The sequence below is a fragment of the Bacillus sp. YKCMOAS1 genome (assembly GCF_030268125.1).
Lineage (GTDB): Bacteria > Bacillota > Bacilli > Bacillales > Bacillaceae > Bacillus > Bacillus safensis.
Map to the genome: position 1 here is coordinate 746,377 of NZ_BSEI01000001.1, position 57,671 is coordinate 804,047.

Sequence of the window (57,671 nt, forward strand, 5' to 3'; positions counted from 1 at the left end):
GACAGAAAGGCGACCTTCAGTGTGCTCATGGTCGCTTTTCGATATCGCTTTGACACCTCCGCAATATTACGGGAGTGTTTTTTGCTGATACCTAAGTACCGAAGCGTCTCAAGGCCGCGGAGAGAGTCAGTAAAATGATTGGATAATTTCTCATACGATCTCCATTGTTTAGCCGCTTTACGCTGAGCAACAAGGCCTAGCAAAATCATAAAAATAATTAAAATAGGCAGCGTCACAATTAAAATGACGGCCGATGTTTCATCTAATGTCCACACATAGATAAGGACCATTGCCGGAATCACTGCCATGTTCACCATTTTCGGCAAAAACAGCTGTAAATACTGACGGTATTGAGCAATTCCTTCCATTGCTAATGTGACAAGCTTACCTGTCCCCTTTTTCTTTGCGAAGGCAGGTCCTAATCGAAAGAGTTGGTCTAGCAACTGCTTTCTGACGTCTGCTCCAATTCGGGAAGAGTACGTAAACATAACCTTCTCCCGAATCAAGGTGAGACCGTGCCGCACAAGAAAGGCAGCAAGAAACAGCAGGACATATGGCGTTGCCTGCGAGAGGCTTTTCCCGTCAAACAGCGTTGTAATGGCATGTGCCAGCCACTGTGCTTGGAAAATAATACTTGCTCCTTGGATGAGTGACACAATACCTAAGAGGGCAAGAAGCCCTCTCATTCCTTTTAGTTGAAGCAAACGTTTATCCATTAGTAGGTCATTGGCTCCTTACCGCTTACACGTTTACGGAAGACGTAATAGCTCCAAATTTGATACCCAAGCACAAAGGGCAGCAAAGAAATGGCCACAATCGTCATGACCGTCAGTGAATAAGATCCAGATGCAGCGTTTTGAATCGTGAGATCAAATGAATGGCTGATTGAACTAATCATGACGCGCGGGAACAATGCAGTGAACAGCATGGACACCGTCACCATGATGCCTGCGCCTGTGAATAAGAATGTCCAGCCATCACGTTCTTTTCTCATCAAAACAAGAGCAGCTATATAACAAGCCACAATTAGCACAGTTAACGGAATGGTGATGATCGGGCGTACGGTATAAATATCTGTTTCAATGATGGACACACCGACAAAGATGACAAGAACAGGGAGTGCAATGAGCAGGACACGCTGACCTAGTTTTCTTGCACGATCTCTTAAGTCACCCTCTGTACGAAGTGTGACGAAAATCAAGCCATGCAGCAGGCAAAGAACTGTCACAGCTACCCCGCCGATCACTGAATAAAGATTCACAAAGTCCGTAAAACCAGCGTACATGTTCATGTCTTGATCAATTGGCATCCCGCGTAAAATACTCGTGAATAATACACCTAGTAAAAATGGCGGAAGCAGACTGCCAAAGAAGATGACCCAGTCCCACACCTTGATCCAAGAGGCTTTCTCAACCTTCCCTCGGAATTCAAAGGCGACCCCGCGCCCAATGAGCGCTAAGAGGAGAACCGCAAACGGAATATAGTATCCGCTGAACATCGTGGCATACCAGTTAGGAAATGCAGCGAAAATAGCGCCGCCAGCTGTAATCAGCCAGACCTCATTCGCATCCCAGAAAGGACCAATCGTATTGATTAAAATGCGGCGCTCGTGCGCGTCCTTTCCAAGCAGCTGCATGGACATCCCGACACCAAAATCAAATCCTTCTAAGAAGAAAAATCCAACAAACAATACTGCGACAAGAATAAACCAAATCTCGTTAAGATATGCCATGATATGCGCCTCCATCAAATGGATCTGTAGACAGGTCCGTTTCATCCTTTTGATCTGTATCTTCTTCAGAATGTGCACCTTTTTTAATTTCTCGAATGAATAAGTAAGCGAGCACAATAGCAAGAATCAGATACATCGCCGTAAAGCTAATGACTGAGAATAACAGCATGCCGTACGATACGTTCGGTGAAATCGATTGAGCCGTCGTCATCATGCCAAAGACGGTCCACGGCTGACGCCCGATCTCAGTCATGATCCAGCCGGCTGAGTTCGCAATAAACGGGAACGCAATCATCCATACCATGAAGCGTAAATACCATTTGTTTGTTTCAAGTTTCTTTCTAAAGCTTAAGTACAAGCCAATCATACTAGCAAAAATCATCAGCATTCCTGCACCGACCATGATTCTAAAGCTCCAGAATGTTGTTTTCACTGGCGGAATATAGTCTCCGGGACCAAACTTGGCTTCATATTCTTTTTGAAGTGTCAGCATACCTGGAACGTCTCCACTGAACTTCGAATAAGCCAAATAACTTAAGGCAAACGGAATATTGATCTCCGCAGAGTTTTCTTTTTTATCTGTGTCAATGTTGGCAAATAGTGTCCAAGCCGCTGGATCTCCACTATCCTTCCAAAGGGCTTCACTTGCTGCCATTTTCATTGGCTGTGATTTCATTAAATGCTTCGCTTGATCATGTCCAGAGAACGCCACACCTAAGCCAGAAATTAAAGCGAGGACCATCGCAATCTGGAATGACTTTTTGAAAAAGGCGATTTCTTGTTTTTTAATCATTTTATAGGCACTAACTCCTGCAATAAAGAAAGCTCCTGTTGCCAGTGCACCAAACAGAACGTGCGGGAACTCAACCCAAAGCTGCGGGTTCGTCACAAGAGCGCCAAAATCATTCATTTCTGCACGGCCATTTTTAATGGCAAATCCAACTGGCTCCTGCATAAATGAGTTGGCGAGTAAAATCCAAAACGCCGAAAAGATCGTACCAAGGGAAACAAGCCAAATGCACAATAAATGAATCTTCTTCGGCAGACGATCCCAGCCGAATATCCAAAGTCCAATAAATGTAGATTCAAGGAAAAAGGCCAAAAGCGCTTCAATGGCAAGCGGTGCACCAAAGACATCACCGACAAACCTTGAATAATCTGACCAGTTCATCCCAAACTGGAATTCCTGCAGAATCCCTGTTACCACACCTACTGCAAAGTTAAGTAAGAACAGGTGACCCCAAAACTTCGCCATCTTTTTATAGATGTCTTTTTTCTTGACGACATAAAGGGTCTGCATCAATGCGACGATAAACACCAAACCTATTGACATAGGAACAAAAATAAAATGAAATAATGTCGTTGAAGCAAATTGAAATCTTGCTAAAAACAGCTCACTCACAGCCTTACATCCTCCCTTACTTTCACATGCCGAACGATTCATGCTCACCATTTCACAAAATGTCCACTATTTGTTCAATGTTTCACAAATAAAAGTCCATTTGAAATGGTTCACTCGGTGAAATTTTACTCTTGATTTTCATTCGGTTAGTTATTTATACCTGTACTTTACACCCATACGCTTCAAAAATAAAGTAAATTTTACCTAAAAATTGGATGGTATTGTGTCAGTTATTTGAATACTTTGTCAACAATATGTGACGGAAAATAAAAAACCGCAAAAAAAAGAGCGCTGCATGTGGACCGCAGCGCTGTGTTTCTTTTTTAGGCTTTTTTCTGTAATGCAGGTCTTGTGACTTGCACTTCATAATACGTAATTTTGTTTTTTAATAGTCCTTCAGGTTTCGCTTTTCCATGAGCGTGTGCATCTCCAAATGCCTGAGATTTTGTCCAGTTCACAAAATCTTCTTTTCGATTCCAGCGGGTATGAATAGTCACTTCATCGTAATCGGTTGTCTGCTGTGTGACCCAGACTTCCATGCCTAAAAATCCTTCCATGAATTCTACTTGTCCCTGCTTGTTAAAACGCTTGACAAGGTGGTCTGCACTGCCTTTTTCTACTCTAACCTGGTTGTTTACAATGATCATGTTTGATTCATCTCCCTTTTGTTGTTGGATCGAAGCGATTGGGATAATGAGCGGATGCTCTCCATCTAAGTGAACCTCTGCCTGAATCCCAAAGACTTCTTTGAAAAAGTTTTCTGTTAATACTTCGTTTGGTGTCCCTATTTGGTAAACCTGACCACGCTTCATCGCAATCAGGCGGTCACAATATTTTGCTGCCTGCTGCAGGTCATGAAGAACCATTAAAATGGTGATCCCATGCGTTTCATTCAGCTGTTTGAGCAGCTCTAGTAAATCAAGCTGGTGCGCAATATCTAAGTAAGTGGTAGGCTCATCCAGAATAATCGTCTCTGTTTTCTGAGCCAGTGCCATTGCAATATACGCCTTCTGCCTTTCTCCGCCTGACAATGTATGCAGCATCCTGTTTTCATTCACGCGGCTATTTGTCACATCAAGCGCCCACTCTATCGCTTCCTGATCTGTCTGCGAGCTCTTTTTCCAGATCGAACGATGCGGACTGCGTCCAAGTGCAACCAGCTCACGTACTGTCATCGATGGGATGGCATTTCTCGTCTGCATCAGAACGGCGATTTCCTGTGCAATCTCCTGTGCTGTCATTTCTTTTTGCGGGATATCGTGAATATAAATCATGCCGCTTTCAATCGACGTAAGGCGCGCTGCCGCTTTAATAAACGTCGACTTCCCTGACCCATTCGGTCCAATAATTCCTGTTACACTCCCTTTAGGCACAGCTGCTGAAATAGACGACAGCCGAAAGCCTCCTTGACTGAGGCTCACGTCATCCATCGCAATCACATCCAACTTAACCCCTCCCTTTCTTTTTTAATAAATAGAGGAAGAAAGGTGCACCAATACAGGCAAGCAGAATACCAACAGGCAGTTCAACCGGTGTAAACCATACCCGTGCTGCTGTATCAGCAAAGACCACAAGTACGCCGCCGCCCAGCATTGAGATCGGAAGCAGGTACCGGTAGTCATCTCCAATTAAAAGGCGGATAAAATGAGGAACGACAAGACCGACAAATCCAATTAAACCGCTCACGCTTACCGCTGCACCCGCCAAAAGCGCCGCCAGTGCAATTAAGAAAAAACGGGTTCGCTCGACTCTAAGGCCGAGCAGCTGCGCTGACTCATCACCAAGTAAAAGAAGATTTGCGGGCTTGATCGCAAAAAAACAAAGACACAAACCGGCAAGCGCATAGGGTGACACAAAGCTCAGATGATGCCAGCTCCGTCCATTTAATCCTCCTGATAAAAAAGGCAGAACAGCCTGCACACGCTCACTATAAAGCACCATCAACCCATTCATGACCGCACCAAGCAGGGCATTGACTGCCACTCCCGCCAGAATCAATTTCAGTGGCGAAACCCCTTGGTCAAACGACAGGATATACACAACGAGTGCCGCTAATAAAGCGCCAAGAAAGGCAGCCGCTGGAAGCAGATATGTGAATTGTGGGAACACAATCATGCTGAGTACAGCAGCTAACCCACCGCCGGCGGTCACACCGATGATGCCGGGATCAGCGAGTGGATTTCGGACGACTCCTTGTAAAATCGCTCCTGATGCTGCGAGACAGGCCCCGACGATGAAGCCTATGAGAACGCGCGGCAGGCGTAAATCCATGACGATCTTTTCATGGACAGGCTGGCCTGATCCCGTCAAAGCAGCGATCAAATCTGGCAGCGATAATTGAACAGAACCTAATGCAAGCCCTAGACATATGCCCACACCTAGCGAAAGAAGCAGTCCTGGTATCAGCCACCTTCGTCTCGACTGTCTTTTTTGAAAATCTAACTCTGCATTCACCTTCATGATGACAATCGCTTCAATCTCTTTTCTAGTTCATCAATCGCCTTGATGACGTCTGCGCCTGGATTCGTCCCGAATAAATCACTAGGCAAAATCTCCACGCGACCATTTTTGACAGCTGATACGTCGTGCCATGCTGCATTTTGTTTCATTTCACTCATAAAGCCCGCTTTCACATCTTCAGGATTGCTGTGTGTCATGAGCAGAATGAGATCAGGATCGGCTTCGATCACCATTTCTGCATTGATTTGGGCGTATTGAGGGAATTTTTCGAGTGCCGGTTCATTCTCAGCAATGTTTGCACCCCCGGCGATATGCAATAAATCTCCGCTTAAGGATTGAGGAAGCGCCGCCATATATGTGCCGGGTGCACCGTACACAACGAGTGTTTTTACTTTTTTCTTAGGCTGCTTGACCTGCTTTTTCCGCTCATCAATTTGATCATTGAGTGCTTTAGCCTTTTGCTGCTTCCCAAGTAACTCCCCAAATAACGAAATTTGGCGCTGGATGTCCTTCACTGAATTGGCGCTTGTCAAAAGAAGCTGTGAACCAATTCCTTCTATTGTCGAGATGTCCTTGCTGTTTAATTGTTCATTTCCAAGCACAACATCAGGTTGTAGGCTTGTGATCAGCTCTACATCAAATTGATGCGTTGTGCCAATCGTTTGTACGGACTTTGCCTTTTGTAAGCTGTCTGGTAACTCGGCAGTTGGCCTGCCAACCACCTCACCGCCTAAAGCATATAGAATGCTCAAGTCCCCGGTCGATAAGGCGACAATACGCTGAGGGGATTCATCAAATGACAGCGTTCTTCCGGTAAAATCCTTTATCTTCAGCGCTCCTGCCGCGCTTTCTTTCTCTACAGGTGCTGCCTGACTGCATCCGCCGAGGAGAAGCATCAAGACGAGTCCCGCCAAGATCACATGTGAAAATTTCAACCGTCTGTCTCTCCTTTTCTAGTAAACTTTCTTTAGCTTTGCCTGTACCACGAGACGCCCGTTTTTAGGTGCAAGCACATGATCACAGGTCGATAAGGTGAGGATGAGGTCATCTGTGGACACGTCTGTCTTCGTTTGATAGATTGATTTATTCCGCACAGCTTGCAAGTAATGGGCATATTCGGCAAGATCCTGAAAATCGGTTTGAATATAATCGAAGTCAACCGTCGTTTCATACACGGCAAAAATCTCCGCTTCATAGCTTTGATACAGCGTATCGTACTGAAATGTCCGGTGCTCATTAAAGAAATCTTTTTTTAGATAGTTTGTGAGTCCAGCAAACATGGATCCATCCCTCATCCGATGGCCGTACACCACTGTATTTGGGCTTTCATGCAGGACATCATTACGATAATCCATAAAGATACTGCCTGCCCGGGTGTCGTTTTTTAAATAATTACGAGTCAAGTAGAACGCATTATCGCGAGATTGAACGATCGGATACTGAATCATCGTATCCTCCATATTGATCCAGCCGACAATGTCCTCATTCACCTTCCGCAGCTCATCAAATGACGAACGGATCTTTCCCGACTCCCGTTTTTCATTCATTTCTTCATGTCCATACATCGTCTGGGCCTTTGCAAGCACCTGTCGATTTTGATAATAACCGAAAAGTTCGAAGCCGATGGCTGTTCCGCTATAAATCAATACTCCTAAACAAACGATCGTCAGCATCCGTTGCCAAAGCCGTTTTCCTCGTTTCACACTGTCTCACCTGCTTTTTGCCCAGCTTATATACCAACAGGCACGATGTACATCCCTGTTTCTGCATCCTGTCGAATCGTGACGGACACATCATAAATGTGCCGTACGTTCTCTTCTGTTAACACATCGTTTGGCTGTCCTTCGCTGATAATCTGTCCATCCTTCATCGCTATGATGATATCGCTGTAGCGGACAGCCTGATTCATATCGTGGAGCACCATGACAATGGTTAATCCGTGCATGGCATTCAGCTCACGAATCAGCTCAAGAATGTCAAATTGATAGTAGATATCCAAATAAGTTGTCGGTTCATCTAAGAAAAGGATCGGTGTTTTTTGCGCAAGTGCCATCGCAATCCATACACGCTGACGCTCTCCACCTGACAGTGAGGCGAGCGGCACCTTTCGTTTGTCCGTTAGCTTTGTACTGGACAGTGCCCACTCTATCGCTCTCTCATCCTCTTCCTTGTCTCCTCCGCGCATTGTCTGGTACGGCGTTCTGCCGAATGCCACGACCCGTTCGATCGTTAAATCAAGAGGTGCTTCATTTTGCTGATGGACGACAGCCAGCTTTTTTGCCAGCTCCTTTGGCTTGAACGCATTCAGCGCTTGCCCGTCTAAGTGAATCTGCCCTTTATTTGGACAATGATTATTTGCCATTAAGGAAAGCAGTGTGGATTTTCCCGATCCATTTGGACCGATAATGGTTGTGATTTTCCCCTTTTCAATCTGTGTTGTGACCGATTGAACGATGTCCTTCTGCTGGTCATATGAGAATGACACCTCACGAATGTCCATGGAGACGGTCCCCCCTTCTTAATAAAAAGATCAGAAACGGCCCGCCAATCACGGCCATGATCGTAGAAGCAGGAATCTCATTTGGCGCCACAAGCGTCCTGCCAAGCGTATCAGCCGTCAAAATAAGCAAAGCCCCGCTTAACGCAGAAAATGGAATCAGTACTCGGTGATCCGAGCCGACAAGCCTTCTTGAAATGTGCGGAATGAGCAAGCCGACAAAGGCTATCACGCCCGCTACTGCAGCTGTCACTGCCGCAAGTAAAACGGCTGTGATGGAAATCAAAAGGCGCATTCTGGTCACACGCAAGCCTAAGTTTTTCGCTGTCTTGTCTTGAAGGGCCAGGAGATTGCACCATCTGCTGAAGAAGAGTGCAACGACAAGACCGACGACACCATAGACACCGATTAAACGGACATCTCCCCACGTTTTCATCGTGAGATTCGACTGTCCTGACTGATTAATTGTGATATTGAAATAGCTGCAAATGGTCACAAATGCTTCAGCCATTCCAGTAAACATGGCATTGATGGCGATCCCAACTAAGATCATGCGGATCGGGCTTAAACCACCCTTCCAAGATAGAACGTATACGAGGAAACACGCAATCGCCCCGCCTAATACCGAAAATAAAGGTGAGTAGAAATAAAATTGAGGAAGCGCTGTAATCGCCATTAATGAAAAGAAGCTGGCTCCTGATGAAATCCCAATGACGCCGGCATCAGCTAACGGATTCCTCATGACCGACTGCAGCAGTACACCGGAGACAGATAAGGCGGCCCCTGTAAACATCGCGATGAGCACGCGGGGGATTCTCAAATCTTTAATGATTTCTACCTGTGCATGTTGACCGGTGATGAGCCCTTCTAATAATTCAATTGGGGTCACATGAATGCTCCCAGTAATGGCTGAATAAATAAACACGCAGACCAGTAAGAGACTGACTATCAGAAATAAAAATCCTGTTTTTTTCATCTTGAACGTCCTTTTATCATTAAGATTCGCAAACTTATGACGGATACAACATACGAGTCAATTCATCTAATGCCTCTGCTGCCTTTAAATTGCCTGTTGTCCCGAATAAGCTTTCTTCGAGGTCATACACCCGGTCTTGTTTGACCGCATTAAAATGTTTCCAGATGTCATTTGTTTTAAATTCTTGATCAAACATTTTGACGACTTCATCCGGCATCCCATGTGCGGCTCGGAGAATGATATCTGGATTGGCTTTTTGTAAATACTCCGTATTGGATTCCAAATACTCCATTTTCTCGCCTTCCACAATGTTCTTTCCTCCTGCGATACGTACAAGATCACCAATATATGAATTTTCTGTCGCCACCAAATAACTTCCTGGCACACCAAGCAAAATCAGAACGGACGGCTTGCGTTTTCCTTTTGCCTTCTCTTGTATGTCTTTCTTTTTTTGCTCAAACGCAGACACAATGCGCTCAGCCTGCTTCTTCCTGTCATACTTATCCCCAAGCTTCGTGATGGCCTTCTCCATGTTGGCCATACTCTCGAGATTTAAGTATGTGGCAGGGACACCTGCTTGCTGAAAGGGTTTCTCTAAATCATATTGAAGGGTTGTGACAGACAGGACATCTGTCGGTTGAAGTGATTGGATGATTTCCATGTCCGGGCTCATGGGATTGCCGACTTCTGGCAGTCCTTTGTAACGAGCTGGCAAGGATTTTTGACTTGTTGGCACCCCGACAAGATCCACCTCTAAAGCATCCATGATCTCCGCAGCAGCTACAGTCGTTGCTACAATACGCTCACTTGATTCAGCGCTTTTTTTGCCTTTTGCTGAGCTTTCAGCTGACTGTGAGCAGCCCGATAAGATCATGCACACACTGAAGGCAGCGATCAAGGTACATAACATTCGATGCTTCAAAAACAGAAGCCTCCTTTCGAAAAAAGAGAGTGGATGCGCCGAGGTAAAAGGCGCATCTCACTTAAAATAAAACGAACTATCTTGTCCGTGTTTGATATTTTCTGACGAGTACGAATAACGAACCGCCGAATAAAAGAATATACACCCAAAGAAGAGAGGCATCTCCCGTTTTCGGATTCAGCTGTCCAGACTCAGATTTGGTTTGATCATCTGATGGCGTAAATGTCATCTGCTCCGCACCCGTTTCCTCTGGTGCTACATTCTCAAGTTGAGTTGTTTGAGAATCGTGATCATTTGGATTTTTGATAAATCCGATACTCTCATCGTCTCCAATGACCGTTGAAATTCCGCTTCCCTCACCGAGAGCGATTCCTTTTGTGTCATAGACAAGTTTGACATCGTACTGCTCATGATAGTTCGCAGCTGGAATATCAATTTTTACGCGTGCAGCCTGAGCACTGCTTAAACTTTTTGCTTCATATTGAATGACACGTGTATCTGCTTTTTGATCTGTTTTCGCGACAAGTGTCTCTTCAAATTTTCCGCCTGTTCCTACTTGGAATGACGTGATGGCTGAGCTGTTTTTCACTTTATATGAAACGAAATGGCGGCCATTTTTCACAACCAGTGTCGCAGGGCTCACGACGTAATCGTTCATGCGGGAAAGCTCATCCTTATCTGCTTTCTTCATTGAGAAAGGAAGCTTGTATACACCATCTTTTAGCTGAGTAGTCTCTTGATCAGCTCCGCTGTTATTTGTTTCTGGTGATGGTGTATTTGGTTTTGGCGTTTCTGGTGTAGCTGGTGTTTCTTCCTCTACCACCTGCCCGTCCTTCACTGGAGCGATACTCTTTGAGTCAAATTGAAAACGAATATCGTAGGTTTGGTCATAGTTAGCGGCTGCTACTACAATGTGTACTTTTCCTTTCACCGCTTTTTTCAAATCAGCAGCATCAAATGAAACCACTCTTGTATTCTTCGCTTCATCTGTGCTCACTGTCTTTGCTTCTTGATAAGAACCGTTTTTCTCTGTTTTCAAAGAAGCGACAGACTTATGATCCTTCACTGTAAAGGAAATGGTCTGCTTTCCATTTTTGACGGTTAAGGTTGCGGGATGTGAGAAGTATTGATTCATTCGAGATGCTTCATCCGTATCCCCTTTTAGCACACTGTAATTGATACGATATACGCCATCTTTTAATTGATTTTGCGCAGAATCATCTGGCTTTGTGCCATTGTTATTGCCTGGTGTTGTCGGTTGATCGTCTGGTTTTGTGCCATTTTGGTCATCCGGTTTAGTTTCATTGTCATCTGGCTTTGTACCGTTTTGATCATCCGGCTTTGTTTCGTTATCGTCTGGCTTTGTACCGTTTTGGTCATCCGGTTTAGTTTCATTGTCGTCTGGCTTTGTACCGTTTTGATCATCTGGTTTTGTTTCGTTATCGTCTGGTTTTGCAGGCGTAACGAGTGTTAAGCTGCTTTGATCGAATGCAAGCTGTACGTCATATGCTTCGTCATAAATAAAGCCGCCTAAATCCCAGTAAATCTTCACCCAGCCGTTTAATTTTGCTGATAAGTCGGGTACGTCAAATTTGATCACACGTGTATTGGCTGTTTCATCCTCACTGACTGTTTCAGTGGTGACGAGCGCACCATTTTGTTCAACCTTGAAGTCTGTAATTTCTTTGCTTTGCTTCAGTGTGACATAAGCTGTTGTCTTGCCATTTTCCACAATCAACTTAGCTGGCTTTTCTGTATAGGTATCCATCATAGACGCTTCTGAGGTACCATCTTTTAAAATGGTGAATCCGACTGTGTATTCCCCATCAACGAATGATGCCGCTTGAGCTGTTCCTTGAGGAATCTGAAACGCAGTCAACAAACTGAATAAAACAAGCAGAATGGCTGCCTTTAGATGAAAAAGACGTTTCAAATGGTGACACTTCCTTCCGTTATTGCTTGATGATCCACTTTCTTGCTAAAAACCCGCCTGAACATAAGACAAGCACAAGGAGCCATCCTACCTGGCTTGTATCACCAGTTTGAGGGTTCTCTTCTTGTTGTTTCGTTGTGGATGTATCAGCTTTGTTTGTTGATTCTTTTGATGGCTGCTGACTTTCTTGTGCACCCGTTGATTTATTTGCACTGTTAGACGATAGCGATTTCATACTGCTTTCATCAAATTTCAGCTGAATGGTGTAATCATGATCATAATCAGCAGATTTTACAGTGACGTGAATTTTTGACTTGATCGGTTTAGACAGGCTCTGAGCTTGGAACTGAACGAGTCTTGTATTCGCTTTTTTATTCGTTGAGAGAACAGTTGTGTCGACATAGCCGCCATTTCCCGGCACTTTAAATTCCGTTACCCAGCTGCTATTTTTAATCGTCATTTGTACTGTCAGGTTTCCATTTTTCGCTATCACTTTTGCTGGCTTCAACCAGTAATCATTTGCCATTGAGACCGCATTTCCTTCAGCTTTTAGCACTGTATAATTGACGGAGTATGTACCATCCTTTAATGCGGCAGCCTGTGCGTTTGAAAAAGGCAGCATAAGTGCCAGTAAAAAAGCCGCCATGAAGACTGACAGCCTCATTCTTTTTTTCATCAAGCGAATTTCCTCCCTTTCTATTGAACAGATGGCGCATCAAACTTGAGGCGAATGTCGTAATTGCCTGTATATCCGATGGCTGGTACAGTCACACTCACTTTTGCTGGTAAGACCTCAGTCAGGCTGTTCACATTGAATTCTACGGTTCTCTTATTTGCAGCTGTATTTGTACTGATCACCTTCGCATCTTTGTAGACACCTTGATCAAGCGTTTTAAAGCTTGTGATCCAAGAGCTATTCGTTAACGTGACTTGCGCTTTGATTTTTCCATCCTTTACGACAAGCTTAGCTGGTTTTTCAAAATACGTATTCGCTGTTGAAGTCGAATCGCTATCAGCCTTCCATACCACATATTGCGCTGAATATTGACCAGCTGCTAAGCCAGCTGCTGAGGCCGAGCTAACAGGAGCTAGAGCAAATAATAGAACAAAACTAAGGAATAATAATACGGGTGATGTTGAACGAATGACTTTCATGTGAACCCTCCTAAATGATATTGATAATTATTCTCAATAGATAATAAAAAAAATAACCTTCACAAGTGCTGGAACACACTTATAGATGATTATGATAATCATTATCAATTGAGTTAAAAAAATAAATCTTTGCTTCCTAAAAGTCAAAGATGTCTGCTTCTAAATGATGGATTGATACGAGTTTTAGGCAATCTGTCCCATTTATAATACCATGGCATAACCTCCATTCCATTACAGGGAAAAGAACCCTCTTCTCCTTGATATTATATAATGCATGAAATGATTGTCAACATCATTTTTCATACTATTGTCTTAGTTTTCTGGAAAATCACACAAAAAAATTTCGATCAGACACACTGATCGAAATGGATTAAGATGAAACATGTTCCTCTATTTTGCTGTGTTTACGATCTAAAGACCAAGCATACATTTCACGAATAATCGGTTCAATTTTCTTCCCTTGAACTGTTAATTCGTATTCAATCCGTACTGGAATATCGGGGTATACTTTTTTCTCAACAAGTCCCTCAGCTTCTAAATCCTTCAGCCTTTCTGATAGTAATCTTCCGCTGATGTTCATTTCATTTTCAAGCTGACAAAAACGCTTAGGCCCTGTCAGAAGCTGATTGATGATGAGAATGACCCACTTCTTGCCTAGAATCTCCATGGCATCTGTAATTGGACAGCCATCTACTTGAGCCATATCTTACTCCCTCCTGCTTTTTTCTCTTTTTTTTATTATAACACAATTAATTACTTGAAATAAGTCACTAACTATTATATAGTTTAGTTACTAAAAGTAACAAGGTATTCATTTTTTATAGATTTTCAAAAACATTTGAACATGCCGATGCATATATCATGAAGGAGATGACCGAGCTTGAAGACAATTGAGCAGCTAAGGCTGAGTGTAACAGAATTACATGTGTCCAGCTTTGATCGTTCTTTACCTTTTTATACAGACATTTTAGGATTTTCTATATTAGAAAAGACAGATTCCACGGTGACACTTGGCAGCAATGCAAAGGAACCGATTCTTTTGTTAAAAGAAGATGCACAACTGAAAGAAAAGCCTGATCATGAGCCAGGACTTTATCATTTTGCTGTTTTATTACCTACCAGAAAAAACCTGGGCACATGGCTGGCACATGTAATCAAAAAAGGCTATCCTTTAATTGGAGCAAGCGATCACTTTTTCAGTGAAGCCATTTATTTAAGTGATCCTGACGGCATTGGCGTAGAAATTTATGCTGACCGTCCTCAGGACATTTGGGTCGGTGAGCATGGAGAACTGAAAGGTGGCGGAAATGCACCGCTTGATGGAGATGGCCTCCTGCAAGAAGCTGCTGATACCACATGGGAAGGACTCCCTGCCGGTACAGTGATGGGACACTTGCATTTCCATCTCAACCCAGAAGAAGCGGATTCATTTTATGTCAATACGCTCGGTTTTCATATCCGAATGGCTCCCCCAGCAAGCGTATTTATCGCCGCTGGTGTGTACCACCACCACCTTGCCTTTAATGCATGGGGACGCGGACGAAAAGGAGCCATTGATCCACGTTTTTCAGGAATTAGAAGCTATACACTGGTTTTCCCAGAAGAAGCAGACAGACAATCCGTCGTCGAACGTCTGACAAAAGCAGGCACTCAAGTCAACACGACAGGAAAAAGCAGCGAATTTGTTGATCCATTTGGCGTTCTCGTTCGTTTACAGATTGAAGAAACAGACTAAAAAGAAGGTGCAGAATATGGACAAACACACAGAGCTTAAAACAGCCATATTAAAAGATAAAATCAAACGAGTACAGCAAGAAGACGGGTATATCTATATCACTGGACCCATTAAACTGCCAGTGAATTTAGACGGCAGAACCGTGATGTTTAACTGGTATTCATGGTTAAAAGACGATGGAAAAGAGCCACTGTCAGATGAAGCTTTAATTGAAAGCCTTTCGTCCCGCCAGCTGGCTGATCATCAGCAGTCAAGCGTTCTTGTGTATGGGGATTTCGAGCACGCTGACGAAGCTCTTATCCGTATGCATTCCATTTGCCACACTGGCGATATTTTCGGAAGCAAGCGCTGCGACTGTGGATTCCAATTGAAGCAGTCTATGCGAATGATTGAGGACAATGGAGCAGGAGCCCTGTTTTACTTAGCCAATCATGAAGGCCGCGGCATTGGTCTATTCAGTAAAGCCATGGCTTATATTCTTCAAGAAAACGGCTATGATACAGTAGAAGCGAACGAAGCACTTGGTTTTGAAGATGACACACGTCAATACGAAGAAGCCATTGCCGTTCTTCAAACACTTCGTACAAAGCCGGTCAGACTCATTACCAATAACCCGAAAAAGACAGATGCGATCAGCCATGCAGGTTTATCTCTTTCTGGACGCATTCCGCTTTGGGGAGATGTCTCTGAATTTAACGAGAAATACTTGCAGACAAAAATCAACCGCTCAGGTCACATGAAGGCGGAGCAAGAGGTGCGTACGATTGCCACATCATGAGCGATATATGAAGCTAGCCCTTGATAATGCACGGGCAATGAAAGGTCAGACATCTCCGAATCCGCTCGTCGGGGCTGTGATTGTGCGAGAGAATGAGATTGTTGGAGTCGGCGCTCATATGAAAGCCGGTGAACCGCATGCTGAAATTCATGCACTCAACATGGCTGGAGACAAGGCAAAAGGAGCCACGATTTATGTGACCCTTGAGCCTTGTTCCCACCATGGGCGCACAGGCCCTTGTGCCGAAGCACTTGTGAAAGCCGGCGTCGAAACCGTTGTCGTCGCAGCTCTTGATCCGAATCCACTTGTCGCTGGCCGCGGGATTGCCATTTTACAAGACGCGGGCATCCAAGTTATCACGGGCGTACTTGAACAAGAATCCATACTGATGAATGAAGTATTTAATCACTTTATTACGAAAAAAACACCTTTCGTGACGCTCAAAGCGGGCATTACCTTAGATGGGAAAATCGCCTCTGCCACGTCTGACAGCAAGTGGATTACATCTGAGACATCCCGTTATGATGCTCACCATATCCGCAGTATCAATGATGCGATTTTGGTCGGTGCTCAAACTGTCATTCACGATGATCCTTCATTAACTGCGCGGATTCCAAATGGAAACAATCCGATTCGAATTGTCTTAGACTCTAAGCTGTCTACACCACTGACAGCAAAGATCGTCACAGATCAGATGGCACCTACATGGATTTTTACAACAAAGCAAGCCGATGAGGAAAAACGAGCGGCTTTAGAAGAAGCTGGCGTCCGTGTCTTTATGACTGACAGCGACACGCGGGTTCCCCTGCAGGAAGTGCTTCAAGTGCTGGGAGAAAAAAATATCTCCTCCCTCATGATTGAAGGCGGCGGCCAGATTAACGCCTCTTTCTTAGAACAGCAGCTTGTAGATAAATTGGTCATCTATATGGCGCCTAAACTCATTGGCGGACGACTTTCCCCTTCCTTTTTCGGAGGCGAAGGCATACGCCTCATGAGTGATGCCATTGAACTGGATCAACTCACCGTGGAACCACTCGGAAAAGATATCAAAATGACGGGCTATCCCGTTTATCAATAACAAGTAGGCTGTCGAGGAAATCTCGACAGCCTTATTTTTGTCTTCTAGTCTCTTCTCTCTAAAAACTCAATTCGATTCCCAAATGGATCTTCTACATAAAACCGATTGGCTCCCTCCAATGGCTCATCTTCTTTTATACTAATCTGATGCTTCAATAATACCTCTTTTAATTCTGATAGGCTCTTTACAAGAAAAGCTGGATGAGCTTTCTTTGCAGCTTGAAAATGTTCCTGAATGCCAATGTGAAGCTGATGATGACCGCATTGGAACCAGACACCTCCTCGTTTAGCTAAATTGCTAGGCTTAGGTATTTCTTTCATCCCTAAAATTTCACCAAAAAACAAGCGAGCTTTCTCTTCACTGCCTTTTGGGGCAGCTAGTTGAACATGGTCGATTCCCAAAAAGTTTGACATATTTCCCTCTCCCTTTCTGTTCTCAATTGGTTTTTCAATGTAGTGTTTCTTCAGTTTTTATGATGCTGAACAAATTTGATTGTTACCTCATTGGTGGGCTTGATACTTGAAGATTTTCTTTGAGGTGTTTCATAAGATGTAGTGTTTGAATGCAGTATTTTTTTCAAAAACAGAACTCCCATGGTCATGAAAGTTCTGTCCATCTAAGTGTCTCTTGTCATGACATTTGAAACCTAGATATATCATGATTCATTTTGATGAAACTTGTCGTAAAATGTTTCATGTGAAACATTGATCGTTACTTCCCTTCGACCAGCCTGCCAAAGCTTTCTGGTGAAAGTCCCGGTGAAATGCGGATGCGGTGCAAGGACATCATGCCTTGTTCCTTCTTCGCATGTCCTGGTTCAGTGGTAACAGCCATTTGGTATCCGGCTTCCTTCGCCAGCTTCAACGTCTCTTCATTATAGCGCCCGACAGGATAGCTGACCATTCTCGTACGCTGAGAAAATCGCTGATCAAAGAATGTCTTTGATCCTTTTAACTCCTCTTCCTGCTGCTGCTTTGATAATTGATTGAGCTCTAAATGATGAATCGTATGACTCTCAATCGAGATCCCATGTGCCATCATCTCATCCATTTGCTCATCCGTTAAGTGATTCGGACGGCCAATGGATTGCTCAATCATGAAAATCGTTGCTTTCATTCCATACTGCTTTAAAATCGGAAATGCCTTTGTATAGTTATCCGTATATCCATCATCAAATGTAATGAGGACACTCTTCTTACTTGGCATCGAATTTGTTGTAAAAACGCGGTACACCTCTTCTGGCGACAGTGTGACATAGTCGTTGTCCTTCAGCCATTTCATATGAGATGCAAATTCGCTCTTTGGCACACGTAACGAGTTACCGCTTGAGATGCTGTGATACATCAAAATTGGAAGCTCGACCGGCTCCTTTTGCTTCATCCAGTTTTGTGTCTTTATCACTGCCGTTTCTTTTTTCTGATGCATATCTTTTGTTTGTAATGGACCCTTTTCCTCTTTGACGACTTGCTGGCTTCCTTCCGCCTGCTCCTTCATTCCCATACAGCCCGAAATGAGCAGCAGCATAAGACCAACCGTCATCAGCATACATGTTTTCTTCATTCACCAATCCTGCTTTCTCTTTATCTACCGAATGATTATAACAGAAATTGGTTATTCATTGATATCTATTTTGACAGGGTATTCATTTTTTTACACATTTCGATCATCTCGATGGCGAGCAGATGAATGGTCTCTGTTGTGAGCATTTGATCTTCTGCGTGTATCAGCAGTAAAGAAAACGGAAGCTGTTCACCTGCCGCTTCTTTTTGAATCAGCGACAAGTGCAGGTTGTGGATGCTTCGAAACGCTTCCTCCCCTTTTTCGATCAACTGCTGCGCTTTTTCAAAATCATCAGCTCTTGCTAGACGAATCGCTTCTACATAATGACTTCTTGCCTCGCCTGCATGGGCAATGATTTGAAAGGCTGCTCCCTGCATTTCCTCTAATACCGTCATCTGCTTCTCCTCCAATTACTCAAGATTCATTTGCTAGTTTCAGTGCATGATCTAGGATTTTTTCTCCGTTTGCTGTTCCGTATAATCTCACATTGACGACATCGACAGGGATTTGATAAGGTGCCGCTGTTTTTTCTGCTGCTTTTTTCATAAAACTTACTTGCGGTCCAAGTAAAATCGCCTTTACATCCTCTCCATGCTCTTCTAGTTCATCCGCAATGGCTCCTTCAGGTATAGCATAAATATAGTAATCCAGCCCTTTAGCTTCTGCGGCGGCCTTCATTTTCGACACCACAATGGACGTCGACATTCCTGCTGCACAAGCGAGAATGATTCGTTTCATATCCCATCACTCCTATTGATAAATGACTTCTGTTTCAACTGTCAGTTCCCTAGTTTTGATTAATGTCTGGTACCAATACGCAGATGCTTTCAGCTGTCGATTTCGTTCATTTTCCAGCTGGATTTCGACTAAGCCGTAGCGGTTTTTAAAGGCATTCATCGGTGAGACATTGTCTGTAAATGCCCAAAGCATATAGCCCGTGCAATTTGATCCTTCTGCTTTCGCTTGAAGTGCCCGCTTCAAATGCTGGCTGATAAATGAAATGCGATACTGGTCATCAATGATTCCATCTTCTTTTTTAAACCGTTCTTCCTTTTCTACACCCATGCCATTTTCGGCCACAAACCACTCAATATTTCCGTATTCTTCTTTTATCCTCATCCCCATATCGTAGACAATCTTCGGGTAGATTTCCCAGCCTCTAAAAGGATTCATTTTTCTCCCTGGAAGCTCAAACATATCGTAATAATAGGATGGGTGAAAAGGCGTCCCTTCGTTCCAAGCCTTACTCGGCGCCTTGACACGATGCGGATAGTACAAATTAAGTCCGACGACATCTACCGTATGATTCTTGATGATTTGAAGCTCTTCCTCTGTGGAATCGAAAAGAATATCATGCTTTTTCAACACATCGATCAGTTCCTCTGGATACTCCCCTTTGATGGAAGGATCTAAGAACACTCGATTAAAAAACAAATCATACATACGTGCCGCTTCTTGGTCATGCGGAGCAGACGATCTTGCATACGTCACTTCTGGATTGAGAATCACCCCGATTTTGGCTCCTGCCGATTCCTTCAAACCCATCTCCTGAAACAGCTTCACCACTTTTGCTGTTGCCAGTGCTTTATGATAGTTCCACTGCATCCATTTCTTCGTATTTTGCTCATACGGATATCGGATGGCATCTAGATAAACACGTGTCTGGACAACAATCGGTTCATTAAAACTAAACCAATGTTTGACCCGGTCCCCGTAGCGCTCAAACACTTTTTCTGCATAGAGAACAAACAGATCGACGACATGCTTTGATGACCATCCGCCGTACTTCTCAAGCAAAACGGCAGGAAGCTCATAATGCTCTAAGCAAAACATCGGCTCTACACCTGCTGCGATTAATTCATTGATCAGATTATCAATGTAACGAGCATAGGCCTCATCCACTATCCCATTCTCGTAATCTATGAGAAATCTCGACCAATTGATCGATGTCCTGTAATGTGTCAGTCCAATCTCTTTCATTAAGGCTACATCTTCATGATAGCGCTCGTAAAAGTTCGTCGCACCAGCTGGCCCATAGCCTTCGTGCCACACGTGATACCCTTCCTTATACCATAAATCGATGTACGAGTCCTGATGCGCCCTCTTTCCCTTCCAGCCCTCCGTCTGCCATGCAGAAGCCGCAGCACCTAGGATAAAATCTCTTGGAATCTCAATGCTGTTCATGTCGCCGCCTCCCTTTTCTTCTTCTGAATGTTTATTCTGAATCTGGTGCTGCTTCTGGCTTGCGATTAGACAAGAGAACAAACGGTAAATAGATGAAAACAGCAACCACAATACAGATAAGCTGTGTGATGACAGCTCCCATGCTGCCAGCAGTGGACAGCCATGCATTCACAAGCGGCGGTGTCGTCCACGGCACCATCACGACCGCTTTTCCAGCGAATCCTGTAGCCGTCGCAATATAACCAATCGTACCTGTCACAAGCGGTGTGACGATAAATGGGATCGCCATCACAGGGTTTAGCATGACGGGTAATCCAAAAATAACGGGTTCATTGATGTTGAATAGTCCGGGTCCTGATGAGAGCTTGGCAATGCTTCGCATCTCTTCCCTTCTCCCAGCAATAAAAATCGCAATCAAAAGACCAATTGTCACACCTGAACCACCGATGCTCATATACACATCCCAAAACGGCATCGTGATAATATTCGGGATCTCTTTTCCCTCTTGAAATGCTGTCATATTCACTGCAATCGATCCTAATAAGAGCGGCTCCCGGATCGGCTTAATCATCTGGTTGCCATGGATGCCGATCACCCAGAAAAATTGTGCCACAAACATCAACGTTAAAATCCCTGGCAGCCCCTGCACAACACTTTCTAGCGGACGCTGCACCACGTTATACACTGCTTCATGCAAATAAATGCCTGTCACACGATGAAATGCAAACCCGAATGAACTAATGATCGTAATTGTAATGATAGAAGGAAAAAGTGATGAAAAAGACGTTGCCACATTCGACGGAACCGAATCTGGCATCTTGATTTGCAGCCATTTCACCTCAGTCAGCTTACAGAAGATTTCCACAGATACGATCGCAATGATCATCCCTAAAAATAAGCTTTTTGGATCGGAAAATTGTCTTGCCAACACGTCTACAACCTCACGCATCGATCCATCAACTTCAAGAAGAAGTGTGGTTGGAATAACGGATATAAATGAAATCAACGCCATCAATCCTGGGAACAGCGACTTGTGCCCGTTGATTTTCCCAAGCTCAATCCCAATGAGGAACACAGCCCCAATGGTTAAAAAGTTCAGCGTGGCATAATTGATTGCCTTCATAATAGGCTGAAGCTCTGCTAAAAACCTGAATATCTCAAAATGAGCAAGCCCTGTTTCCGGGCTCATGATCATATTTGCCACCAGTACAGCAAAAGCTCCTGTAATGATGATCGGCATCAGTGTGACAAATGCCTGTTTAATCGCCATAATATATTTCTGATTGGTGATGCGATAAGCCACATGCCCCATGACATCTGCCGCTTTCTCCTTGAAGCTCATGATCCGTCTCCCCCTTTGCACAAACTCGTGATCATCCTCCTTTTTGATGTTATTTTAAAAGCGCTTTCATTAACATCTAATCTTTTTCCTCACAGATGCGGAAATGGGTGTCTCGTTTTTTCATTTGGCTGCTCCAATACTTGAAGAGCTGCTGTCAATTCTTCAAATGAAGAGGCTTTGATGAGCTGCTCCACCACTTCCTTCCGTTCTGTCAGCCGTACAAGAAATTGATAAAGCGACTGTAATTCTTTTTGATACGTCTTCTGGATGCTTAACAAGCAAACGACTTGTACTCGATCTTCTCCCCACAGCACCGGCTTTTTTAACGTACAGATTGCACAAAACGTATCGTCTGTTGCCGGCTTAATTGGATGAGGAATCGCAACCAAATGACCGAAAGATGTGGGTGACACTTGCTCTCTTTCTAGCAATAATTGTTCAAACTCGTCTGGGATTCGATGCTGCTTCTTTAACACGTTCACGAAAAATTGAAGAACCTCTTCCCTTGATTGAAGGTCTTGCTGAAAAAATGTCAGCGCCGGACTCACATACCGTAAAACCCCTGTATCCTGTGAATTTTGCACAAATCGTTTCAGCCGGACAATATCATCGTCACTTAGAATCGTATGTACATCAATTACTGGTACCGGCAATGTATTCTGTAGCGGAATGGTACTAATAATAAAATCAATGCTTCTCAAATCATATGAAGGAAGTTCCCCGACACTTGCAGTTCCAGCGATCTCCAGCCTTCCGCTAAAAGCCGCCGTGAGCTTATGAAGAAGAAGCTGACTGCTGGCGACACCCGTCGCACACACAATAAGACATGTCTTTCTCACATGCTGTGATTTTGTCCGCTCGATTGCAGCTCCAATATGAAGTGCCAAATATCCGATTTCATCCTCAGGAATCTCAACACCCTCTTTTTCCTTCAGCCACCTGCCCATATAAACACCCGCCTCAAACGCAATGGGATAGTGCCTTTTAATGTCTGGTAAATAGGGATTTCGAATATTCATATCGTATCTAAAACGATGAATGGCGGAACGCAAATGAAGACTTAAACCAACGATCAGCTCCTTATCAAACTGAATATCAAGTGACATATGCTCCTCCACATAAGCAAGCAATTGGTGAGTGAAACGAAAATGATCTTCGTCCAGCAGATGAAATAGCGTATGGCCAGCCTCTCCATATGCCATCATCTTTGCCCCCATTAAGTGAATTGCGATGTACGCCATTTCAGATAACGGAAAATCAATCGCTAATACGCGGCGAATATCTTCTGTCATTTGTTGAGCTATTTGGAAAACTGGCTGCACTTGAATTTCTCTCAATTCCGCTTCTGGCATCTTAACCAGCTTTTTTTCTTCTATTCGTTTGCATGCGATGGCAATATGGGTCACTAAATTACTTAAACCGATTTCTGATAAATGAAGCCCGGTGGCTTTTGTACGTGAACGCACGATGTCCTGAATCAGTTGATACGTTTCTTCAGGTAACAGTGCAGAGTTCGCTTGATCCTGCTGAAACACATGCTCTGCCATACAATATCTTAATTTCATTTCATCGCCTGTCAGACGCAGTCCATATTTAGGGCGGTGCGATATAGAAAGTCCATGCAATGAAAACAAATGCCTGACAGCTTTTAAATCATTTTTCACTGTGGATTCACTCACAAATAATTCCTCTGCCAATCCCTCTAATTTGATATAGTCTTCTGACAGAAGCAGTCTTTTCAATAGATAAGCCACGCGGTCCTCAGGCTGATTGGGAATGAATTGTTCCTTTTTCTCATTTCTTTCTCTCAATGATTTTTTCAAAAATGTACGAAATGCCCCATAATCTTCAACGCTCAATGTATACCCTGCCCCGCGTTTAATATGTAGTGCGGCACCATGTTCTTCTAAAAAATTTTTAAGCGCTTTCATATCTGTTCGGATGGTTCGTGATGTGACTCCGATCACACGGGCAATTTCTTCACTTGTCAGTTCCTGCTCCGCTTGCATCAATCGTTTCAGAAGCTCCTCCTGACGTAGAGACAGCATGGGCTCTCCTCCCTTGGCATTTACTTTTGCCTATCATCATAAACGAAAATAGAACTCTTTGCCCAGTTTTTCTTTCAAATCGGGAACCTGGATATGGCTCATTCGTATGAATATGAAACTAGAGGAGGGATGCATTATGGGTACTTTTATGTTTTTTGTCATTATCATATTAGCTTCTTTAGGAGCCATCGTTGCCAGCTTGTTCACACCAAAGGATAAACGTGCATCTGCTAAGCGTTCTGCACATCATAATTCAACGACAAGTACATATACTGATTCGTATACCCATCACGCTTCTGATGCCTCCTGCGGGAGTGATTCAGGTGATAGCGGCGGTGGTGGATGTGACTAAACAAAAAAACAGCCGCCCTTTTATGAGACGGCTGTTTCGTTTATGGTTTTAAAGAGCTTTCCAGCCCCGTTCAATCAAATGTTTAACATCCTTTGCAAAATCCTCGCCCTTTTCCATCACGTCCTGAGCTCTTCCTGCAAAATTACTGGCAACGGCCAGCTCCATTTTTTTCAATTCAAAGTGTAAGATTTTTTGGTCAATCTCTGTCATATATTTTTCATATTCATCGTTGACGATGTCGTGCATCACGCTGTAAGCGTCTTTTCGGTGGCGATGAAAGTCGGTTCCTCTCTCGCCTTTCCATGACGAATCTAGAGCAGGCTTCTTGATTTCTTTGATATCTGACTGGGCAAGATCTTGTTCTGTTCGAATATTGCTTTTGGCTGTCTTTAACCGAGAGATCATTTCGTCAAATTCTGCACGTTTGTTCTCAATTCCCATATGCAGATGGTGCAGCATCTCGGATAAACTCATGTCATCCACCTCTATCTGACCTCATACGAAAGCACGGCGTGAGCACCTTTGGAAACCATCGACTCACTTGATTTTTCCAATCCTGACATTTCTATCGTTCTGCTTTCATTAAGTATAGTATAAGGTGAAAAGCCTCAGGCTTAAATAGGGAAAAGGTGTCCTTTTAGTGACGTGTTTGGAAGAAAAACGGAATAATACAAGGTCTTACACCCCGAATTTTATATGAGTCTTTTTAACTATAATTACATCATGTAAATGATATCCATAAATAAAAGCGATTGTGCTGACTATTTTGCAGCAATCGCTTCGTCTTGTTCTTTTAATGTTTTCACGTTAGAACGTGTATCCTGAACATTCTTCATTAAAGCTTCTTTAAAGTTTGAAACCATTTCGCTTACCTCTGCTTCACGTGCCGTCCACTTGGTTACAAATTCAAGACTGTTTTCACCTGCTTTATCTGCTGCTTTTTTCATCGCTAAAGCTTCGACTGCTTGGGAGACTTCATCTAGTTTATCCATGACTGTTTGGTAGTTTAACTTAATTTGTCCCATTGTGATATCCTCCAGATTTGTTCAGCATGAAGCTCGCTTACAAGCTGCTCCATGCTTTTGAGATCAAGCGTTTTGCGTCCTCTACTGCGTCTTCTCCTTTTTCAGCAAGGCGTGCGGCGTCTCCAGCTAAGGAACTGGCAAAGGATAACGCAGCTTGTTCTGCTTCTAATGTACTGATTTTGAATTCGATACGGCTCACGTAACGTGGGTATTTATCATTCACGATCGTTTGTAGCGCATCATGTGCATCATTTCGGTCTGTTTTGAAATCCTGGCTTCGCTCACCTTTCCAAGAGGTCCCAAGCTTTGGCTGCTTGATTTGCTTTAAATCTGTTTCTGCCGCATCTTGTTCACGTTCAACCTTGCTTTTCGCCTTTTTGAGCCGAGCGATTTTCTCTTCAATTTCTGCTTTTTTATTTGAAATGCCACCGTTAAGGGCAGACAGCATATCCGATAAGCTCATATGGGTTCCTCCTCCTGTCAAAAAATAAAAACGCTGCTTAGAGTCCCTCTAAACGAGCGTAAGGTGAATAGCACTTTTTCCAATATTGTTATTATAAGGTTCAAAGACTCATGTTTGAATAGGGATTTGTGCCCTTTTTATGGGATAAATATGCTTTCGCTCTGCTTCACACTCCCCCTTTTGACCTCTTTTATAGGAGGTCTAAATTCCTGTTCGTTTGCTATATGTCACATATAGTCTCTCGGTCCTAGGACAAACAAAGCCGCCCCGTGCAGGAGCGGCTTTTGCAAACGGCTTATGAGGCCGATTCTTCTCTTTCTTGTTGATCTTTCACGTACCAAATGAATTTACCTGTATATCCGTAAATGATCGCAAGACCAATGGCGACAAAGCTCAACCACATAAATGGTAAATAAGAGAATGTCGATACGCCAAGAATTCCTGCCATGTAAATACCGTTATCTGACCATGGAACCATACCTGAGGTCATTGTTCCACCAACCTCAGCGTTCCTAGATAGGACACGTCTGTCTATTTTTAATTTATCATAGCTTTTTTCCATAATTTTCGGTGTGAGGATTAATGAAACATACATCGCACAGCCAAAAATGTTTGCGAAGAACGCAACAACCAGTGTAGATAGGGTGACATTTCCTGCATTATATAATTTCTTCTCGAAAGTAGCGACAATAACTTTTAAAACACCTAGATATTCAAGCACTCCACCAAAACCCAGTCCAAGAATAATCACCACTAAAGATCCAAGCATATTTACAATACCGCCACGATTTAACAGCGTATTTAAGAAATCTACATCTGAATTAATAGAGAAGCCATTGTATGCTGATCCAATCGCATCTGCTGGATTCATTCCTTGGAAAGCCATGGCCCATATCGATCCTAAAAGAGCACCAGTAGCAATAACAGGCAATGAAGGTTTCTTAAATACGAGCAGTAAGACAACCACTACTGCTGGGATGACCATCCAAATGTTGATTGTGAATGTATCATGAAGAGCATCTTTCAAAAATTCTACTTTACCTTGATCAATGTTGCGTCCTCCATACATAAAGCCTGTAACCGTAAACATAATCGCTGTAATCACAAAGGCCGGTATGGATAAAACCATCATTGCTCGAACATGCGCCAGCACGTCCACTTTTGAAAGAGAAGAAGCGAGCACTGTACTATCTGATAATGGGGATAATTTATCTCCGAAATAAGCACCAGATAGGACGGCCCCTGCAACGATCGGAAGTGGAATACCTAGGCCTTCACCAATTGCGATCATCGCAATCCCAGCCGTTCCAACCGTACCCCAAGAAGTTCCTGTTGCAACGGACATGATTGCACAGATAACAAGCGTAGCTAATAAGAAAATATTAGGATGAATAAACTCTAAACCGTAGTAAATTAACGTTGGTACAACTCCGCCGGCAATCCATGTTCCTACAAGTGCACCTACTGCAATTAAAATTAAAACAGCTTCTAAACCATTCGATATCCCTTTTGTGATTGCATTTTGAAGATCCTTATAAGAATGACCCAATCGAATACCCAACGCAATAACCATAAACCATGAGATAAACAATGCTAGCTGAATATCTAATTTGAAGTAAAGAGTAAATGATAAAACAATTGCTAAAAACAAGCCAAGTACAGCTACGACTTCTAAAATAGATGGTAGACGTGGTGTTTTCATTGTGTTTCCTCCCTTTGTGCGTGCGTTAAGCGTTTTCAAAATATTGTGAAAAAAAGTGTGTCAATTCGAAAGAAAGTGAATTGCCTGTTTTTTCTCTTTTTCACAGGCAATTCCACATATTAATAAAATAAAATTTTTGATAATATTATCGCTCTAGGAGCTCTGCACCCGCAATGCCAGGCTTTGTCATCTCAAATGGATTTAAGATAATATCAAGTTCTTCTTCCGTTAAAACATCGTTCTGCAAGCAAAGATCTCTGATCGATTGACCTGTTAAAATGGCTTCTCTTGCAATTCTAGCGGCTGCTTCATAGCCTAAGTGAGGGTTCACGGCAGTGATTACGCCTGCACTTTTTTCTACATATTCTTTCAAACGTATTTCATTTGCTTCAATGTCCACTAAGCAATGATCTGTGAATGAGCGGAATCCGTTATTCATTATACTAATAGACTGAAGCAAGTTAAAGACCAAAACTGGCTCCATCACATTTAACTCAAGCTGGCCTGCTTCAGAGGCAAGACAGATCGTGTGGTCGTTCCCAATGACCTGGAATGCGATTTGGTTAATGAGCTCTGCCATGACTGGATTGACTTTCCCAGGCATAATAGATGATCCAGGCTGACGGGCTGGCAATGCAATTTCAGCAAGACCTGCACGCGGACCAGATGCCATTAAGCGAAGGTCATTGGCAATCTTAGACATGTTCATCATACATACTTTTAAAGCGGCGGATACTTCTGTGTAAGCATCTGTATTTTGCGTTGCATCCACGAGATGCTCTGCGCCTACAAGAGGAAGACCCGAAATATCAGCGAGCTTTTTCACCACGATCTCAATATAACGAGGATCTGCGTTTAAGCCCGTCCCAACAGCTGTCGCACCCATATTGACTTCATATAAATGCTGCTTCGATTGGTTGATCCGCTTAATATCACGGCTCAGCACACGGCTGTAAGCTTCAAACTCCTGTCCCAAACGGATTGGAACAGCATCCTGCAAGTGCGTACGACCCATTTTGATCACATGATCGAATTCTTTTGCTTTCTTTTTGAAGACGTCCTGCATGGCTTGCATCGTTTCAAGCAGAATGTCTAACTGCTTGAGCACAGCAATATGGATCGCCGTTGGGAATGAGTCATTCGTTGATTGCGACATATTCACATGTGTGTTTGGGCTTAAATGGATGTATTCACCCTTTTGATGTCCCATGATTTCTAATGCTCTGTTTCCAATCACTTCATTGGCATTCATATTCATGGACGTTCCTGCGCCGCCTTGAATTGGATCGACAATAAAGTACTCGTGAAGCTTGCCTTCAATGACTTCGTCAGACGCTTGAACGATGGCATTTCCAATTCCCTCATATAAACGTCCGACTTCCATATTGGCTTGAGCTGCTGCTTTTTTCACGATGGCAAAGGCTCTGATTAGTTCCTCGTGCATCCGATATCCTGTAATCGGGAAATTCTCTTTCGCACGAAGGGTTTGAACCCCATAATACACGTCTGCTGGAATTTCTTTTTCTCCAAGAAAATCCTTCTCATAGCGATAAGTTGCTTGAACCATCTCTTATGACCTGCTTTCTATAGAATAGTTAAATCACTAAATCTTCAGCGATTGGCGTTTCCATAATCTTTTTGACTTCTCTTGGATCTGTTGTTTTGCCTAGTGCCCACATCAGTTTCGGCACGATAGCTTCTGTATTCATATTTCTTGAACGTGCCACCAATTCTTGATTGATCTTGCGTCCTACCTCATACACACTCATGTCTTCGCCTTCTTCAAGACACTGAGTGGTGATGACAACAGAAATGCCTTCTTCCAGCAATTCGTTGATCTTTTCTAAAAGGTTTCTTCCTTCGAAAGGAATTCCGCCGCTGCCGTAGCTTTCAATGACAACGCCTTTGTACATGCTTTTGACTGCATCTAAAAACTCAGGCTTAAGGCCTGGGTGCAATTTTAACAGACACACATCTGTGTTCAAGGATGCATCTAATTTAAGCGGTTTCATTGGTGTTCTTTTTACTTTGCTATTGTATTCAATTTGATGGTTTTCAATTGATGCAATATATGGGTAGTTAATGCTTTCAAATGCATCATAGCTTTTCGTTCTTAGCTTGATCGCACGTGTTCCTTGGATGACTCTGCCATCAAACACGACATACACGCCGCCAACACCGTCACATGCAAAACGAATCGCATCTGTGATGTTTTTCTTCGCATCTGTTTTCTTAAAAGTAATCGGAATTTGTGAACCTGTAATTACGATCGGCTTATCAGGATTTTGCAGCATATAAGACAGCGCTGCTGATGTATAGGCCATTGTATCGGTTCCGTGAGTCACGACAAACCCGTCATACTGATCATAATTCTCATAAATGGCTGTTGCGATATCAACCCAGTATTCAGGCTGCATATTTGTACTATCTATACTCATTAGGGACTTTGTGTCCATTGTATATTCTGCATTAATTTCGTTTAAATAGCTCAAAAGATCCTCAGCTTTAACACCTGGAGCTAATCCATTTTCACTCTCTACAGATGCTATCGTCCCACCAGTCGTTAAAAGCAATAATTTCTTCAACAGGTCCACCTCTTTCGTAAAATTACTTCGTTTGTCACACATATTATAAGCTAGCTTGTGCTATTCTATAATATACGCTTTACGCGTACCTTCATTGCCATTATAGTCACATAACGCGAATTAATCAAGAAATTGTTACGCATAACGCGTACATTCTATGCCAAAATATGATATACTGTTGTTGTAAATAAAGGAGCGTTCATGTATGATACTCGATCGTTTAACCACTCTTAGAAAAAAGAAAAAATGGTCTCTCCAGCATACGGCAGATCGCCTAGGTATCGCCAAAAGCACCTATGCCGGTTACGAATCTGGGTACCGACGACCTTCGCTTGAAGCAGTGAAGCTGCTGGCTGATTTGTATGATACGTCCATTGATTTTTTACTTGGTAGAACGGACGAGCCAGAGATACAACGCAAAATCTCTGATATCAAAATTGAACTGACGGAAGCAAAAGAAGGAACCATTCATGTAGACGGCGTTCCCCTAAATGATGAAGAAATCAAACAGCTTGTTGCCTTTATTCGGGCGAAAAACACTCTAAAAGTATAAACACAGAAAAGAGAGGCACCTATCAAACAGGTGCCTCTCTTTCCTTTTCCAATCTCAATATGGAGAAGACAGCTGGCTTAATTCCTCTAGCCGCCGCTTCGCTTCTTCTTTATTAAAAGAACTATAATAGCGATAATTCTCCTCATCTAAGATGCGGTAGTGCTGACTAAGTACATTTTGCTGAAGGCGAAACGTGCCTTTTTTGACAGCCGTCCTCCACCAAACCTTTCCGCCAATCGTACGCTCAACTGATAGATGTAATTCATCATGTGCCACAACTTCCAAAATCTCAAGCGGGTCATCCCCTAGTGTCCCTTTCAGAATGTCACTATCTCTGAATAATGCACATACGGCCGCGGATTGCGTCCAATTGAGACGCAGCCTGTTTTTTTCAACCTGCTGTAAATGCCGTTTCGATAGACCAAGTACCTCTGCCATGCGATCCTGCGTATAATCCTTTTCTTTTCGAATCCGTGCCATTTGTTCTGTGACGAGGTCGATTACCATCTCTTTATCCATATCTCATCACCTCTCCGAGTGTTCAGTCTTTACTGACATCATACACGATTTTTTCGAAAAAGTGGCGCCTCATCCTATAGAATTCTGACAAAAACAGCTTAGTCGGTCTTCTCTTCTCCCTGGCCATGCTGCTGTCTCCAATTTTCTTGGGCTGCCTGATGTAAATATGGATAGATCTCCTGTTTGACGGTCTGCTCAAATACTTCTTCATCTAAAATGCTGTACGCCGGAATTTTGATCAATTTCCCATCTACTTTCTGAATGAGCACATCCATAAAAAGAAATCCTCTTATACTGTAACGATGCCTGTGCATGTCGATTGATTGAATATCTTGAAAAGGAATTGTTCGCTCCCGGTGCAGCACAGCACCATTCTCTCCGCGCTGAATGCGAAAAATCACATTTCCCCTCTTCGTAAAAGCAGGCAAAATCATCAAAAAGGAGATCCAGCCATAGACAATACCTAATAGTCCGCCTAAAAATAAAAACAATGTATAGTTCGATTCAAATGTAAGAGCTTCTGAAAATAACCAAATACCGATGATACCGAAGCCGCCCGTTGCTAAGAATGCCCATACTCTTAAAAAAGGTCTGCTCCTTACTTCTATTACTTCACTTGGATTCAAGCGTCATTCTCCTTTTCTCCATTAGAATATAGAACGGAACCCGTCTCGATGAGCCGTCTCAATGCGAAATTGATTTTCTTTTACTCCTGATACAAGCCAAGATCGGTTCTCACCTGGAATGACAAATATCATCGACTCCACATCAGGCGTATTATTTTTGTCATAGACGACCTTCATGAGGGAATCCATCTTTCCTTTTCTCTTCTGTACATCAGAAACAAATGCCTTCACGAGCTCTTGATTCTCTGCTTGATTCAGAAAGGATGGCCACTCATTTTTTGCTTCACTTGCTTGCTCTAACAGCATTTCAAATTCCTCCGCCTGGAGACTGATGACAGGTTCAGGGTGATCATTCATCTGTATGTTGAAAAAGGCTGTCACTTGCTCTTCTGCCTGCTGATCGCCGCTCAGTTTACGAATCTGATGCACTTGTTGATCATAAAGCGTATGATGCGCATATACACCCGCCTGAGTTGTGTGAAAGGAGGTGCTGACTTCTTCATCTAAATCTCCAAATCTAGACGCCTTGACGGTGTAAGAGGCATCATTCATCGCCTGGATGAAATGACGGTATTCCGCTTTATAACGGTATTGTCTGTTTCGAAATTCCAGTACACCTTTTGCGAGCAAAGAACGGCACGCAATTTCAAATAAAAACCCAAGGCGCTCATCCTCAACATCAGGATAATACGCTTCCTTTAAGGACATGCCTTGTTCAAAATAGCCTTCACTGTAAAAACTAAAGATGAGTTCCTCAATACTTAGACTTAGCTGATCCAACTTGATCTCTCCTTATCCAAAAGAAAATGCACCCTTAAAGAAATCGCCTGCACCCTTTATGAGCGAATCTGCGGTTTCTTTTGTTTTTTCTATCCCTTTATGTATCACCTGATTTGCCTGATCAATGGTATCATTGACTGCTTTCACACCTTGCCCCGCCAGTTCGAATGCTTTTTTCCCTTTATCCACGACCGCATGAATCGGGTCCTTTAATTTCACTGCCATCTGTTCAGCAAAACCGGATGTCAGCTTGGCGACTTTTTCTCCAATAAATCCACCTACCGCTGAACCAATGGCTCCGCCAACAACGGTACCAATCGGGCCTGCGAAGCTTCCTAGAGCGCCGCCGACAACGGCACCTGCGACAGAACCGCCAGCGATAAAGACCGTATTGTTCACTGCATTTCCAACAGCTTTTGCATTTTCACGCTTAAGAACTTCTGGCTGATCACCGAATTCTGCATAGTTCTCGGCAATTTTCAATCCACAGCCCACTGTTTCTGTTGCACCAGTGACAACTGTTGCAATGATGGCATTTCCTTTCGCAAACCTTGCACCATTTTTCAGAACAGACTTGATCGCAGCTGTGTCCTTCCAATTAATACTTCCTTTTGTAAAATCACGGACACTGTTTGTGAACGCAACTGTATCGTCAGGATAAAATTTTGTGAATTTCTTATGGACCAAGTCAGCCATCGGCCAGTTCGATCGTTTTAATAATTCTTTTTTACTCAGCCAAATCCTTGCTAACCGGTCAAATCTCGTTCCTTCTACCCGGCTGGTCAGATCAAGCAGCAGCTTCGAATGCTGCGCTGCATATCGGCCATTTTCTTTAATGAAGGTCGTCATCCCAAGCCCGTAATATTTCGCCTGCATCATCACGATACCTGCTAAGCTCGTGAGTGTACCATATTGATCATAGATGCTGTACAATTTCCGCAATATATCATCTGCTTCGACCATTTTATCTGTTGCATGACGAATGGCAATATCATCGCTGCTCAATTTGCTGATTAACGCTTGTCCTGCTCCCCATGCATCCCCGACACCAGAAAAACAGCTTCTATACCGAGGATCGCAGCCTAAAATCAGCCCGTCCAGTTCACTATGTAAATCGCGGTGCTTCGTTTCAATGGCTGACAGCTCGCCTACAAAATCATTCGCCAGCCCTGTCAGCTGATCTGGATCAACCACAATGTCACGCGCCATCACATCATCTCCCTTCTCTGTTTCTTTCTCTCCGTTCTTCTCGTCTCTTTCGCTCAAGCTCTTCCATTCTGGCAATTTCAGCTTTACGCTCCTCAATTTTGACCGCTGCATCCCGCAGTTCCTGACTTGTTTCAAGCAAATCCTTTTCAAATTGATCATAGCGTGCCGTTGTTTCTTCAAAGCTTTGATCAAATTTATCTCTTGCTTCTCCCTGCCAGCCTGATCCTACTGCCTTCAGCCGATTCTCCAGCAGCTGCTTTGACTGCCGAATCTCATCAGCCGCTTCCTGAAACTTTTGAGCGAGTGCCAGCGTTTGACTAGAATCCAACTTTCGCACCCCTTTCTCCCAATTTAACGTACAAATGGATGATTTTATATGTCCTCATTATAAATAAAAAGACACCCAAAAAAATCACCCTAAAGAACCATTCAGCACATCACCTAATGAAAGTAGGCCTTTTTCCTCTCTAATTGCCAGAGAAAGCCTTTCTTGTTATGAAGCGCATTCAAGACGTGATAAAATGGACGTATTCTACAAAAGGAGTGACGTATAGATGAAAGAGGAAATGATCCAGCGTTTCACAAGTTATGTGAAGGTAGATACGCAGTCAGATGCAGAAAAGGAAAGTTGCCCATCTACTGAAGGACAATTGAACCTGGCGAGACAGCTTGTTGAAGAAATGAAATCCATCGGGATTCAAGAAGTGACAATGGATGAAAACGGCTATGTCATGGGAACGATCCCATCTAACACAGACAAAGACGTGCCGACTATTGGCTTTTTGGCTCATATCGACACAGCCACTGACTTCACCGGCAAAAATGTAAAACCGCAGCTTCATGAGAACTATCAAGGCGGCGACATTACCTTAAATGAAGATCTACATATCGTTTTATCTCCACAACAGTTTCCAAATTTACAAAAGTACCAAGGACATACGCTGATCACAACAGATGGCACTACCCTGCTTGGTGCAGATAACAAAGCTGGTATCGCAGAAATTATGACAGCTATGCATTACCTAATTGAACACCCAGACATTAAGCATGGAAAAATCCGCGTCGCTTTTACGCCAGATGAAGAGATTGGCAGAGGGCCGCACAAGTTTGATGTTGATGCCTTTGGCGCTTCCTATGCGTACACAATTGACGGCGGACCGCTTGGCGAGCTGCAATATGAAAGCTTTAACGCAGCAGGTGCGAAAGTATCCATTAAAGGAAACAACGTCCACCCAGGAACAGCTAAGGACAAAATGGTCAGCGCTGCGAAAATCGGGATGCTCTTTCACAACAAACTTCCTTCTGACGAATCTCCGGAGTATACAGAAGGCTACGAAGGCTTTTTCCACCTGACGAAATTTGTAGGAGAAGTAGAAGAGGCGGAGCTGCAATATATTATCCGTGATTTTGATAAAGAGAAATTCAACAATCGCAAGGCATTGTTTGAAAAAATAGCAAATGACTTAAAAGCCACCTACGGAGAAAACAGCATCACCCTCAGCATTCAGGATCAATATTATAATATGAGAGAAAAAATTGAGCCGGTGAAACATATTGTAGACATTGCTCATGAAGCTATGGAAAATCGCTCAGTCACACCGGTCATTGAACCAATCCGCGGCGGCACAGATGGCTCCCAGCTTTCATATAAAGGTCTACCAACGCCAAACATCTTTACTGGCGGGGAAAACTTCCACGGTAAATATGAATTTATTTCCGTTGAAAACATGGTGAAAGCAACCGAAGTTATCGTTGAAATTGCCCGTTTATTTGAAGAAAAAGCATAGACATGTTTACAACCGTTCCTGTTCGGGAACGGTTTTTTAATAAAAGTTTACAATTTTCTGAAACTTTTATGACACTTATTCGTACTAATAGAGACAACCCCAGAAAAAATTCTTCTTGACGAGTGAAATAACTGGAAATATAATAGTTAAAAACAACCAGTATTTTAGACCTAAAATAGCAGATCGAATGAACCTTAAGGACTAAACCGATTCTGCTGCTTATTTTCAGTTATAAACATCACTCACCCTGTCTACACTTAAAGAATAGGATGAATTGGAGGAATGTCATATGATGATTTTATTGATTATCGCTTCACTTTGCTGCTACTTACTATTCTCTTTCAAAAAAGATAACCGCACCCAAAAAAGAAAAAGCGCAGAGCTTTCGGAGTTTGAAATCTTTCGTATGCGCCGCCACTACAACGGAAAACGCCGTCACCCACTAAACGAAGCACCTAAACAAGTATAAATCCAAATAAAAGAGCCTCTTGAGGGGCTCTTTTTGTTTGCATAAACAGCAAAAAACGACCAGATTCAGTGGTCGTTTTTCTTTTTATTTATATACCTTCGCAGGAACTTGAATCATAGGAATTCCAACATAATAAGGTGAAATTTCATATGGCTGGAAGACAACAGCAATTCCCTTTTTCGTGAAGTAATACTGTGTGTTGTAGTTGATTTCAATGTCACTTTTTTTCAGGTTCGCATAGAATTTGCTTTTATGTTTCTTTGTGTAGTTATAAATATAATCTCTTACTTTCGTACGCTTTTTCTTTGTTTTCACAACGTCAGTCAAGAACAGCTGCTTTGTTTTTTTCTTTGTTAACACATAGTTCATGCTGGAAACCATTGTGTCTCCGTGCATGCTGCCATCATTCATGTAGTCATAGTTTAAGATACTTAGTTTCTTCCCATTGTTAAATTTCGTTTTAAACGATCTCTCGTACGTGATCTTCCCAAAGCCTTCCTTTTTCGCTTCGTCCTTTAAAAACAAGTAAGTAGAATAAGAGAATGCAATATCTTCTTTTAAATCACGATTGATGGTTTTCATATGCGCCTTGCTTAGGTTTTTCACCTGTGCATATTTGAACGTTTTTTTCTTTTTATAATAGTGTGTGCTTACTTTTGCTTTTTTTGCTTGTTTGGCATCGGCAGATCCAACTGGCGCAAACAAGGAAACAATCAGTGAGAAAATAAGCAGGCTGATCGTTAGGCCTTTTTTCATTGTCATAGTAAAAACCCCCATTTTTGTCTATTACCAAATGAGTATACCATGACAAAAGAACCAAAAGAAGTATTTTTTCCATATTATTCTTCATTTTTCCACATCTGGTTTGTTTACCGTTTTCATAAGTTCCTGTATGCTTAATGTAGAATGCTAGATGAAGTGTGGTGTTTATCATAGAAGAGAATATTTTTAGTCACATTCGGACGACGTTTCATAGTTTGTCCCCAACCCAGAAAAAGATTGCCAATTACATTTTACAAAACCCTCAGAAAGTTGTGCTTCATTCTATCAGTGCACTCGCTGCTGAATGCAGCACAAGTGAAACGACGATCTTTCGTTTTCTAAGAAAAATTGGCTATGAATCATATCAAGTGTTTCGTGTCCATGTCGCACAGGATATCGCGACCAATACACCTCAATCCATATACGGCGAGATCGAGGCATCCGATAGTGTAGCTGACATTAAGCATAAGGTCATAGAGTTAACAACAAACTCTATTCAAGATATGAAGCATATTTTAGAGGATCATGCCGTCACACAATTCATTGAACACATGAAACAGGCACATAAAACCGTCTTTTTTGGAGCAGGTGCATCCAGCTTTATTGCTGGTGATGCTTATCATAAGTTCCTGCAGCTTGGTTTTGAAGTGAGCCTCTGCAGTGATCCGCATATGATGAATATGATTGCAACACACGCCACGGAACACGATTTTATCGTCGCAATCTCCCATTCAGGAGAAAGCAGAGAAATTCTTGACGCCGTACAGTTTGCAAAAGAAAAAGGGGCAAGGATTGCTTCTATTACCAGCTATCCGAAATCTGAGCTCGCAAAACGGTCTGATTTTCATCTGCTTAGCTCTTCCAGAGAGACAACCTATCGATCGGACTCCATGATCTCCCGTATCAACCAGCTTGTGATCATTGATGTACTATACGTTGCTGCTGTTTTAGAGCTAGGATCAAATGCCATTGAAAACGTGAAACGATCTAGATTAGCTGTAGCTAAAAATAAAACATGAACACAAAAGACCGGAGCTGATTCCGGTCTTTTTTTGTGACTTTTTTCATATTTTCCGTTGACACGTTCCTATCACGTCATGTAGATTAAATGAACAATAGTTTATTTCCTACTATTAAATTTAAAAGATAGTATATATACTAACACAAATAAAAGAAAGCGCTTTTTGTAAGGGTTTTCTATATAGGAGGCGGACAACGTGACAAAGAAGATTGGATTTATTGGACTAGGTATTATGGGAAAACCTATGGCACTCAATCTATTAAAAGCCGGTCATACTTTAACGGTTTTTGACCTAAATGAGGAAGCGATTCGATCGTTACAGAAAGCCGGAGCAAAAGGTGCTGTTTCAGCAGCTGAGGCAGCTTCTGAAAGCGATATCATCATCACAATGCTTCCTAAAGGAGAGCATGTAGAGGCAGTCGTTTCAGGTGATCAAGGCATTTTAACGACAGCCGCACCTGGCACTGTCATCGTAGATATGAGCTCAATTTCTCCTGTAACCTCTAGGGCTTTAGCTGCTCTTGCCAAACAGCATCAGGTGGAATTTATCGATGCACCTGTCAGCGGCGGAGAACCGAAGGCAATAGACGGAACACTTGCCATCATGGCTGGCGGCGAAGAATCCATCTTTGAGCAAGTGAAGGATGTCCTGCTTGCAATGGGCACTGAGGTCGTATTAGTTGGACCGAATGGAAGCGGAACAACAGCAAAGCTTGCCAATCAAATCATCGTCAACTTAAATATTGCGGCCATGTCCGAGGCGCTCGTTCTAGCTGCTAAATCAGGCATTGCCATTGATAAGATGTATGAAGCCATCCGCGGCGGACTTGCAGGAAGTGCCGTTCTCGACGCAAAAGTCCCCCTCATCTTAGAACGAAATTTTGAACCTGGCGGACGCATCGACATCAACTTGAAGGATTTAACCAATGTCATGGAAACTGCTCATGATATCGGTGTTCCTCTTCCGCTTTCTAGTCAGCTGCTTGAAATCTTCCACGCCCTCAAAGCAGACGGAAAATCCGGGCTTGATCATGGCGGCATCGTTCAATATTACGAGAAAATGGCTCATGTCGAAGTAAAGAAAGGATGAGATGGTCATGAAGCAAAGTACTGACATATTGAATGCCATTCCAAAAGCAGATTCAAAGGCCATTCAATCAGCATACGAACAAGCACTGAGCGGCTTTCAGCATAAAGTCATTGTATTAGACGATGATCCAACAGGGATTCAAACCGTACATGGCGTCTCTGTTTTCACCGATTGGTCAGAAGAAAGCATTGAGGCTGGTTTTCTTGAAGACAGCCGCATGTTCTTTATTTTGACCAATTCACGCAGTATGACAGAAAAAGAAACTGCCGCTGCGCACGAAACAATTGCTACAACCATTGTAAAGGTGGCTGAACGGCTTAATCAGGAATTCATCATTGTCAGCCGAGGAGATTCTACTCTTCGCGGACACTTTCCGCTTGAAACTGAAGTACTCAAAACGACCATTGAACAGCAAAGCTCCCGCCAGTTCGATGGAGAAATCCTTTTTCCTTTTTTCCAAGAAGGCGGACGCTTTACGATCGACAATATTCATTACGTACAGGAAGGACACGAATTAATTCCTGCTGGTGACACAGAATTTGCACGAGACCGTACATTCGGCTTTCAATCCTCTCATCTAGGAGAATGGATTGAAGAAAAGTCAGAGGGATTGTTCACAAAAGAGAACACGACCTACATTTCGTTAGCTGATCTGCGGGCTTTACGCATCGATCCAATCAAACAACAGCTCATGGGTGTGAAGGATTTCAAAAAGGTGGTTGTAAACGCAGTGGACTATGACGATGTCAAAGTCTTTGTCACCGCTCTCATTGAAGCCATTCAAGCAGGACAGCAGCTGATGTTCAGAAGTGCGGCGGCGCTCACAAAAGTACTTGGCGGTATAGGGGATCACGCCTTATTAACAAGAGGTGACTTGATACAAGAAGAAAGCCCTCATGGTGGTCTCATTATGATCGGTTCTCATGTGAAAAAAACAACAGAACAATTACAAGCGCTTGAGCAAAATAAAGAGATGGCTTTTATTGAATTTAATACCCACCTCGTGTTAGAGCCTGATGCCTTTCGCAAAGAAATTGACCGTGTCATTCAGCAAACTGAAGCACTGTTGGTAGCAGGTCAATCTGTGGCTGTTTATACAAAAAGAGAACGGCTTGATCTTGGGGATGATCGCCAAGAGGAAGAATTAAAGCTCTCTGTACAGATTAGTGATGCTGTGACAAGTATTGTCCAGCGCCTCACCATTCGTCCTAAGTATCTCATTGCCAAAGGCGGAATCACTTCCAGTGATATTGGGACAAGAGGACTTAGCGTGAGACGTGCGACCGTGGCAGGTCAAATCAAACCAGGGATCCCTGTTTGGCAAACAGGAGAAGAAAGTAAATTCCCTTTCATGTCTTATGTGATTTTCCCGGGAAACGTTGGGTCAAAGGATACGTTAAAAGAAGCTGTAGACATACTTGAAGGATAAGGCATAGGGGGTGTCTGCGCCCCCTTATGCACCACAAAGGAGGAAAGATCATGTCGTTAGTGTTTATTGGACTTGGCGTTTTGTTATTGCTTTTACTCATGGTTGTCTTTAAGTTAAACGCTTTCATTTCTTTGATTATTGTCTCTTTAATTGTTGCTGTGTTAGAAGGGATGACACCACTAGAAGCGATTGCTTCCGTCGAAAAAGGACTTGGCAGTACGCTCGGACACCTGGCACTCGTTCTCGGTTTTGGAGCGATGCTTGGGAAATTGATGGCTGATTCTGGCGGTGCTCAGCGTATCGCGATGACACTCATTGACCGATTTGGCATCGGAAAAATCCAATGGGCGACGATGCTAACTGGATTTGTGATTGGAATTGCTCTATTTTATGAAACCGGATTCATTATTTTAATTCCATTAGTCTTTACGATCGCTCAGGCTGCAAGACTTCCTGTGCTGTATGTGGGCATGCCGCTTGTCGCTGCTCTCATCACCACACATGGCTTCCTCCCTCCTCACCCAGGGCCGACTGCCATTGCGAATGTCTTTCAAGCAAACATGGGACAAACCTTATTGGTTGGGATTATTTTAGCGATTCCTGCTGTTTTAGTAGGTGGACTTCTGTTTACAAAACTATTTAAAAAAGACCAGTTGCACGCACATATTCCAAAGAACTTATTTAATCCAAAGGAATTCACAGAAGAAGAAATGCCTAGCTTCGGCATTAGCATTTTCACCGCTGTTTTGCCTGTATTGCTTATGACTTTCAGAGCATTTTTAGAAATTTTCTTCCCTTCCTCCCCATTGCTGCCTACCGCTGAGTTTTTAGGCGAACCGGCGATTGCACTATTAATCTCAGTGCTGCTTGCCATCTACACGTTTGGGCTTGGAAGAGGAAAGAGCATGCAGGACGTGATGAAGTCCATCACGGATTCTATCGGCTCTATTGCTATGATTTTATTAATTATTGCGGGCGGAGGCGCCTTTAAACAGGTGCTCATTGATAGCGGCGTCGATCAATACATTGCAGGGATCATGCAAGGAAGCACACTTTCTCCCCTGCTTCTGACTTGGCTCATTGCTGCTGTCCTTCGTGTCTCTTTAGGATCTGCGACTGTCGCCGGTCTCACGGCGGCTGGCATTTCTGCACCACTGATTGGCCTGACGGGTGTCAGCCCTGAATTAATGGTGATCGCAACAGGTGCCGGCAGTATCACGTTCTCTCATGTGAATGATGCAGGTTTCTGGATTTATAAAGAATACTTTAACCTATCAATGGCTCAAACCTTTAAAACGTGGACATTGATGGTCACCGTGCTTTCACTTGTCGGACTAGCTGGTGTTCTTGTTGCTGATTTGTTCATGTAGGAAATTAAATTGTAAAAACCATTGACTTTTCCTCGAAAAGGTTGAATAATTGTGTTTATTAAGAAAATTGAATCAAAAGGTAACCTTATTAAGAGTGGTGGAGGGACTGGCCCTGTGAAACCCGGCAACCGCTGTTCCTAGGAACAGAATGGTGCTAATTCCTTAAGCAAGCAGATGCTTGTTTGAAGATAAGGCAGAGTTCTCACAGTATATGATGCTCTTCCTTATCCAAGGAAGAGCTTTTTTATTTGTTATTTAACCTGAAGAAAGAAGGGATTCAGCATGACACAAGTACAAACCATTGGAAAGAAAACAACGAAACCGCCATTCCGCGCAGATCAAGTAGGAAGTTTACTTCGTTCAGAGCGCATCAAGGAAGCACGCAAGCAAAAAGCAGATGGTACGCTGACAGCAGAGCAGCTCCGACAAATTGAAAACGAAGAAATTACACGTATTGTAGAGAAGCAAAAAGAAATTGGGTTAGAGGTTGTCACAGATGGTGAGTTCAGACGTGCATGGTGGCATTTTGACTTTCTTGAAGGACTCGATGGGGTTGAAGGATTTGAAGCAGATCAAGGCATTCAATTTCATAACACAACGACAAAAGCTAGAGGTATCAAGGTAACAGGCAAGATCGATTTTACAGATCATCCAATGCTGGAGGATTATCGTTTCCTGCACAGCATCGCTGGTGATCATACAGCTAAAATGACGATTCCAAGTCCGAATATGCTATTTTTCCGTGGAAAGCTTGAAGAAGGGGTGTATGACAGCTTAGAGGAATTCCACCATGATGTGGCACAGGCGTATAAGAAAGCCATCCGTGCTTTTTATGATGCAGGCTGCCGCTACTTGCAGCTGGACGATACAGCATGGGCGGTGTTCTTTTCTGAAAAAGGCCACGAACAAATCAAAGCCTTTGGCCGTGAAGAAGATGAACTTCGTGAGTCGTTTGCGAAGACAATCAATGAAGCTGTTGCCGAACGCCCAGAGGATTTGGTGATTACTATGCACATTTGCCGCGGTAACTTTAAATCAACTTGGGCTGCTGAAGGTGGTTACGAAGCAGCGGCAGAAACAATTTTCGCCGGCTTAGATCTTGATGGTCTCTTTTTAGAATTCGACGACGATCGTTCTGGCGGATTTGAGCCCCTTCGATATGTGAAGAACCCAAACCTTCAAATCGTACTAGGCCTTGTCACTTCAAAATACGGTGAGCTTGAGCCAGTTGAACAGATTAAAAAACGCATTGAGGAAGCGGCTCAATATGTGGACATTAACCAAATTTGTTTGAGTCCACAATGCGGATTCGCCTCAACAGAGGAAGGCAACCTGTTAACAGAAGAGCAGCAATGGGAAAAGCTGCGTCATGTGATTGAGATTGCAGATCAAGTGTGGACTTCGTAGTCCCTCAAAGGACAAAAAAGACAAACCGCAGTATGAGCGGTTTGTCTTTTTCTTTTATGCATCCAAATGTTCACCATTCGTCGCAATCACTTGTTTATACCAATCGAAGCTTTTCTTTTTCTTTCTATCTAATGTACCGTTTCCTTCATTATCACGGTCGACATAAATGAAGCCGTAGCGTTTTTTCATTTCAGCCGTAGATGCGCTGACAAGATCAATTGGGCCCCAGCTTGTATAACCGATCAGGTCTACTCCGTCTGCGATGGCTTCTCTCGCCTCTCGCAAATGGCTTCTGAGGTAATCAATTCGGTAATCGTCTTGAATGGATCCGTCTTCTTCTACTTGATCGACAGCACCCAATCCATTTTCTACGATAAACAATGGCTTTTGGTAGCGGTCATACAGCTGATTCAGTGTTGTACGAAGTCCTTTCGGATCAATTTGCCAGCCCCAATCACTTGCTTCTAGATAAGGGTTTTTCACACCTTCAAATAGGTTACCACCAGTAACTTGTTCAAGGACCTTTGGATCCGTACTGGTCACAAAACTCATATAATAACTGAAGCCAATATAGTCAACTGTATGGTTTCTTAAAATGTCTTCGTCCCCGTCTTGGAACTCAATGTTGATGTTATTTTCCAGGAAATAACGTTTCATGTAACCTGGGTAGTAGCCTCTTGCCTGTACATCTGAGAAGAACAATGTTTTACGGTCTTGCTCAATTGCAGCAAACATATCCTCTGGTCTTGAGCTGTACGGGTATGTGGTCATCGCTGCAATCATACAGCCAATTTTTGCATCTGGAATGATTTCATGTCCTGCTTTAACAGCCAGAGCACTTGCAACAAATTGGTGATGCGCTGCTTGATATTGAATGCTTTTCTCGTCTTCTCCTTCTTCAAATACAAGCCCGCCACCAGTGAAAGGTGCATGTAACACGACATTGATTTCATTGAAGGTCATCCAATATTTCACTTTATCTTTAAAGCGAGTGAACAATGTTTTAGCGTATGTTTCATAAAGATCCACAAGCTTACGGTTTCTCCATCCACCGTAGTTTTTCACAAGTGCAAGCGGCATTTCATAGTGAGAGATCGTAACAACTGGCTCAATTCCATGCTTATGCAGTTCATCAAATACTTTTTCATAAAAAGCGAGACCTGCTTCATTCGGTTCCGCATCGTCGCCATTTGGGAAAATACGCGGCCAAGATATGGATAGTCTGAAGCTCTTGAATCCCATTTCTGCAAAGAGTGCAATATCTTCTTTATAGCGATGGTAGAAATCGATGGCATCATGATATAAGTTAAGGTCTTTCATTGATTCATCGAATGGGTGCATAATACCATTTGGCGATACATCAGCTGTCGATAAGCCTTTTCCATCTTTATTATATGCGCCTTCAATTTGGTTGGCTGCAACAGCACCGCCCCATAAGAAACCTTTAGGAAATGTTTTTTCTAACTTGTTCATGTTGAATACCCTCCTCTTTTTCTTCTACACTGACTGTAAGCAGTGTCTCTTTCACTGTAATCGCTCCATCTGTTTTCGCATCAACTTGAGCATAATCATTTGTGTTGGTCACAATAACAGGAGTGGTCACATCATAGCCTTCTTGCTGAATACCCTTGATATCAAATTCAACGAGCACATCCCCTGCTTGTACAAGATCACCGGACTGCACATGACTTGTGAAATACTTTCCGTCAAGTTTTACCGTGTCAATCCCGACATGAATAAGAAGTTCTGTGCCTTGGTCACTCTTCAAGCCAATGGCATGTTTTGTGTGGAAAATGGTTTCAACCTTGCCGTTGAACGGTGCAACAACGCGTCCAACAGTTGGTACAATGGCTGCACCTTTACCCATGATTTCATTAGAGAATGTTGCATCATTTACTTGATTGAGTGGCTTTAGCTGACCTTCAAGCGGGCTTTGTACCACTTCATTTTGAAGTGCTTCTGTGTCTTTCTTTTCTTCTGATTTGTCTGCTTTTGTATCTTCTTTTACTGGTACATCTTTGAAGCCTAGAACAAGTGTCATGATCGTTGCTACAACAAATCCGATGACTAAACCGATGATTGAGTAGACAAATGTTGGTCCAATGAATGTTGGGAGACCTGGGAGGCCTGCTGATCCAGATATCACATATGATTTTACTTTAAAGATCGACATGAACACGCCGCCTGCTGCTGCACCAATGAGGGCTGCAAGGAACGGTTTTTTCAATCGCATGTTCACACCATACATAGCAGGTTCAGTAATACCCATTAAGGCTGTGATACTTGTAGACATCGCCAATGATTTGAATGTTTTGTTTTTTGATCTTAAGAAGACACCGAATGCTGCGCCTGCTTGTGCCATATTCGCTACAAACATCATTGGAAGAATAAAGTCAAAACCGTTTAACGTAATGTTGTTAATCATGATTGGAAGCAGTGCATAGTGCATGCCCGTAATGATCAATGGTGACATGAATCCGCCTATCAAGAGCCCTGCCAAAATACCTGCATGTTTAAACAATAAATCAATTCCACCTGAAAGACCATTTCCGATAATCCCACCAAGCGGTCCAACCGCGATGAGCATAACTGGTACAACGACAAGAAGTGTGACTGTTGGAACAAGGATGATCTTTAATGATTTTGGACTATATTTTTCTGCGAATCTTTCAACATATGAGCCGAGCCAAATGGTAAGTAGAATTGGAATCACCGATGAAGAGTACACAACGGCAACCACTGGCAAGCCTAGAAATTCTGTATTTCCTGCGCCCAGTAAAGCGGTTAACTGCGGGTGCAGTGCTGCTGCTGCAATGGCAGCTGCGATATACTGATTTGTACCAATTTTTTTGGCTACGCTTACAGCAAGTAGAATCGGTAAGAAGTAAAAGGCTCCATCTCCGATAGCTGTTAAAATCGCATACGTGCTGCTTTTATCTGATATCCACTGAAATGTGAGCATCAGTGCCAAAATCCCTTTGATCATACCGGCTCCAGCGATGGCTGGGAGAATTGGTGTGAAGACACCAGAGATAAAATCGAAAAGCTTTGATATCACATTTTGTTTTGATGCTTCTTCTGTACCGCTTGATTTTACATCTGTTGATAACCCAGAGTCAGCAATCATTGCTTGATAGACGTTTGATACATCGTTACCGATAATGACATGGTATTGACCGCCGCTTTGATTCACGCCCATGACGCCGTCTGTTGATTGCAGCTTTTCTTTATCTGCCTTGCTTTCATCGTATAAGTTGAAGCGAAGTCTTGTCATACAATGTGTGACTTGCTTAACATTTTTTTCACCGCCGACAAGTTCTAGCACTTCTTTTGCTGTTTGTTTGTGGTTCATTGTGTTACCCTCCAATCGTTGATTTCATCTTGATATAGAAAAAACCTAAACATCCATTAATGTCCGAGAAATAGTGATTCAGACATTAATCGATATTTAGGTTTTGCCTGCTTAACCAGTAACAATCCTTCATAGCGATTGATCGTTATTTAATTTTTATAAGTCTTTAGATATAAAAAAACCTAAATCATGCCTTATCAAAGATAGGGACAATGATTTAGGTTTTGCCTGCTTGACCAGTAACAATCCTAAAAGATTGTGGGTTATTTAGTTTATAGTTATAAATTATCATGTTAATTTTGTGATGTCAACGCTTTCTTTTTGAATTTATTTTCTTTTTATTACTCTGTCTATATGCAAAGTTAAATATAACATTTCATCTTCTATGAGACTTCGGTTGTATTCTTTTTGAACATACTCGTTAATTTTTTCTGCGCATTGAAAAGCTGCAGTGTTTTTCTCTTTTACCACTTCATACAGAAACTCATTTTGATTTTCCATTTGAGTTTCGTTAAACAGACGCTGCCCAAAAAACTTCAAATGCGTCACAAAACGGAAATAATTTAATGATTCCTCGTCTAAATCAATTTGAAAGTGATACTTAACGATGTTTAAAATATCTTGAATGAGTTTGGTGATTTGAATAACATTTGGCATTTCCTCATTGAGCTCTGCATTGACAATATGCATGGCAATAAAGCCCGCTTCATCCTCAGGAAGATGGATGCTCAGCTTGTCCTCAATGATCCGAATAGCTTCTAAACCACATCTGAACTCATCTTTATACAGCCGTTTGATTTCCCAGAGCAAGGCATTTTTGATGTCCATTCCTTTTTGATGACGTTCTATGGCAAAGGTGATATGATCCGTCAGCGTCACATAGATGCTGTCATTTAGATTTTTGTTAAGGGTTGTTCTCGCATGCTCAATAATCGCCTCACACACTTGCATATACTCGATTGGAATATCATAAAGCAGGGTTTTGAATTTTTCTGATATATCTTTATTTTGAATAGAAAATACCTTCTCGATTCGTTCTTCGTCAATCGGGTCTCCACTTTTCTTTTGAAACGCGATCCCTCTGCCCATAATGACCAGCTCATGCTGCTCGTCATCATACGCACTGACAACATTATTATTAATTACTTTCGAAATGATCAATTGATACCCCCCAGTACATTCCGCTTTTTCGAGCATTTTATCGTTGATTGATATGTCATGTTATTATTATTTTCAAAAAAGAGGACTTTAAGATGATTTTACATTTTTTTTTGATCCGGTCAACTAGAAAGAATGACATATTACCTCTCAAAAATGACGAAATAGGGGCAAAAAAGTCTAAAAACATACACAAAAACACTCTATAAAGAGTGTTTAAAGTGTGTTTTTTACAAAATCAGGAGCAGTCCCAATTATAGACAACATTCTCGAAATTTTTTCGTTTGAGGTCTTCTGGTTTGATAAAGAAGTTGGCAATACCGCAATCTCCCCACATCAAATCTACTTCATCATCTGAGTCAATTTGTAATAACAAAACAGTATGTTCTTGATCTACATAGGTACGCGGATCTTCTTGTGTAAACCCTGGATACCCGCCCAATTTGTGACCAAAGCCACTCTCTGTTTCATAGAATTCATCCAACAGGGTATCTGCTTCATCACCATTAACACCATCTGCATCTTCAAATAGGTTCCAGCTGTTCTTTCCTGTGACTTTTTCAAAACGGAAATCTCCTACACTGATCGTTTCGCTTGCTAATTCACCTGTAATTGCGCCTTCCTTCGTAACGGGAAAATAAAAATCGTCTGGAATTTTCACAAAAGAAAAATCGGTCAATAACTCTTCTTCTGCTAAGAAAGGTTCTTCAATAAATTTGATCCGGAAATCTTTTTGTTCTGTTTTATGGTCAATATTCATTCCATAAAGATCATCATGCACAGAAATAAAGACTTGCAAAAGTCCTGTTTCTGGATAATCTTTCAGCTTCGGAAGCTGGCCGAAATTAATTTGTGCCAAAAGTTTCATAGGATGCCCTTCGCCATCAACCGGATATTCGTCGTTTTTGGGGAAGTAAGGATCTCCAGCTATTTTGCTGTCGTATGGTCCTGTTTTTCCTTGTTTCATCTGTAATTGAATCATTGGTTTTTCCGTTTTATCTAACAACGGACGGTAGGGTGCAAGTATTTCTTTCAGCTTCGCTGATTGTGTCACGATGATCTTCCTCCTTATGAATAGGTCTAATGACAAAACTAGTCTCTCTTTTTCTATCATACAGAAGTGTATCCTGCCTGTCAGCGATAAAACGGTCATAATTCTAACAAGTTTCTCACCTTGAAATGATAAAAAAACCTCCAATTCAGCTGGAGGTTTTGTCGTTCTTTTATTTCACTTGATAGTTCACTAAGTCGTTTGCCAATGATTTCATTGTTTCGTTTGTTTCATGAAGACCTTCAATAATTTTTGTAAAAGTGCCAACAAGTTCTGCCTGATGCTCAGAGGAAGCGACAATTTGCGCAATTTCTTCTTCCATTCCTTTGATCGATCCCTGCACATCTTTTAGGGCTGTTTCAATATCAGTTGTCGCCTGTTTCGCGTGAGTTGACAGCTTTCTCACTTCTGTTGCGACCACTCCAAAGCCTGCTCCTGCTTCTCCCACTCTTGCAGCTTCTATTGATGCGTTAAGTCCAAGTAAGTTCGTTTGATCAGAGATACCTTTAATGAGATTAGACACTTGATTGATTTTAGAGGAATTTTCGACAGTGGTTTTCGTATTTTGTAGAATTTGTTCACTTGTCGCTTGTAGTTCCTCTGAATGTGCGGCAACCTGCTGTACCATTGCGACTAGTTTTTCGGAAGCCTCGTTGCTCTCCGTCATGATGTGCTCTAATCGTTGTTGATTGGTTTGGTCATAGGCCACACAGAAGGCAGCAACCACTTGACCTGATTCATCAGTAATTGGAACGGCTACGATATCCATTGGAATCCCGTATACTTCTTTCGGAATTTGGATAAACGATGGTTCTCTCCCATTTTTCAGCATCGCAAAGTTTTGGAATCCAGGATCTACTGTATCACCAGCTTTAAATCCTAAATCAATATTCCCATGTTGCTGATAATAAAGAACCTTCTCTTTCCCTAAAACAGAAAAGGTTAGCTGTTCTCTCATAGCAAGTCCAATGATTGGTAAAGCGTCTATTATGTTATCGATTCTCTGTGACATTCGCTTACGTTCATCCTCTCTTTTTCTCAGTACATCTTCTTTATCGGTTCGTTATATGATCTATTACAGCCTGTAATGTGTACTAATATCAATCAAATGACCTAAGACATATAAAAAGCCCACATTCTATCTAGTGAATGTGGGTGTTTTTTAAAAAAAGTAAATGCATATAAAGACACTGATACCGATGAGAAAAAGATACATGTAGTCAATCCATGAGGTGCTGATGATATGATAATACGTTCGCTCTCTCGTCCCTGTGAAGCCCCTGGCTTCCATCGCAATCGCTAAGCGCTCTGATTTTCGTACACCTTGTGTAAAAAGGGGTAATGCATAACGCATAAAGGCTTTCCAGCTGTTTTTTTGCTTGTAGCCTCTGATTTTATGTGCAGCCTTCATTTGTTTTAATTCACTTTGAAATAACGGAATAAACCGGAAGCCGGCAAGCATCCCATACGCCCATTTTGGGGACATTCGGCATTGGTGAATCAGACTCATCATAAATGCCGTCAAATCTGTTGTGGACGTAAAAAGGAGACCAAATGTCACAAATCCAAGCATTCTGAAAGCGATGGTGAGACCATTTCTTAAACTCTCCTCCGTGATATGAAACCACGCCCACTTCCAAACAGTATGATCCCCCTTGCCGAATGCCGCCATCATCCAAAAGACGAGAATAAAAAAGAGCAGATAAGGGACAAGCCTTGTGATGAGATACTTCATATTCCATCCACCTAAAACAAGTCCAATGCCAAGAGCAAACAGCCAGATGATAAAGGTTGTTTTAGGATCAGATATCGCCATGAGGCAGCCCATCGCAAGCAGGTGAGCGAGTAATTTCATGACTGGATTCACAGTAGAAAGAAAGGAATGATTACTTTGCAATTGTCAGCACATCCTTTCTTTCTGCCACATAGCGATAATGTAAGGGAGCTCTCAGCTGATAAGCATCGACAAGTTCCTGATTTGAAAATAGATCATAAGGGGGACCATCATATACATGCTTGCCTTGATGAAAAAGAAGCACTTGATCGGCACATTCATCGACAAGCTCCATATCATGTGTAACCATCACAATGGTCGTGCCTTGGCGCTGCCGTTCTTTTAAACGCCTCATTAATTCCTTCGCTGTTTTTTCATCCTGACCGAAAGTCGGTTCATCTAACAGCAATACATCTTGATCAAAAAGGAGCATCGTGGCAACACTCAATCTTCTTTTTTGCCCTAAACTTAAGGTGAAGGGATGTGCTTTTGCATGCTTCTCTAAACCGAACTCTTTCAGCAGCTGGGCCGTTTTTTCTTGTACGACTGATTCTGGCCAGTTGCGCTGTCTGCCGCCAAAAGCAATTTCATCGAATACTGTGTCTTGTATAAATTGAAGCTCCGGATTTTGAAACACAAAGCCTGCTTTTTCATAGAGTAGTCGGTCAGACCATTTTTTAAGGTCTGTTTCTTTTAAGAAAATATGACCTTTTTTAGCTGGCTCTAAGCGGATCAAATGTTTGAGAAACGTACTTTTTCCGCTCCCATTTTCTCCAATAATCGCCACCCAATCTCCTGCTTTGATATCAAGCTGAAGGTTACTCATAATCCTTTTTTTCCCGTAGCTTAATTGAAGATTTTCTGTACGAATCATTGTCTCTCGTTCGATTGACGGCACTTTTTCATGCTGCGCTTTTCTTGCTTCATAGGTTTGCATAAAGGTTTGACTCAGTGGATGAAATGGATCTTGAATAATCGTGGACCATTTCTCGGGAAATAATTTTGGCCGCCAAATTCCTGCCTCTTTCATTTCTTCCTCATATGTCACGAGCACATCTTTTGGAGCTCCATCTGCTAAAATGCTGCCTTGATCATCTAATAAAATCACCCGATCCATCCATTCGATGACTCCGTCAAGCACATGCTCTACAAAAATCATGGTTTGCTGCTGATCGGCTGCAAGCTGCTGCAGCAGTTGAAATATGTCCATTCTACCTGCCGGGTCAAGCTGTGCGGTTGGTTCATCAAAGAATAGAACATCCGGCTGTAATGCTAGTAAACAAGCAAGTGCCAATCGCTGCTTCATGCCGCCAGATAAAGTGTGAATCTCTGTATGCGGATCGACATCCAGTTGGACTTTTTGCATGAGCTGCTGAATGATGTCATCCATCTCTTCACGTGGGACGGAACGATTCTCTAAGCTAAAGGCAATTTCTTCATTGACGCGGTGCATACAAAACTGAGAGTCTGGATCTTGAAACATGACGCCTGTATGTCTTTGTAACACCACTTCGCCCTGCATGTCAGCTTCCACATGCTCTGGAATGATTCCAGCCAGAACCGAAATGAGCGTGGATTTCCCGCTTCCGCTCGGTCCTAAAATAAGCACCTTTTCCCCTTTTTGAATCGTAAGAGAGATTTGATGCAAAACTGGCTTAGGCTGTTCATAAAAACGGACAGTCAGATCATTGCACGCGAGAAATGAATTCATGCTGTTCACCTTTATTTCGTTTTTCTTTCATGATGGCATATTGATTGAGTACACCAGTTTTGGATAGTGCGTCCACCACCACTTTCGCAAGGCATCCGCCAAGTATCATTCCACTAATGATTTGAGTCACAAGCGTCATAAGTAAAACTTGAGGCGTATAATATCCGAAGCCATTTGCCACGAGACTGTACGCCATCGCTCCGATAGCGGCAAAGGCACCAGACAGCATCAGTGTCCACATGCGGTATCGTTTATACCCAAAAAGAGCGAAGGCGATTTCTGCCCCAAGCCCTTGGCATACACCAATCAGCAGAGCTGAAAGTCCGAAGTGGCTGCCTGTCAATAATTCCACAGCCGCGGCAGCTGTTTCCGCAATCAGGGCAGCCCCCGGCTTTTGAATGATATACGCAACGATTGGACTGGCAATGACCCATATTCCAAACATGATATTGCCTCCTGCTGGGCCAACAAGTGCTGTAATCGGTAAGTAAAGTGTGGACCATCCTAAATAGATCACACCGCACGCAACGGATAAAATCACGGCAAGGACGACTTCTTTCATCTTCCATGTCATGATGTATGCACCTCCAGTTGAACTGGCCACTCTTCAACAGTAAAGGCCATTTCCCAAAACTTGTACTCGAGCTGGCAGCTTAAGATAAAATGCTGTTTCATTTTTTCCTTTTCCTTCTCACTTGCTGCTTCTGCCAATTGATCGAGCCGTTTGCAAAGCTCACCTGTGACAGAATCGGTTAACCCTCCATAAAACGTGATCCATTCATAAAACGGATGTGACAGGTCTGGCTGCACATCTGTGAGCATTCGTTTCCCTATTTCCCAATATGTCCAAGGACATGGAAGCAGGACAGCGATGATTTCACCAAGCGTACCTTCCTGTGCGACTTGCAGCATGTGATGAATATAGTGATGAGCACTCGGAGCCAAAGAAGCACCTTGGAGCTCATCATATGCTACTCCTGCCACTCGGCAAAGGTTTTGATGAGGGTGCGTTTCACTATCTAGTACAAACGCAATCTGCTGATGAAAAAACGCAATATCCTCTCTGTCTGTACATTTGCTGAGCGCTGCTGCATAAATTTTAATGAATGCTTGTAAGTATTCTGCATCCTGTTTGACATAATGAATGATCTGTTCCTTTTCCAGCTTTCCTGCTGCCAGGCCTCTAACGAACGGATGCTGATAAATGGCTTCAAATAACGGTTCTGCTTCTTTCCTTAATTGCGTAGAAAATGTCATAAAAAAAGCCTCCTCTTCTTCAGTTGAATAAATGAAAAAGCCACCCCAAATGGAGCGGCCTTCTTATCGATTCAATCATGAATAAGACAAGGTCCAGCTCCACTTCCCTCCGCTAGTACGAACTAGATCAGGTTCAAAGGGTCCAAGATTTTCTCTTGTCTCAGTCATACATGACTCCCCTAGTGGACTTTTGTCATTTAATTATCTTTACTCTACACATGTGGCGATTTGATGTCAACCGCCTTCTTAATTCAACGTTCTGATTGTTGGCAGTTTCTCGATCCCTGCAGCATAGTAGAAATTCAACACACTGAAGAAATCAATCGGCTTTCCTGTTTTTAAATCTACAGCTAAAATATGATCACCGTAATTTGTCATATCATCAATATCTAAGCGTCTTGGTGTTGTCTTCCCAAGTGTATCAACAAAGCTACTATGGTAGTACTGCCCGCTAGCAAACGATGATTCATGATACATAAATAAAGTCTCCACATCTAAGTAGACGAGAATGGCCTCTGAGGAACTTGCGTATGGAGCAGAGTACGACACTGGTGCCGAAATACTTTTCACCTTCACACTGTCAACAGAATGAGTTCTCTGTTCATATTTTCCATCATATGAGAAGTAAAATACACGCTCCCATTTATAATCGGCGGTCTTAGATTGTTTGTTATACACTTTTGTACCATTTGCGAAAACATCCCCATTGGCATACGTAGCGACAAAGTATTGCAATGTTGATGACAGGGATTCAGCACCTGTGAAATTTGGTGGGTTTTTGGCATTTACCTGTAATGTATATGAGTCTCCAAAGTCTCCACCACTGGTAATACCAAACGCATAATCACCCGCTGGTAAATTGCTTAACGCAAGCAGACTGCCTGCCGGTTGAATAAGATCCGTTGGGTAGGCTTGTCCTGTTTCATAATCAACAACAAACAATTGAACGAAATAATCAGCATTTGGAGAGGTAATCCTACTGATAAGTGCCTGAGGGGACGATGTACTTAAGAACCATAAATCAACTGGATCTTCCTCGTTTAAAACTGCCGATTGATTAATAGCTAGCCCATCAATAGAGTGAACGGCAGACGTCCGCATTTTTCCATCTGCAGCCGCTTTTCGTTTAATACTTATTCCCTTTTTCTTATCTACTTTAAATGATTTTTTTACTTGCTTCTGTTGAACCGCAGTTCCTTTATCCTGCTTTTCAAACGACTCTTGCACTTGCTGAATCGCTTTTTCTGTCAGGAGTGATTGTTTCCCACTTGATTTTGGTGCTTCTTCTGCTTTTAATGCTGGTGAAAACAAACCTGTTGCGACGAGTAAAACAGACAGTAAAGCTGCAGTGATTTTGACATAAAATGCTCTCACAGGAACATCCCCTTTTCCTCATTTGGGTTTTTTACCCTGTTATAATTTTACCATTATTCCAATCATTGTTTTGGTCTTTTTTGGGACATTTTTATAACAAAAAAACCAGCCGCATCAGTAACGGCTGGTTTTTGATCGTTTTATGCAATAGTTTTAACAAACAAACGTGCTGTTTCTGCACTTGATCCTGGGTTTTGTCCAGTAATGATTTGTCCGTCAACGACAGCAAATGGCGCAAAGGCATCTCCTTTTTCAAACGCTGCCCCCTGCTCACGAAGTTTTGTTTCCAATAAAAATGGAACCTTTGATGTCAGCTGCACGGCTTCCTCTTCTTCGTTGGTGAAGCCTGTGATTTTTTTGCCTTCGATAAATGATTTGCCATTTTCGTCCTTCACATCAACGAATGCTGAAACACCATGACAAACGGCTCCGATCGAACCATTTTTATCTGAAACCGCTAAGATCGCATCCGCTACCAATTGATTAGACGCAAAGTCGATCATAGGACCGTGTCCCCCAGCAAAGAAAATGCCGTCATAATCAGTTGGATTCACATCTGTAAGCGCCTTTGTGTCTTGAAGTAGTTCATACACATCTTGATATTGCGCTGGGACACCTTCAGGAATTGAATTTTTGTCAATTGGTACAGTGCCACCTTGAATAGAGACAATTTGTACTTCTAGTTCATTTTCTTTAAAAATATGAAATGGCTCTGCTAACTCTTCTAACCATAAGCCTGTTGGATGTCCATTCATTTCTGGGCTGCTTGTCGATACTAATAACACTTTCTTACTCATCTTGATCATCCTTTCGATTTATCCTGTGGTTATTTTATATTTTGCACAATTAAATATCAAGCAATATGACTTTGGGTCAGTTCTTTATGTTATACCCGATTTTCTAAAAAATATGGTATGACTCAAAATCTAATCAATATGTCACATTCTATTGGTAGGGAATTTCATGTAAAATTGTCATTGAGTGATATAATATGAGGAAAGATTGACAGATCTCTCGTGTCACATGAGGGGATTTTTAAAGGAGTGGAAAAAGAGATGAAAACCTATTCGATTGTGATGATCATCATCACGCTCTGTATTATATTGGCCGTCTTTTTGATGAACCTAACAGGGGTCATGTACGGAAAAATCATTTTGGCCGTTGCTGTTGCCCTTTGTCTGACATCCATTATTCGTTTGATGGGACTTCGAAAAAGATAAAAGCCGCCCTTTCTAGGGGCGGTTTTATTTAAGATTAGATCGCCAGCATCAGTGCAATTAATGCAAGAAGCGCTGGTACTCCTTGTTTGAGGATAATTGATTTATTGGATGTTACACCGCCAAATACTGCTGCGATGATCACACAAAGAATGAAAAATAGCTGAATCATATATCCAACGGTATTCGATCCAAGAATGAGTCCCCAAATGAGTCCTGCTGCTAAAAACCCGTTATAAAGCCCCTGATTAGCAAACATCACTTTGACATTTGGATCTTTTTGCAAGTGTTCTGGCAGCTTAAAAGATCTCTTCGCCATCTTTGATTCCATAAAAAACATTTCTAATAACATGATGACAATGTGTTCTAATGCGACAATTCCTACTAAAATCATTGCTAAAATATTCAATTTAGTTAATTCCTTTCTGATAGACGTTCACGAATTTCTATTTTATCCGTGTATAAATCAAAGTCTTGTATTAATTCTAGCGCTTCTGTAAAGCGACTTTGTGGAATGTCTTTCATTTTTCTCACGCCGAATTCCTTTTTAATAAAAGCCATGATGGTATTGATATGAAGCTTACCATGACCATCATACTCCAAATGGCTGCAAAAAGTCTGCATCGTCCCTCGAATCACCTTTAATTGCTTGGCAGTGACATAACTCATTGGTAACGCTCATCCTTTCCTTTGTTTTAACAGCTAAAAGAATCATGGTTGAAAGAAAAACCTTCCAGGCTCTATTATATAATGGTTTCAATCGGATATCAAAATAAAAAAGAACAGACATTCGATTAAAAACCAAATCGTGTCCTTATAATCCTTTTCTCACATATCAAAAAGCCGGATTCAATAGTAGAATCCGGCTTTCTATTTAGTTACTTTTCGAAATTAACACCTTTCCAACAGAACGATCCTTACTTTGTCCAACGACTTTAAAGGATAATCCATAGTTCGGTACATCGCGTCCTGCATCTGGGTTGTTTGGATTCACATAGTTCTTTTTATCACTAAATGTACGAGCCGGGCGAATGTAGCGATCTTGCAAAGTTAAGCCCGTTGTTGCTGTATAATCGATATTCAGCTTCGTACTTGGATTCAAAGAGAATGCTGCATCATGTACTTGGAAGCCTGTGGCGGCAATGGAACCGTCACTCCATTTTAATACTTGCTGATCTGCATCTACTACGCCAAGGAAGCCGTTCCCCGGATGCTTTCCAACCCAGTTATCACTGTATGATTGATCGACTAACCACACGACCAAACCGTTATTATAGCTCATCAGACTTGCACCGCGTTTAATATGCTTTAAGCCTTTATCGACATCAGCATAAGAGCGCCACTCTAGTAAATAGTATTGTGCTGCATATTGTTTTCCATTAGATTTTGAGAATCCATTAAAGGTAAAAGTAGATGTACCCTCGGCATCATCTGACCATACGTTCGTTCCGTCTGCTTTGACGTTCAGATCATCTACGAATAAACCTGGAAGTGAATAGCCTGCATCGGTTGTGTAACGGAATTGCAGGTCGATTTTCTTCCCTGCATAAGCAGACAGGTCAAAGGATGCATCTACCCAGCCGTCTGATTTTCCATCGATGCCATTGCCTTCGTTTGCACCTGCTTCATTTCGATCATTCGTGATGTTACCCGCGATGGTCTTCCATTGATCAGTCCCTGTTTCACGCACTTCGACATACGCATAATCATAATCTTCTTCAATATCGTACCACGCTTTAAATGTCAGCTCTGCTTTGCTTCCTTTTGATAAATCAATACCTGTTGTCGTCATGGTTGCATTCAAATTGTCACCCGTTCCGCTGAAG

General features: G+C 42.5%; 60 protein-coding genes and 2 riboswitches (2 of these 62 only partly in view). Of the genes, 13 read left to right on the forward strand and 47 right to left on the reverse strand.

The genetic code is table 11. The features are described 5' to 3' along the window. The 14 genes from cydD to QSJ46_RS03915 form a co-directional block, all read right to left on the reverse strand. Positions 1–716, reverse strand: partial view of a thiol reductant ABC exporter subunit CydD gene (cydD, locus tag QSJ46_RS03850; RefSeq protein WP_285604304.1) — the 5' end (the start) only. Its footprint begins 1,021 nt before the window's first position; the window shows 716 of its 1,737 coding nt (coding positions 1–716); its start codon is at positions 714–716; its stop codon lies beyond the left edge, outside the window. Beyond that, positions 716–1,732, reverse strand: coding sequence for a cytochrome d ubiquinol oxidase subunit II (cydB, locus tag QSJ46_RS03855; protein WP_047202951.1), 1,017 nt, complete (start codon positions 1,730–1,732; stop codon positions 716–718). Before cydB ends, cydD begins: the two co-directional genes overlap by 1 nt. Beyond that, positions 1,719–3,134, reverse strand: a complete 1,416-nt coding sequence (locus QSJ46_RS03860) for a cytochrome ubiquinol oxidase subunit I (RefSeq protein WP_039182485.1) — start codon at positions 3,132–3,134, stop codon at positions 1,719–1,721. The genes cydB and QSJ46_RS03860 overlap by 14 nt, the downstream gene beginning before the upstream one ends. 323 nt (positions 3,135–3,457) lie before the next feature. Beyond that, on the reverse strand, positions 3,458–4,573 hold the full coding sequence (isdG, locus tag QSJ46_RS03865) for a heme oxygenase (RefSeq protein WP_269773774.1): 1,116 nt from the start codon (positions 4,571–4,573) through the stop codon (positions 3,458–3,460). A 7-nt stretch (positions 4,574–4,580) separates the two neighbouring features. Then, positions 4,581–5,594, reverse strand: a complete 1,014-nt coding sequence (locus tag QSJ46_RS03870) for a FecCD family ABC transporter permease (RefSeq protein WP_047202949.1) — start codon at positions 5,592–5,594, stop codon at positions 4,581–4,583. Then, positions 5,591–6,529, reverse strand: coding sequence for an ABC transporter substrate-binding protein (locus QSJ46_RS03875; protein WP_047202948.1), 939 nt, complete (start codon positions 6,527–6,529; stop codon positions 5,591–5,593). Before QSJ46_RS03875 ends, QSJ46_RS03870 begins: the two co-directional genes overlap by 4 nt. Positions 6,530–6,547: 18 nt before the next feature. Beyond that, entirely contained in the window at positions 6,548–7,297 is a 750-nt protein-coding gene (gene srtB, locus QSJ46_RS03880) for a class B sortase (protein ID WP_047202947.1), read from the reverse strand. A 26-nt stretch (positions 7,298–7,323) separates the two neighbouring features. Further along, a complete protein-coding gene (locus QSJ46_RS03885; protein ID WP_041087616.1) occupies positions 7,324–8,094 on the reverse strand; it encodes an ABC transporter ATP-binding protein in 771 nt (256 codons plus the stop codon). Continuing rightward, complete coding sequence (locus QSJ46_RS03890) at positions 8,081–9,067, reverse strand: FecCD family ABC transporter permease (RefSeq protein ID WP_039182499.1); 987 nt, start codon at positions 9,065–9,067, stop codon at positions 8,081–8,083. The genes QSJ46_RS03885 and QSJ46_RS03890 overlap by 14 nt, the downstream gene beginning before the upstream one ends. Before the next feature lie 34 nt (positions 9,068–9,101). Continuing rightward, complete coding sequence (isdE, locus tag QSJ46_RS03895) at positions 9,102–9,989, reverse strand: heme ABC transporter substrate-binding protein IsdE (RefSeq protein ID WP_047202946.1); 888 nt, start codon at positions 9,987–9,989, stop codon at positions 9,102–9,104. Positions 9,990–10,065: 76 nt separating this feature from the next. After that, positions 10,066–11,922 (reverse strand): NEAT domain-containing protein, encoded by a 1,857-nt coding sequence (locus tag QSJ46_RS03900; RefSeq protein WP_269773709.1) that lies wholly within the window; start codon positions 11,920–11,922, stop codon positions 10,066–10,068. Positions 11,923–11,941: 19 nt separating this feature from the next. Then, positions 11,942–12,598 carry a heme uptake protein IsdC gene (gene isdC, locus QSJ46_RS03905; protein ID WP_212039561.1) on the reverse strand — a complete coding sequence of 219 codons (657 nt, stop codon included), beginning with the start codon at positions 12,596–12,598 and terminating at the stop codon, positions 11,942–11,944. A gap of 20 nt (positions 12,599–12,618) precedes the next feature. Continuing rightward, positions 12,619–13,077: an NEAT domain-containing protein gene (locus QSJ46_RS03910; RefSeq protein ID WP_285604306.1), complete on the reverse strand. Its 459-nt coding sequence runs from the start codon at positions 13,075–13,077 to the stop codon at positions 12,619–12,621. 370 nt (positions 13,078–13,447) lie between these two features. Continuing rightward, positions 13,448–13,780: a winged helix-turn-helix transcriptional regulator gene (locus QSJ46_RS03915; protein WP_047202942.1), complete on the reverse strand. Its 333-nt coding sequence runs from the start codon at positions 13,778–13,780 to the stop codon at positions 13,448–13,450. A gap of 177 nt (positions 13,781–13,957) precedes the next feature. Here QSJ46_RS03915 and QSJ46_RS03920 point away from each other — a divergent pair, with 177 nt between their 5' ends. From QSJ46_RS03920 to ribD, 3 genes are read left to right on the forward strand one after another with little or no spacing between them, the layout of a single operon-like run. Continuing rightward, positions 13,958–14,812 (forward strand): VOC family protein, encoded by an 855-nt coding sequence (locus QSJ46_RS03920; protein WP_285604307.1) that lies wholly within the window; start codon positions 13,958–13,960, stop codon positions 14,810–14,812. Positions 14,813–14,828: 16 nt separating this feature from the next. Continuing rightward, positions 14,829–15,590 carry a GTP cyclohydrolase II gene (locus QSJ46_RS03925; protein ID WP_024427515.1) on the forward strand — a complete coding sequence of 254 codons (762 nt, stop codon included), beginning with the start codon at positions 14,829–14,831 and terminating at the stop codon, positions 15,588–15,590. After that, complete coding sequence (gene ribD, locus QSJ46_RS03930; RefSeq protein ID WP_047202940.1) at positions 15,577–16,668, forward strand: bifunctional diaminohydroxyphosphoribosylaminopyrimidine deaminase/5-amino-6-(5-phosphoribosylamino)uracil reductase RibD; 1,092 nt, start codon at positions 15,577–15,579, stop codon at positions 16,666–16,668. Before QSJ46_RS03925 ends, ribD begins: the two co-directional genes overlap by 14 nt. 44 nt (positions 16,669–16,712) lie before the next feature. On the opposite strand, the gene QSJ46_RS03935 is transcribed toward ribD, so the two are convergent. The 7 genes from QSJ46_RS03935 to QSJ46_RS03965 all read right to left on the reverse strand — a co-directional run bounded on the left by QSJ46_RS03935 (position 16,713) and on the right by QSJ46_RS03965 (position 23,802). Then, positions 16,713–17,081: a VOC family protein gene (locus QSJ46_RS03935; RefSeq protein WP_047202939.1), complete on the reverse strand. Its 369-nt coding sequence runs from the start codon at positions 17,079–17,081 to the stop codon at positions 16,713–16,715. A gap of 298 nt (positions 17,082–17,379) precedes the next feature. Next, entirely contained in the window at positions 17,380–18,228 is an 849-nt protein-coding gene (locus QSJ46_RS03940; protein ID WP_047202938.1) for a polysaccharide deacetylase family protein, read from the reverse strand. A 65-nt stretch (positions 18,229–18,293) separates the two neighbouring features. Continuing rightward, positions 18,294–18,623 (reverse strand): PTS sugar transporter subunit IIA, encoded by a 330-nt coding sequence (locus tag QSJ46_RS03945; protein WP_024423898.1) that lies wholly within the window; start codon positions 18,621–18,623, stop codon positions 18,294–18,296. Positions 18,624–18,642: 19 nt separating this feature from the next. Next, positions 18,643–18,966 (reverse strand): PTS sugar transporter subunit IIB, encoded by a 324-nt coding sequence (locus QSJ46_RS03950; protein WP_047202937.1) that lies wholly within the window; start codon positions 18,964–18,966, stop codon positions 18,643–18,645. Between the two features lie 12 nt (positions 18,967–18,978). Then, positions 18,979–20,412: a glycoside hydrolase family 1 protein gene (locus tag QSJ46_RS03955; RefSeq protein ID WP_212039558.1), complete on the reverse strand. Its 1,434-nt coding sequence runs from the start codon at positions 20,410–20,412 to the stop codon at positions 18,979–18,981. A 31-nt stretch (positions 20,413–20,443) separates the two neighbouring features. Continuing rightward, positions 20,444–21,754, reverse strand: a complete 1,311-nt coding sequence (locus QSJ46_RS03960) for a PTS sugar transporter subunit IIC (RefSeq protein WP_039182533.1) — start codon at positions 21,752–21,754, stop codon at positions 20,444–20,446. Positions 21,755–21,843: 89 nt separating this feature from the next. After that, positions 21,844–23,802 (reverse strand): BglG family transcription antiterminator, encoded by a 1,959-nt coding sequence (locus QSJ46_RS03965; RefSeq protein ID WP_285604308.1) that lies wholly within the window; start codon positions 23,800–23,802, stop codon positions 21,844–21,846. Positions 23,803–23,938: 136 nt separating this feature from the next. On the opposite strand from QSJ46_RS03965, the gene QSJ46_RS03970 reads away from it, so the two are divergent. Then, the gene (locus QSJ46_RS03970; protein ID WP_235436031.1) at positions 23,939–24,154 is read left to right on the forward strand and encodes a hypothetical protein; all 216 of its coding nucleotides are present in this window, start codon (positions 23,939–23,941) and stop codon (positions 24,152–24,154) included. A gap of 48 nt (positions 24,155–24,202) precedes the next feature. Here the strand turns inward: QSJ46_RS03970 and QSJ46_RS03975 are convergent, their stop codons facing one another. The 6 genes from QSJ46_RS03975 to QSJ46_RS04000 all read right to left on the reverse strand — a co-directional run bounded on the left by QSJ46_RS03975 (position 24,203) and on the right by QSJ46_RS04000 (position 29,929). Further along, on the reverse strand, positions 24,203–24,628 hold the full coding sequence (locus QSJ46_RS03975) for a YwqH-like family protein (RefSeq protein WP_285604309.1): 426 nt from the start codon (positions 24,626–24,628) through the stop codon (positions 24,203–24,205). 287 nt (positions 24,629–24,915) lie between these two features. Beyond that, complete coding sequence (locus QSJ46_RS03980; RefSeq protein WP_047202934.1) at positions 24,916–25,179, reverse strand: YwqI/YxiC family protein; 264 nt, start codon at positions 25,177–25,179, stop codon at positions 24,916–24,918. A 37-nt stretch (positions 25,180–25,216) separates the two neighbouring features. Further along, positions 25,217–25,642 carry a YwqH-like family protein gene (locus QSJ46_RS03985; RefSeq protein WP_251180927.1) on the reverse strand — a complete coding sequence of 142 codons (426 nt, stop codon included), beginning with the start codon at positions 25,640–25,642 and terminating at the stop codon, positions 25,217–25,219. Between the two features lie 295 nt (positions 25,643–25,937). Further along, a complete protein-coding gene (nhaC, locus tag QSJ46_RS03990; protein WP_285604310.1) occupies positions 25,938–27,344 on the reverse strand; it encodes a Na+/H+ antiporter NhaC in 1,407 nt (468 codons plus the stop codon). A 145-nt stretch (positions 27,345–27,489) separates the two neighbouring features. Continuing rightward, positions 27,490–28,911 carry an aspartate ammonia-lyase gene (aspA, locus tag QSJ46_RS03995; protein ID WP_039182553.1) on the reverse strand — a complete coding sequence of 474 codons (1,422 nt, stop codon included), beginning with the start codon at positions 28,909–28,911 and terminating at the stop codon, positions 27,490–27,492. A 28-nt stretch (positions 28,912–28,939) separates the two neighbouring features. Next, positions 28,940–29,929 (reverse strand): asparaginase, encoded by a 990-nt coding sequence (locus tag QSJ46_RS04000; protein WP_024427527.1) that lies wholly within the window; start codon positions 29,927–29,929, stop codon positions 28,940–28,942. 205 nt (positions 29,930–30,134) lie between these two features. Here QSJ46_RS04000 and QSJ46_RS04005 point away from each other — a divergent pair, with 205 nt between their 5' ends. Next, positions 30,135–30,482 (forward strand): helix-turn-helix domain-containing protein, encoded by a 348-nt coding sequence (locus tag QSJ46_RS04005; protein WP_039182556.1) that lies wholly within the window; start codon positions 30,135–30,137, stop codon positions 30,480–30,482. Positions 30,483–30,536: 54 nt separating this feature from the next. On the opposite strand, the gene QSJ46_RS04010 is transcribed toward QSJ46_RS04005, so the two are convergent. The 5 genes from QSJ46_RS04010 to QSJ46_RS04030 form a co-directional block, all read right to left on the reverse strand. After that, the gene (locus tag QSJ46_RS04010; protein ID WP_039182560.1) at positions 30,537–31,001 is read right to left on the reverse strand and encodes a helix-turn-helix domain-containing protein; all 465 of its coding nucleotides are present in this window, start codon (positions 30,999–31,001) and stop codon (positions 30,537–30,539) included. A gap of 98 nt (positions 31,002–31,099) precedes the next feature. Continuing rightward, the gene (locus tag QSJ46_RS04015) at positions 31,100–31,627 is read right to left on the reverse strand and encodes a YfjD family protein (RefSeq protein ID WP_285604311.1); all 528 of its coding nucleotides are present in this window, start codon (positions 31,625–31,627) and stop codon (positions 31,100–31,102) included. Between the two features lie 21 nt (positions 31,628–31,648). Then, positions 31,649–32,407 (reverse strand): hypothetical protein, encoded by a 759-nt coding sequence (locus QSJ46_RS04020; protein ID WP_047202932.1) that lies wholly within the window; start codon positions 32,405–32,407, stop codon positions 31,649–31,651. Positions 32,408–32,419: 12 nt separating this feature from the next. After that, positions 32,420–33,616, reverse strand: a complete 1,197-nt coding sequence (locus tag QSJ46_RS04025) for a DUF6861 domain-containing protein (protein ID WP_024427531.1) — start codon at positions 33,614–33,616, stop codon at positions 32,420–32,422. Positions 33,617–33,620: 4 nt separating this feature from the next. Then, entirely contained in the window at positions 33,621–33,944 is a 324-nt protein-coding gene (locus tag QSJ46_RS04030; protein ID WP_024427532.1) for a WXG100 family type VII secretion target, read from the reverse strand. A gap of 226 nt (positions 33,945–34,170) precedes the next feature. Between QSJ46_RS04030 and pepT the strand changes: the two genes are divergently transcribed. Both pepT and QSJ46_RS04040 read left to right on the forward strand, forming a co-directional pair. Continuing rightward, on the forward strand, positions 34,171–35,403 hold the full coding sequence (gene pepT / locus QSJ46_RS04035; RefSeq protein WP_047202931.1) for a peptidase T: 1,233 nt from the start codon (positions 34,171–34,173) through the stop codon (positions 35,401–35,403). A 289-nt stretch (positions 35,404–35,692) separates the two neighbouring features. Further along, positions 35,693–35,872: a hypothetical protein gene (locus QSJ46_RS04040; RefSeq protein ID WP_039182574.1), complete on the forward strand. Its 180-nt coding sequence runs from the start codon at positions 35,693–35,695 to the stop codon at positions 35,870–35,872. Between the two features lie 84 nt (positions 35,873–35,956). Here QSJ46_RS04040 and QSJ46_RS04045 read toward each other — a convergent pair whose 3' ends face one another. Further along, entirely contained in the window at positions 35,957–36,634 is a 678-nt protein-coding gene (locus QSJ46_RS04045; protein ID WP_039182576.1) for a DUF3298 and DUF4163 domain-containing protein, read from the reverse strand. Between the two features lie 161 nt (positions 36,635–36,795). Between QSJ46_RS04045 and QSJ46_RS04050 the strand changes: the two genes are divergently transcribed. From QSJ46_RS04050 to QSJ46_RS04070, 5 genes are all read left to right on the forward strand, one after another. Further along, complete coding sequence (locus tag QSJ46_RS04050; protein WP_285604312.1) at positions 36,796–37,653, forward strand: MurR/RpiR family transcriptional regulator; 858 nt, start codon at positions 36,796–36,798, stop codon at positions 37,651–37,653. A 198-nt stretch (positions 37,654–37,851) separates the two neighbouring features. Next, the gene (gene garR / locus QSJ46_RS04055; RefSeq protein WP_047202929.1) at positions 37,852–38,745 is read left to right on the forward strand and encodes a 2-hydroxy-3-oxopropionate reductase; all 894 of its coding nucleotides are present in this window, start codon (positions 37,852–37,854) and stop codon (positions 38,743–38,745) included. A 7-nt stretch (positions 38,746–38,752) separates the two neighbouring features. Continuing rightward, positions 38,753–40,174 carry a four-carbon acid sugar kinase family protein gene (locus QSJ46_RS04060; RefSeq protein WP_285604313.1) on the forward strand — a complete coding sequence of 474 codons (1,422 nt, stop codon included), beginning with the start codon at positions 38,753–38,755 and terminating at the stop codon, positions 40,172–40,174. A 50-nt stretch (positions 40,175–40,224) separates the two neighbouring features. Beyond that, entirely contained in the window at positions 40,225–41,544 is a 1,320-nt protein-coding gene (locus QSJ46_RS04065; protein WP_024423918.1) for a gluconate:H+ symporter, read from the forward strand. Positions 41,545–41,626: 82 nt separating this feature from the next. Beyond that, a riboswitch (SAM riboswitch) is annotated at positions 41,627–41,739 on the forward strand. A gap of 87 nt (positions 41,740–41,826) precedes the next feature. After that, the gene (locus tag QSJ46_RS04070) at positions 41,827–42,951 is read left to right on the forward strand and encodes a 5-methyltetrahydropteroyltriglutamate--homocysteine S-methyltransferase (protein ID WP_285604314.1); all 1,125 of its coding nucleotides are present in this window, start codon (positions 41,827–41,829) and stop codon (positions 42,949–42,951) included. Positions 42,952–43,005: 54 nt separating this feature from the next. Here the strand turns inward: QSJ46_RS04070 and bglH are convergent, their stop codons facing one another. From bglH to QSJ46_RS04125, 11 genes are all read right to left on the reverse strand, one after another. Further along, the gene (gene bglH / locus QSJ46_RS04075) at positions 43,006–44,424 is read right to left on the reverse strand and encodes an aryl-phospho-beta-d-glucosidase (RefSeq protein ID WP_285604315.1); all 1,419 of its coding nucleotides are present in this window, start codon (positions 44,422–44,424) and stop codon (positions 43,006–43,008) included. After that, the gene (locus QSJ46_RS04080; RefSeq protein WP_285604316.1) at positions 44,396–46,303 is read right to left on the reverse strand and encodes a beta-glucoside-specific PTS transporter subunit IIABC; all 1,908 of its coding nucleotides are present in this window, start codon (positions 46,301–46,303) and stop codon (positions 44,396–44,398) included. Before QSJ46_RS04080 ends, bglH begins: the two co-directional genes overlap by 29 nt. A gap of 327 nt (positions 46,304–46,630) precedes the next feature. Beyond that, the gene (gene licT, locus QSJ46_RS04085) at positions 46,631–47,464 is read right to left on the reverse strand and encodes a BglG family transcription antiterminator LicT (protein ID WP_024423922.1); all 834 of its coding nucleotides are present in this window, start codon (positions 47,462–47,464) and stop codon (positions 46,631–46,633) included. A 235-nt stretch (positions 47,465–47,699) separates the two neighbouring features. Next, complete coding sequence (locus QSJ46_RS04090; protein WP_212039759.1) at positions 47,700–48,515, reverse strand: YwqG family protein; 816 nt, start codon at positions 48,513–48,515, stop codon at positions 47,700–47,702. A 169-nt stretch (positions 48,516–48,684) separates the two neighbouring features. Next, positions 48,685–49,524: a methyl-accepting chemotaxis protein gene (locus QSJ46_RS04095; RefSeq protein WP_039182599.1), complete on the reverse strand. Its 840-nt coding sequence runs from the start codon at positions 49,522–49,524 to the stop codon at positions 48,685–48,687. Positions 49,525–49,674: 150 nt separating this feature from the next. Next, positions 49,675–50,409, reverse strand: coding sequence for an energy-coupling factor transporter transmembrane component T family protein (locus QSJ46_RS04100; RefSeq protein ID WP_285604317.1), 735 nt, complete (start codon positions 50,407–50,409; stop codon positions 49,675–49,677). Continuing rightward, complete coding sequence (locus QSJ46_RS04105; protein WP_285604318.1) at positions 50,399–51,997, reverse strand: ABC transporter ATP-binding protein; 1,599 nt, start codon at positions 51,995–51,997, stop codon at positions 50,399–50,401. The genes QSJ46_RS04100 and QSJ46_RS04105 overlap by 11 nt, the downstream gene beginning before the upstream one ends. Then, entirely contained in the window at positions 51,972–52,571 is a 600-nt protein-coding gene (locus QSJ46_RS04110) for an ECF transporter S component (RefSeq protein WP_025093768.1), read from the reverse strand. Before QSJ46_RS04110 ends, QSJ46_RS04105 begins: the two co-directional genes overlap by 26 nt. After that, a complete protein-coding gene (gene tenA / locus QSJ46_RS04115; RefSeq protein ID WP_047202913.1) occupies positions 52,568–53,254 on the reverse strand; it encodes a thiaminase II in 687 nt (228 codons plus the stop codon). Before tenA ends, QSJ46_RS04110 begins: the two co-directional genes overlap by 4 nt. A gap of 87 nt (positions 53,255–53,341) precedes the next feature. Continuing rightward, a riboswitch (TPP riboswitch) is annotated at positions 53,342–53,445 on the reverse strand. 55 nt (positions 53,446–53,500) lie between these two features. Then, positions 53,501–54,628, reverse strand: a complete 1,128-nt coding sequence (locus tag QSJ46_RS04120; protein ID WP_047202912.1) for a hypothetical protein — start codon at positions 54,626–54,628, stop codon at positions 53,501–53,503. Between the two features lie 140 nt (positions 54,629–54,768). Continuing rightward, positions 54,769–55,425 carry a type 1 glutamine amidotransferase domain-containing protein gene (locus QSJ46_RS04125; RefSeq protein ID WP_285604319.1) on the reverse strand — a complete coding sequence of 219 codons (657 nt, stop codon included), beginning with the start codon at positions 55,423–55,425 and terminating at the stop codon, positions 54,769–54,771. Positions 55,426–55,683: 258 nt separating this feature from the next. Between QSJ46_RS04125 and QSJ46_RS04130 the strand changes: the two genes are divergently transcribed. Next, positions 55,684–55,848: a hypothetical protein gene (locus tag QSJ46_RS04130; protein ID WP_003214630.1), complete on the forward strand. Its 165-nt coding sequence runs from the start codon at positions 55,684–55,686 to the stop codon at positions 55,846–55,848. Positions 55,849–55,882: 34 nt separating this feature from the next. On the opposite strand, the gene QSJ46_RS04135 is transcribed toward QSJ46_RS04130, so the two are convergent. The 3 genes from QSJ46_RS04135 to QSJ46_RS04145 all read right to left on the reverse strand — a co-directional run. After that, positions 55,883–56,254: a DUF1304 domain-containing protein gene (locus QSJ46_RS04135; RefSeq protein ID WP_285604320.1), complete on the reverse strand. Its 372-nt coding sequence runs from the start codon at positions 56,252–56,254 to the stop codon at positions 55,883–55,885. A gap of 5 nt (positions 56,255–56,259) precedes the next feature. Continuing rightward, entirely contained in the window at positions 56,260–56,514 is a 255-nt protein-coding gene (locus tag QSJ46_RS04140) for an ORF6C domain-containing protein (RefSeq protein WP_047203551.1), read from the reverse strand. 205 nt (positions 56,515–56,719) lie between these two features. Beyond that, on the reverse strand, positions 56,720–57,671 hold the 3' portion of the coding sequence (locus tag QSJ46_RS04145; RefSeq protein ID WP_047203552.1) for an immune inhibitor A domain-containing protein. 1,430 nt of this gene lie beyond the right edge of the window; only the last 952 of its 2,382 coding nucleotides appear in the window; its start codon lies beyond the right edge, outside the window; it ends in the stop codon at positions 56,720–56,722.

Excerpts from the sequence above, each read along its gene's own strand:
- cydB (WP_047202951.1), bottom strand. The coding sequence starts at position 1,732 with ATGGCATATCTTAACGAGATTTGGTTTATTCTTGTCGCAGTATTGTTT.
- QSJ46_RS03870 (WP_047202949.1), bottom strand. The coding sequence starts at position 5,594 with ATGAAGGTGAATGCAGAGTTAGATTTTCAAAAAAGACAGTCGAGACGA.
- QSJ46_RS03885 (WP_041087616.1), bottom strand. The coding sequence starts at position 8,094 with ATGGACATTCGTGAGGTGTCATTCTCATATGACCAGCAGAAGGACATC.
- QSJ46_RS03890 (WP_039182499.1), bottom strand. The coding sequence starts at position 9,067 with ATGAAAAAAACAGGATTTTTATTTCTGATAGTCAGTCTCTTACTGGTC.
- isdC (WP_212039561.1), bottom strand. The coding sequence starts at position 12,598 with ATGAAAAAAAGAATGAGGCTGTCAGTCTTCATGGCGGCTTTTTTACTG.
- QSJ46_RS03910 (WP_285604306.1), bottom strand. The coding sequence starts at position 13,077 with ATGAAAGTCATTCGTTCAACATCACCCGTATTATTATTCCTTAGTTTT.
- QSJ46_RS03915 (WP_047202942.1), bottom strand. The coding sequence starts at position 13,780 with ATGGCTCAAGTAGATGGCTGTCCAATTACAGATGCCATGGAGATTCTA.
- QSJ46_RS03925 (WP_024427515.1), top strand. The coding sequence starts at position 14,829 with ATGGACAAACACACAGAGCTTAAAACAGCCATATTAAAAGATAAAATC.
- QSJ46_RS03935 (WP_047202939.1), bottom strand. The coding sequence starts at position 17,081 with ATGTCAAACTTTTTGGGAATCGACCATGTTCAACTAGCTGCCCCAAAA.
- QSJ46_RS03940 (WP_047202938.1), bottom strand. The coding sequence starts at position 18,228 with ATGAAGAAAACATGTATGCTGATGACGGTTGGTCTTATGCTGCTGCTC.
- QSJ46_RS03945 (WP_024423898.1), bottom strand. The coding sequence starts at position 18,623 with ATGACGGTATTAGAGGAAATGCAGGGAGCAGCCTTTCAAATCATTGCC.
- QSJ46_RS03950 (WP_047202937.1), bottom strand. The coding sequence starts at position 18,966 with ATGAAACGAATCATTCTCGCTTGTGCAGCAGGAATGTCGACGTCCATT.
- QSJ46_RS03955 (WP_212039558.1), bottom strand. The coding sequence starts at position 20,412 with ATGAACAGCATTGAGATTCCAAGAGATTTTATCCTAGGTGCTGCGGCT.
- QSJ46_RS03960 (WP_039182533.1), bottom strand. The coding sequence starts at position 21,754 with ATGAGCTTCAAGGAGAAAGCGGCAGATGTCATGGGGCATGTGGCTTAT.
- QSJ46_RS03965 (WP_285604308.1), bottom strand. The coding sequence starts at position 23,802 with ATGCTGTCTCTACGTCAGGAGGAGCTTCTGAAACGATTGATGCAAGCG.
- QSJ46_RS03970 (WP_235436031.1), top strand. The coding sequence starts at position 23,939 with ATGGGTACTTTTATGTTTTTTGTCATTATCATATTAGCTTCTTTAGGA.
- QSJ46_RS03975 (WP_285604309.1), bottom strand. The coding sequence starts at position 24,628 with ATGAGTTTATCCGAGATGCTGCACCATCTGCATATGGGAATTGAGAAC.
- QSJ46_RS03980 (WP_047202934.1), bottom strand. The coding sequence starts at position 25,179 with ATGGGACAAATTAAGTTAAACTACCAAACAGTCATGGATAAACTAGAT.
- QSJ46_RS03985 (WP_251180927.1), bottom strand. The coding sequence starts at position 25,642 with ATGAGCTTATCGGATATGCTGTCTGCCCTTAACGGTGGCATTTCAAAT.
- nhaC (WP_285604310.1), bottom strand. The coding sequence starts at position 27,344 with ATGAAAACACCACGTCTACCATCTATTTTAGAAGTCGTAGCTGTACTT.
- aspA (WP_039182553.1), bottom strand. The coding sequence starts at position 28,911 with ATGGTTCAAGCAACTTATCGCTATGAGAAGGATTTTCTTGGAGAAAAA.
- QSJ46_RS04005 (WP_039182556.1), top strand. The coding sequence starts at position 30,135 with ATGATACTCGATCGTTTAACCACTCTTAGAAAAAAGAAAAAATGGTCT.
- QSJ46_RS04010 (WP_039182560.1), bottom strand. The coding sequence starts at position 31,001 with ATGGATAAAGAGATGGTAATCGACCTCGTCACAGAACAAATGGCACGG.
- QSJ46_RS04025 (WP_024427531.1), bottom strand. The coding sequence starts at position 33,616 with ATGGCGCGTGACATTGTGGTTGATCCAGATCAGCTGACAGGGCTGGCG.
- pepT (WP_047202931.1), top strand. The coding sequence starts at position 34,171 with ATGAAAGAGGAAATGATCCAGCGTTTCACAAGTTATGTGAAGGTAGAT.
- QSJ46_RS04040 (WP_039182574.1), top strand. The coding sequence starts at position 35,693 with ATGATGATTTTATTGATTATCGCTTCACTTTGCTGCTACTTACTATTC.
- QSJ46_RS04045 (WP_039182576.1), bottom strand. The coding sequence starts at position 36,634 with ATGACAATGAAAAAAGGCCTAACGATCAGCCTGCTTATTTTCTCACTG.
- QSJ46_RS04060 (WP_285604313.1), top strand. The coding sequence starts at position 38,753 with ATGAAGCAAAGTACTGACATATTGAATGCCATTCCAAAAGCAGATTCA.
- QSJ46_RS04065 (WP_024423918.1), top strand. The coding sequence starts at position 40,225 with ATGTCGTTAGTGTTTATTGGACTTGGCGTTTTGTTATTGCTTTTACTC.
- QSJ46_RS04070 (WP_285604314.1), top strand. The coding sequence starts at position 41,827 with ATGACACAAGTACAAACCATTGGAAAGAAAACAACGAAACCGCCATTC.
- bglH (WP_285604315.1), bottom strand. The coding sequence starts at position 44,424 with ATGAACAAGTTAGAAAAAACATTTCCTAAAGGTTTCTTATGGGGCGGT.
- QSJ46_RS04080 (WP_285604316.1), bottom strand. The coding sequence starts at position 46,303 with ATGAACCACAAACAAACAGCAAAAGAAGTGCTAGAACTTGTCGGCGGT.
- QSJ46_RS04095 (WP_039182599.1), bottom strand. The coding sequence starts at position 49,524 with ATGTCACAGAGAATCGATAACATAATAGACGCTTTACCAATCATTGGA.
- QSJ46_RS04105 (WP_285604318.1), bottom strand. The coding sequence starts at position 51,997 with ATGAATTCATTTCTCGCGTGCAATGATCTGACTGTCCGTTTTTATGAA.
- QSJ46_RS04110 (WP_025093768.1), bottom strand. The coding sequence starts at position 52,571 with ATGACATGGAAGATGAAAGAAGTCGTCCTTGCCGTGATTTTATCCGTT.
- tenA (WP_047202913.1), bottom strand. The coding sequence starts at position 53,254 with ATGACATTTTCTACGCAATTAAGGAAAGAAGCAGAACCGTTATTTGAA.
- QSJ46_RS04125 (WP_285604319.1), bottom strand. The coding sequence starts at position 55,425 with ATGAGTAAGAAAGTGTTATTAGTATCGACAAGCAGCCCAGAAATGAAT.
- QSJ46_RS04130 (WP_003214630.1), top strand. The coding sequence starts at position 55,684 with ATGAAAACCTATTCGATTGTGATGATCATCATCACGCTCTGTATTATA.
- QSJ46_RS04140 (WP_047203551.1), bottom strand. The coding sequence starts at position 56,514 with ATGAGTTATGTCACTGCCAAGCAATTAAAGGTGATTCGAGGGACGATG.